The 53,933-nt window shown below is 63.9% G+C and carries 47 protein-coding genes and 3 tRNA genes (1 of these 50 only partly in view); 16 read left to right on the top strand and 34 right to left on the bottom strand.

The annotated features are described in order from the left end of the window. Window positions 1–226: the 3' portion of an IclR family transcriptional regulator gene (locus tag BLR03_RS13360; RefSeq protein ID WP_026266447.1), read on the top strand. 494 nt of this gene lie to the left of the window's left edge; the window shows 226 of its 720 coding nt (coding positions 495–720); its start codon lies beyond the left edge, outside the window; its stop codon occupies window positions 224–226. 13 nt (window positions 227–239) lie between these two features. Further along, a complete protein-coding gene (locus tag BLR03_RS13365; protein WP_091253384.1) occupies window positions 240–776 on the top strand; it encodes a DUF1697 domain-containing protein in 537 nt (178 codons plus the stop codon). A gap of 18 nt (window positions 777–794) precedes the next feature. Here BLR03_RS13365 and BLR03_RS13370 read toward each other — a convergent pair whose 3' ends face one another. The 4 genes from BLR03_RS13370 to BLR03_RS13385 form a co-directional block, all read right to left on the bottom strand. Beyond that, entirely contained in the window at window positions 795–3,161 is a 2,367-nt protein-coding gene (locus BLR03_RS13370) for an outer membrane protein assembly factor BamB family protein (protein WP_368086970.1), read from the bottom strand. Between the two features lie 249 nt (window positions 3,162–3,410). Further along, a complete protein-coding gene (gene galE / locus BLR03_RS13375) occupies window positions 3,411–4,454 on the bottom strand; it encodes a UDP-glucose 4-epimerase GalE (RefSeq protein WP_091253287.1) in 1,044 nt (347 codons plus the stop codon). Between the two features lie 165 nt (window positions 4,455–4,619). After that, window positions 4,620–4,692 (bottom strand) — tRNA-Glu (locus tag BLR03_RS13380). 129 nt (window positions 4,693–4,821) lie between these two features. After that, window positions 4,822–4,893 (bottom strand) — tRNA-Gln (locus BLR03_RS13385). A 347-nt stretch (window positions 4,894–5,240) separates the two neighbouring features. Between BLR03_RS13385 and BLR03_RS13390 the strand changes: the two genes are divergently transcribed. Beyond that, a complete protein-coding gene (locus BLR03_RS13390; RefSeq protein ID WP_091253289.1) occupies window positions 5,241–6,638 on the top strand; it encodes a hypothetical protein in 1,398 nt (465 codons plus the stop codon). A 485-nt stretch (window positions 6,639–7,123) separates the two neighbouring features. Here BLR03_RS13390 and BLR03_RS13400 read toward each other — a convergent pair whose 3' ends face one another. From BLR03_RS13400 to BLR03_RS24930, 9 genes are all read right to left on the bottom strand, one after another. Next, window positions 7,124–7,627 (bottom strand): hypothetical protein, encoded by a 504-nt coding sequence (locus BLR03_RS13400; RefSeq protein WP_139184552.1) that lies wholly within the window; start codon window positions 7,625–7,627, stop codon window positions 7,124–7,126. Between the two features lie 85 nt (window positions 7,628–7,712). Further along, window positions 7,713–8,432: an HAD family hydrolase gene (locus tag BLR03_RS13405; protein WP_091253295.1), complete on the bottom strand. Its 720-nt coding sequence runs from the start codon at window positions 8,430–8,432 to the stop codon at window positions 7,713–7,715. Window positions 8,433–8,449: 17 nt separating this feature from the next. Beyond that, window positions 8,450–9,805: a UDP-glucose dehydrogenase family protein gene (locus tag BLR03_RS13410; protein ID WP_091253296.1), complete on the bottom strand. Its 1,356-nt coding sequence runs from the start codon at window positions 9,803–9,805 to the stop codon at window positions 8,450–8,452. 104 nt (window positions 9,806–9,909) lie between these two features. Beyond that, on the bottom strand, window positions 9,910–10,602 hold the full coding sequence (locus BLR03_RS13415) for a hypothetical protein (protein WP_091253298.1): 693 nt from the start codon (window positions 10,600–10,602) through the stop codon (window positions 9,910–9,912). Then, entirely contained in the window at window positions 10,599–12,740 is a 2,142-nt protein-coding gene (locus tag BLR03_RS13420; protein ID WP_091253299.1) for a glycosyltransferase, read from the bottom strand. The genes BLR03_RS13415 and BLR03_RS13420 overlap by 4 nt, the downstream gene beginning before the upstream one ends. Then, window positions 12,737–13,180 (bottom strand): hypothetical protein, encoded by a 444-nt coding sequence (locus BLR03_RS24015; RefSeq protein ID WP_139184553.1) that lies wholly within the window; start codon window positions 13,178–13,180, stop codon window positions 12,737–12,739. Before BLR03_RS24015 ends, BLR03_RS13420 begins: the two co-directional genes overlap by 4 nt. Before the next feature lie 463 nt (window positions 13,181–13,643). Continuing rightward, window positions 13,644–14,438, bottom strand: a complete 795-nt coding sequence (locus BLR03_RS13425; RefSeq protein WP_175460544.1) for a glycosyltransferase family 2 protein — start codon at window positions 14,436–14,438, stop codon at window positions 13,644–13,646. Window positions 14,439–15,337: 899 nt separating this feature from the next. Then, window positions 15,338–16,081 (bottom strand): glycosyltransferase family 2 protein, encoded by a 744-nt coding sequence (locus tag BLR03_RS13430; protein WP_175460545.1) that lies wholly within the window; start codon window positions 16,079–16,081, stop codon window positions 15,338–15,340. A gap of 113 nt (window positions 16,082–16,194) precedes the next feature. Continuing rightward, window positions 16,195–16,755, bottom strand: a complete 561-nt coding sequence (locus tag BLR03_RS24930) for an acyltransferase (RefSeq protein ID WP_091253304.1) — start codon at window positions 16,753–16,755, stop codon at window positions 16,195–16,197. Between the two features lie 112 nt (window positions 16,756–16,867). Between BLR03_RS24930 and BLR03_RS13440 the strand changes: the two genes are divergently transcribed. Then, window positions 16,868–17,140: a hypothetical protein gene (locus BLR03_RS13440; protein ID WP_139184554.1), complete on the top strand. Its 273-nt coding sequence runs from the start codon at window positions 16,868–16,870 to the stop codon at window positions 17,138–17,140. A 614-nt stretch (window positions 17,141–17,754) separates the two neighbouring features. On the opposite strand, the gene BLR03_RS25320 is transcribed toward BLR03_RS13440, so the two are convergent. From BLR03_RS25320 to BLR03_RS13455, 3 genes are all read right to left on the bottom strand, one after another. Then, a complete protein-coding gene (locus tag BLR03_RS25320; protein WP_368086969.1) occupies window positions 17,755–18,102 on the bottom strand; it encodes a helix-turn-helix domain-containing protein in 348 nt (115 codons plus the stop codon). Between the two features lie 174 nt (window positions 18,103–18,276). Continuing rightward, on the bottom strand, window positions 18,277–19,815 hold the full coding sequence (gltX, locus tag BLR03_RS13450) for a glutamate--tRNA ligase (protein WP_091253310.1): 1,539 nt from the start codon (window positions 19,813–19,815) through the stop codon (window positions 18,277–18,279). 117 nt (window positions 19,816–19,932) lie between these two features. Then, the gene (locus BLR03_RS13455; protein ID WP_091253312.1) at window positions 19,933–20,709 is read right to left on the bottom strand and encodes a fumarylacetoacetate hydrolase family protein; all 777 of its coding nucleotides are present in this window, start codon (window positions 20,707–20,709) and stop codon (window positions 19,933–19,935) included. Between the two features lie 164 nt (window positions 20,710–20,873). On the opposite strand from BLR03_RS13455, the gene BLR03_RS13460 reads away from it, so the two are divergent. The 3 genes from BLR03_RS13460 (at window position 20,874) to BLR03_RS13470 (ending at window position 22,881) form a co-directional block, all read left to right on the top strand. After that, window positions 20,874–21,449 (top strand): hypothetical protein, encoded by a 576-nt coding sequence (locus BLR03_RS13460; protein WP_139184555.1) that lies wholly within the window; start codon window positions 20,874–20,876, stop codon window positions 21,447–21,449. 57 nt (window positions 21,450–21,506) lie between these two features. Beyond that, the gene (locus BLR03_RS13465) at window positions 21,507–22,166 is read left to right on the top strand and encodes a hypothetical protein (RefSeq protein ID WP_091253316.1); all 660 of its coding nucleotides are present in this window, start codon (window positions 21,507–21,509) and stop codon (window positions 22,164–22,166) included. A 217-nt stretch (window positions 22,167–22,383) separates the two neighbouring features. After that, complete coding sequence (locus BLR03_RS13470; RefSeq protein ID WP_254788476.1) at window positions 22,384–22,881, top strand: class F sortase; 498 nt, start codon at window positions 22,384–22,386, stop codon at window positions 22,879–22,881. Here the strand turns inward: BLR03_RS13470 and BLR03_RS13475 are convergent. The 14 genes from BLR03_RS13475 to BLR03_RS13540 all read right to left on the bottom strand — a co-directional run bounded on the left by BLR03_RS13475 (window position 22,859) and on the right by BLR03_RS13540 (window position 42,015). Continuing rightward, entirely contained in the window at window positions 22,859–23,683 is an 825-nt protein-coding gene (locus BLR03_RS13475; protein WP_091253320.1) for an MBL fold metallo-hydrolase, read from the bottom strand. The two genes, BLR03_RS13470 and BLR03_RS13475, sit on opposite strands and share 23 nt — an antisense overlap. 56 nt (window positions 23,684–23,739) lie before the next feature. Next, window positions 23,740–25,098: a polysaccharide deacetylase family protein gene (locus BLR03_RS13480; RefSeq protein ID WP_175460547.1), complete on the bottom strand. Its 1,359-nt coding sequence runs from the start codon at window positions 25,096–25,098 to the stop codon at window positions 23,740–23,742. A gap of 75 nt (window positions 25,099–25,173) precedes the next feature. Further along, a complete protein-coding gene (locus BLR03_RS13485; RefSeq protein WP_139184556.1) occupies window positions 25,174–25,548 on the bottom strand; it encodes a DUF1304 family protein in 375 nt (124 codons plus the stop codon). 177 nt (window positions 25,549–25,725) lie between these two features. Continuing rightward, a complete protein-coding gene (locus BLR03_RS13490; protein WP_091253326.1) occupies window positions 25,726–26,838 on the bottom strand; it encodes a branched-chain amino acid aminotransferase in 1,113 nt (370 codons plus the stop codon). A gap of 142 nt (window positions 26,839–26,980) precedes the next feature. Then, the gene (locus BLR03_RS13495) at window positions 26,981–28,033 is read right to left on the bottom strand and encodes a 3-isopropylmalate dehydrogenase (protein ID WP_091253328.1); all 1,053 of its coding nucleotides are present in this window, start codon (window positions 28,031–28,033) and stop codon (window positions 26,981–26,983) included. Between the two features lie 183 nt (window positions 28,034–28,216). Then, window positions 28,217–29,776: a methionine--tRNA ligase gene (gene metG, locus BLR03_RS13500; protein ID WP_091253330.1), complete on the bottom strand. Its 1,560-nt coding sequence runs from the start codon at window positions 29,774–29,776 to the stop codon at window positions 28,217–28,219. A 9-nt stretch (window positions 29,777–29,785) separates the two neighbouring features. Then, the gene (locus tag BLR03_RS13505) at window positions 29,786–30,511 is read right to left on the bottom strand and encodes an ABC transporter ATP-binding protein (protein WP_090581680.1); all 726 of its coding nucleotides are present in this window, start codon (window positions 30,509–30,511) and stop codon (window positions 29,786–29,788) included. A 38-nt stretch (window positions 30,512–30,549) separates the two neighbouring features. Next, on the bottom strand, window positions 30,550–33,336 hold the full coding sequence (locus tag BLR03_RS13510) for an ABC transporter permease (RefSeq protein ID WP_091253331.1): 2,787 nt from the start codon (window positions 33,334–33,336) through the stop codon (window positions 30,550–30,552). A gap of 205 nt (window positions 33,337–33,541) precedes the next feature. Beyond that, on the bottom strand, window positions 33,542–35,137 hold the full coding sequence (serA, locus tag BLR03_RS13515) for a phosphoglycerate dehydrogenase (protein ID WP_091253333.1): 1,596 nt from the start codon (window positions 35,135–35,137) through the stop codon (window positions 33,542–33,544). A gap of 136 nt (window positions 35,138–35,273) precedes the next feature. Then, window positions 35,274–36,299, bottom strand: coding sequence for a ketol-acid reductoisomerase (gene ilvC, locus BLR03_RS13520; RefSeq protein WP_091253334.1), 1,026 nt, complete (start codon window positions 36,297–36,299; stop codon window positions 35,274–35,276). A 97-nt stretch (window positions 36,300–36,396) separates the two neighbouring features. Continuing rightward, window positions 36,397–36,909 carry an acetolactate synthase small subunit gene (ilvN, locus tag BLR03_RS13525; protein ID WP_018773531.1) on the bottom strand — a complete coding sequence of 171 codons (513 nt, stop codon included), beginning with the start codon at window positions 36,907–36,909 and terminating at the stop codon, window positions 36,397–36,399. A 2-nt stretch (window positions 36,910–36,911) separates the two neighbouring features. Beyond that, a complete protein-coding gene (locus tag BLR03_RS13530) occupies window positions 36,912–38,810 on the bottom strand; it encodes an acetolactate synthase large subunit (RefSeq protein ID WP_091253335.1) in 1,899 nt (632 codons plus the stop codon). A gap of 415 nt (window positions 38,811–39,225) precedes the next feature. Then, the gene (gene ilvD, locus BLR03_RS13535) at window positions 39,226–40,947 is read right to left on the bottom strand and encodes a dihydroxy-acid dehydratase (RefSeq protein ID WP_091253336.1); all 1,722 of its coding nucleotides are present in this window, start codon (window positions 40,945–40,947) and stop codon (window positions 39,226–39,228) included. Window positions 40,948–41,046: 99 nt separating this feature from the next. Beyond that, the gene (locus BLR03_RS13540; protein ID WP_091253338.1) at window positions 41,047–42,015 is read right to left on the bottom strand and encodes a LysR family transcriptional regulator; all 969 of its coding nucleotides are present in this window, start codon (window positions 42,013–42,015) and stop codon (window positions 41,047–41,049) included. A gap of 214 nt (window positions 42,016–42,229) precedes the next feature. Here BLR03_RS13540 and BLR03_RS13545 point away from each other — a divergent pair, with 214 nt between their 5' ends. From BLR03_RS13545 to BLR03_RS13555, 3 genes are all read left to right on the top strand, one after another. Next, complete coding sequence (locus BLR03_RS13545) at window positions 42,230–43,306, top strand: sunset domain-containing protein (RefSeq protein ID WP_091253350.1); 1,077 nt, start codon at window positions 42,230–42,232, stop codon at window positions 43,304–43,306. 28 nt (window positions 43,307–43,334) lie between these two features. Continuing rightward, window positions 43,335–44,432 carry a PQQ-dependent sugar dehydrogenase gene (locus BLR03_RS13550; protein WP_091253351.1) on the top strand — a complete coding sequence of 366 codons (1,098 nt, stop codon included), beginning with the start codon at window positions 43,335–43,337 and terminating at the stop codon, window positions 44,430–44,432. Between the two features lie 115 nt (window positions 44,433–44,547). Beyond that, window positions 44,548–44,623 (top strand) — tRNA-Lys (locus tag BLR03_RS13555). A 115-nt stretch (window positions 44,624–44,738) separates the two neighbouring features. Here BLR03_RS13555 and BLR03_RS13560 read toward each other — a convergent pair. Together BLR03_RS13560 and BLR03_RS24435 are read right to left on the bottom strand one after the other, a co-directional pair. Beyond that, window positions 44,739–45,056: a tyrosine-type recombinase/integrase gene (locus BLR03_RS13560; protein WP_175460548.1), complete on the bottom strand. Its 318-nt coding sequence runs from the start codon at window positions 45,054–45,056 to the stop codon at window positions 44,739–44,741. A 46-nt stretch (window positions 45,057–45,102) separates the two neighbouring features. Then, window positions 45,103–45,258 carry a site-specific integrase gene (locus BLR03_RS24435; protein WP_175460549.1) on the bottom strand — a complete coding sequence of 52 codons (156 nt, stop codon included), beginning with the start codon at window positions 45,256–45,258 and terminating at the stop codon, window positions 45,103–45,105. Window positions 45,259–45,410: 152 nt separating this feature from the next. Here BLR03_RS24435 and BLR03_RS13565 point away from each other — a divergent pair, with 152 nt between their 5' ends. Further along, window positions 45,411–46,004 carry a YdcF family protein gene (locus tag BLR03_RS13565; RefSeq protein WP_175460550.1) on the top strand — a complete coding sequence of 198 codons (594 nt, stop codon included), beginning with the start codon at window positions 45,411–45,413 and terminating at the stop codon, window positions 46,002–46,004. Between the two features lie 1,077 nt (window positions 46,005–47,081). Here the strand turns inward: BLR03_RS13565 and BLR03_RS13570 are convergent. After that, window positions 47,082–48,050 carry a LysR family transcriptional regulator gene (locus BLR03_RS13570; RefSeq protein WP_091253357.1) on the bottom strand — a complete coding sequence of 323 codons (969 nt, stop codon included), beginning with the start codon at window positions 48,048–48,050 and terminating at the stop codon, window positions 47,082–47,084. A gap of 198 nt (window positions 48,051–48,248) precedes the next feature. Here BLR03_RS13570 and BLR03_RS13575 point away from each other — a divergent pair, with 198 nt between their 5' ends. From BLR03_RS13575 to BLR03_RS13595, 5 genes are all read left to right on the top strand, one after another. Next, window positions 48,249–49,535 (top strand): glycine cleavage T C-terminal barrel domain-containing protein, encoded by a 1,287-nt coding sequence (locus tag BLR03_RS13575; protein ID WP_217639789.1) that lies wholly within the window; start codon window positions 48,249–48,251, stop codon window positions 49,533–49,535. Window positions 49,536–49,581: 46 nt separating this feature from the next. Beyond that, the gene (gene purU, locus BLR03_RS13580) at window positions 49,582–50,424 is read left to right on the top strand and encodes a formyltetrahydrofolate deformylase (RefSeq protein ID WP_217639791.1); all 843 of its coding nucleotides are present in this window, start codon (window positions 49,582–49,584) and stop codon (window positions 50,422–50,424) included. Window positions 50,425–50,426: 2 nt separating this feature from the next. After that, on the top strand, window positions 50,427–51,275 hold the full coding sequence (gene folD / locus BLR03_RS13585; RefSeq protein WP_091253361.1) for a bifunctional methylenetetrahydrofolate dehydrogenase/methenyltetrahydrofolate cyclohydrolase FolD: 849 nt from the start codon (window positions 50,427–50,429) through the stop codon (window positions 51,273–51,275). 83 nt (window positions 51,276–51,358) lie between these two features. Beyond that, window positions 51,359–52,693: an MFS transporter gene (locus BLR03_RS13590; protein ID WP_091253362.1), complete on the top strand. Its 1,335-nt coding sequence runs from the start codon at window positions 51,359–51,361 to the stop codon at window positions 52,691–52,693. 176 nt (window positions 52,694–52,869) lie between these two features. Beyond that, the gene (locus tag BLR03_RS13595) at window positions 52,870–53,151 is read left to right on the top strand and encodes a hypothetical protein (protein ID WP_091253364.1); all 282 of its coding nucleotides are present in this window, start codon (window positions 52,870–52,872) and stop codon (window positions 53,149–53,151) included. A gap of 51 nt (window positions 53,152–53,202) precedes the next feature. Here BLR03_RS13595 and BLR03_RS13600 read toward each other — a convergent pair whose 3' ends face one another. Next, a complete protein-coding gene (locus BLR03_RS13600; RefSeq protein ID WP_091253365.1) occupies window positions 53,203–53,673 on the bottom strand; it encodes a MarR family winged helix-turn-helix transcriptional regulator in 471 nt (156 codons plus the stop codon). Between the last annotated feature and the right edge of the window lie 260 nt (window positions 53,674–53,933).

The following is a 53,933-nucleotide window of genomic DNA, read 5'->3' on the forward strand; positions in this document are numbered from 1 at the left end:
GGCCGGAGTACGACGCCGGGGCTGGGGGCAGAGCCTCGGCGAACGCGAGCCCGGGGTCGCCTCCGTTTCGGCCCCGGTCCGCGGGCCGTCCGGCCGCGTGATTGCCGCCGTCTCCATTTCGGGTCCAATCGAGCGCCTGACCCGCCAGCCGGGACGGCTGCACGCCGAAGTGGTCTGCAACGCCGGCCGGGTCCTCACGGAAGCGCTCCGCAAGACCAACGACTAAGTATGCTGTGCCCATGAAAAGCTATGCGGTGTTCCTGCGGGGCATCAATGTGGGCGGCATCAACATCAAGATGGCCGATCTCAAGGGCGCGCTGAAGTCCCGTCCCTTTGCCGGCGTGAAGACCTTGCTGGCCAGCGGCAACGTGGTGCTGGCCAGCGAGTTGGACCCTGCCGGCGTCAAACAGGAATTTGAGGCGTGCCTGAGGGAAACCTTCGGCTATGACGCCTGGGTGGTGGTGCTGACGGCGGCCCGGGTGGCGGCACTCGTCGAGTCCTGCCCCTACCCGGCCGACGACGCGTCCACCCACACCTACCTGACCCTCGCATCCGATGCCGACGTGCTCGCGGAACTCTTCGAATCCGGCCGCGGCCTGGACGGGACCGAGCTCACGCAACTGGGTCCGGAAGCGCTGGCCTGGCTCGCCCCCACTGGCGGAACCCTGGACAGCCCTTTCAGCAAGCTCTCCTCGAAGGCCAGGTACAAGGCCGCCACCACCACCCGGAACCTTCGCACCATGGTCAAAGTCCGCGACGCCGCGGCCGGGCTGTAGCCCGCCAGCCCACCGCCCCTACCGCTGGGCCCTCCAAAAAGCTGCAGCCCGCTGTCGAAGTCGCCAGCCGCCAGCGGCCAGCCTTTCAGGAACGGCGAAGCCGCCTCCACGCAGGCCTCGGTACAATTGCAGCGTTCCGTCGTCGTGACTTGTCACAACGTCAAAAATGCCGTCGCCGTCCCAGTCCACCACCTGGCACGACCGGACCGAGGGACCGAACCCAGGGTCGGCGCGGACGGGCTCCGCATACTTGCCGCCCCCGAGTGACCGCGAAACGTATAGCCAGCCGTCAGTCCGGACACTGACCAGATCGGCCGACGAGCGTATGGTTGACTTCTGGGCTGCATCAATTTCGACGATATTGGTGCCATCCTCCACGACATAGAGCCTGCCCTCACCGGTGGTCGCCATGTCCGTGTAATGGCCACGAAGAATTTCCTTCCGTGTCCGCGCGTCCATGTCGAGGACGGTTGCCGTCCCTCCGCTTATGTGGACGATGGAATCAGATTGGGGAAGATACGTGATCTCACTCGTCTTGTAGCCGGGGACCGCACTCCGGTCCAGGAGTTTGTAAGTGAAGACCACGTCTCCGCTCGCCTTGTTGAGCCTGATGACGCCGTTGTTGGTGCTCACGTACAGGATGCCGCGAACGATGAGCGGGCTGTTAATCTCGACTTCCCCGGGCAAGGGCTTCTTCCAAACGAGCCGATTCTGCCGGACATTCCAAGCAAAAACGTGTGCTGGCTTGGTGTCGTCCACTGAACCGTAGCCACCCTTGATGCCGGTGGTTCCATAGACGACGTCGCCTTCCCCGGCAAGGCCGAGGACCGATTGGCCCGGAATGGGACCGCTGATCACAGTGATGTCTGAATTGTTCGAGGGGTTGATTACTGCCAGGGCACCGGTGTTATACCCGTACTCAGCCACGGTGCCCGCTACCACTTTGCCACCGGCTTGGGCCCAGGCAAAAGGACGGGACTGCAAATGCACGTCGCGAAGCACAATGAGTTCGGTGACACTCGCGGTTCGCGGATTGAATCTAAATAGGCGGCCTTGTGTGTACGACCCCACGTAGATAGTGGATTCGTCGTATGGATACATCCCCTCAATCTGGGCAATTCCGGTGTCGTCACGTGAACGCCATGTTTCCCCCGATACCAGGTCCACTGATCCGATTCCGTCGCCCAGGTAACCACCCAGATACATCGTCGTCCCGGACGCGGACGCCGCCAACGCCTGCACCTTCAGCGGCGTGTCGGCCAAGTCAACGTTGACGGACTGGACAACCTTATTCCCGCCAATTGATACCCGGACATATTCATGGTGATTCCCCACTCCGCACAGGACGTCTACCAGGGTGTCTCCGTCCGAAGACTCGACATGCAAGGCATGCGGGGCGCCGGGAACGGCGCACACGGCCTCTTCCGCCAGGGTTCTGGAGTCGATCCGGATCAATTCAAAGATGGCCCCCGTGTTCCGGATGACATATATGTCTCCTCCAGAAGGTAGCGCCGCCGAGGCACGCATTACGGGCGACCAAGTCCACGGCGGCCGCTTCCATGTTGCGCTTTCGAGGTCATACACCCTGAATAGTTCTTTGTTTCCGTCGCCTTCGTAGTAGACGAAGAGAACGCCCGAATGGGCAGCGATGGAATATACAAAGCCCTTCGCGGCAGCGTCTGGAAGCGAGATCTCCCGCAACGCCGAGGGGCTGTCCGTCTGCCACGTCACGATTCGAGGATTCAGAACGCCGGTCCCCGCATAGACGTTGTCCTTGTTGTCGATGGCCAGGCATCGAACATACTGTGCCCCCGCATGCACACGTGGCGTATTGACAGTCTGGCGCGTGGACGGGTCGAACCGGGTTGCACTCCCCATCGGGTAATTTCCGCTCCAGATCCTGCCCTTCGAGTCGACGGCCGGAGCAAAGGCTACAGTTCGTGTACCCGGAGCGCCGCTGTAGCAGTCGGTTACAAGCCCCGACAGACTCACACTCTTAGCCATTGCCGAAGGCCCAAAAGCAACCAGGGCCTCTGCAGAAGGCTCGTAGACAACCCTGCCAGCGCCTCCTCCGCCGCCAGGGAAGGGAGTTGACGAGAGCTCAAGCTTTCCCGTGGCTGCATCGACGACTTGTACCTGGCCCTCCAGTCCTCGGCAGGCCGCTGCGAGTTTCAGGGTGCCGGCTTTGTTCCGGAAGAAGACTCCATTGGGCCTGGGGCTGCTCCGGAACACGTTTGAATACCGGCGCAGGACAGCAGCGGGCTCACTTGCGACGACGGACAGTGGAACCTCAGTGCCATCGATCGGGTCCAAGGAGTTGGCCGGACCGTTCTCCGCGGCGGCATTGCTGCAAGCCGATATTGCCACGCCGGCCCCGAAGGCCACGGCCAAGGATAGGAATGTGCGGCGCCCGACTACGCCTTCTGGATGCATCACGGATGGCCTGTCCTCGACAAGGATCTACCAGTCGATTGGAGAAGATGATAGCACTGCCGGCTTGGGAATCGGCTCGCTCGCTAGGTCCTCGGCCACCGCAGTGACGGAAGCCGTGAGCCGTTTCCGCTCCGCCACGCCGACCTCCTACGATGGCAAGCAGGGAGGCGTCCATGCCAGTCCTCGGCCTGCTCGGCGGAACTACTTACCATGTAGCGACGGCACCGCAACGTCGTTAGAGTAACCGAATGGATTATTCCGCTGCCAACGCCAGTGATCCTCACACATCTGGGCCAAAGTCCGGTGGGCGGACCAACCTAGGTCTGCCAGAGCCGCGGCCGGGTCTGCATAGCTGACGGCGGCATCGCCAGGGCGCCGGTCAGCGAATTCGTGCTTGACCTTATGGCCTACGGCTTCGCTGAATGCTTGTATGACCTCCAGTACCGAAGATCCCCGGCCAGTACCGAGGTTCCAGCGAAACACGCCACTCCGGTTGTTCAGAAAGCCCACGGCGGCGATGTGACCGGCGGCGAGATCCATGACGTGAATGTAGTCTCGGATGCCGGTGCCATCCGGAGTTGGGTAGTCACCGCCAAACACCGTTACCTTTTCCCGGCGACCGACAGCCACCTGCGCGACAAAAGGCAAAAGATTGTTCGGCGTTCCCTGCGGGTCTTCGCCGATGCGACCGGATTCGTGGGCGCCCGCCGGATTGAAGTACCGGAGCAACGCTACACGCCAGCGCGGGTCGGCCGCACCCAGATCCGAGAGGATGTCTTCGATCTGTTCCTTCGTGCGTCCATAGGGGTTGCTGGCGTCCAGCGGCTCGTGTTCATTCAACGGGACTCGATCAGAGGCGCCGTAGACAGTTGCCGAAGAGCTGAACACGAGGGTCCGGACCTCGGCCCTTTCCATTGCGTGGAGGAGGTTCAGCGTTCCTACGACATTGTTCTGATAGTAGGCGAGAGGCTTTTCCACTGACTCACCGACAGCCTTCAGCCCGGCGAAATGGATGACAGAGTCAAATCGAAACTCTGCGAACACGGCGTCCAACGCCACTGCGTCGAGCAGGTCAACCCGTCGAAACTCGACATGCCGCCCTGAGATCTCCTCGACCCGTCGAACTGACTCCGCATTGGAATTGCACAAATTGTCCAAAACGACCACGTCATGCCCATCGTCCAGCAAAGACAGCGTGGTGTGCGACCCAATGTAACCGGCTCCGCCAGTAACTAAAACCTTCATTCGGCTTAGTCTAGGGGTTCGAAACCGGAGGGAGACAACTCAACACTAGGCCAGCACGGCTCGGGAAGAGATTACCCACGTTCGGCCAGCGCCACCTGGCAACGGCAGGCCGGATCCAGGACAAGAAAAACGGCCCCGGGCTGATGCCCGGGACCGTTCCTGTTGTGACCCCAGCGGGATTCGAACCCGCGTTACCGCCGTGAGAGGGCAGCGTACTAGGCCGCTATACGATGGGGCCGCGTACTTCCTGAACGGCATTTCTACCGTTCAAGCCAAATGATTCTTTCATACACTTGGCTGCTGTTTCAAATCGATCCAATCGATTCAAAACTTCCGAATATCCGCGGAAATCCGAGAATTTTCAGAGCTGGGATACCAGGACTCGAACCTAGAATGACGGTACCAGAAACCGTAGTGTTGCCAATTACACCATATCCCAATGGCACTTCCGGACCGGATGCCTGGGCCTAAACCCTCGCTCCCGGCGCCTCAGCACGAGTAATTACTTTACCCGAGAGTTTTCACTTGCACAAATCGGGGATCCGGCGCCGGGGCGGACGGCTCCCTCCGCCCTGACCGGGACGGCCGGAGCCGGAAAACCCGGGCACACCCTTGCCAATCCGGCGGAAACAAGTTTACGCTCGGTAAGTTACCAACGAGTAACCACCCTTCCCCCACCCTGCTGCGGGCAGCTTTGCGACTATTTTCCAGTGTTAGCTGCATCACAGCTTCCGGGGTGGCCGGTAGCAGAGCCGCTGCCGGCGAGACCGTCGAGAGGATTCATCTGTGCCACAGAGTCGTGCCGCCGCCAGTGAGACACGCATCCGGACCCGCGGGCAGCAAATTGCCATCGCCATCCTGGCGCTGCTGCTCATTGCCCTGTTGGGGTTCTATACTCTTGTCACCGGACGCATCACGGCCGGGTCGGCCAAGCTCAACGACGGCGCCGGCCAGGCCTCGGCCGGCGCCGATCAGTTGAAGGACGGGGCCGGGAAACTCGCCAACGGCGCCAGCCTGGCCGATACCGGGGCCGGCAAACTTTCCGCGGGAGCGGACAAGATCTACTCGGGCATCAGCAGCCAGCTCGTCCCGGGCGCGGACAAGCTCCAGGCCGGTGCCGGGGAACTGGCCCAGGGCGCCGTCAAGATCGAGACGGACGTCAACGCCAAGCTCGCCCCCGGCGTCTACAAGGTCGATGACGGTGCGCAGAAGCTCGCGGCGGGGGCCGTGCAGCTGTCCGCCGCCCTGACCCCGACGCCGGCAGGCAACGCCGGGAGCAACCTCGCCGACGGTGCCACTCAGCTCGACGGGGGCGCCGCCCAGCTTGCCCGAGGCACCGCCGCACTGGCCTCAGGCACTGATCAGCTCAAGGGCTACCGCGGCGCCAACGGCAATCCGGAAGTCGGAACCGGGACGGCTGCCCTGGCTCAGGCGCTGGAACTGCTGCAGGCGGCGGCCAACGACCCCGTCCAAGGCCTTGTTCCGCTGTCCGTAGTGAAGGACAAGATTGCCAAGATCACTGCGGGCGCACACAAACTGGATGCCGGTGCCACTCAGCTGCAGGCCGGTGCGCAGCGGCTGCAGGACGGCGCGGGCCAACTCCATGCGGGAACGGGAAAGCTCACGGCCGGTTTCGCCACGCTGGCCGGCAAGCTGAACAGCCAGGACCCCGCCGACCCGGGCGTGGTGCTGGGCACCCGGCTCCTGGCCGATGGCACTTCCAAGATCCGGGTCGGGATGGACGGGGTCCCTGGCGATCCCGAGCATCCGGGCCTGCTCAAGGCTGCCGCCCGGATGACCGACGGCAGCTCCCGGCTGGCCGACGGAACCGTGGCCCTGAACGCCGGCATCAAGGGAACCCCGGGCGATCCGGCCAACCCCGGGCTGCTCAACGGCTCCCAGGCGCTGGCGGACGGGGCCTCGGAGCTCTCTGCTGGTAACACGAAGCTGGCGGACGGCTCCTTGCGGCTGGCCACCGGCGCGGACAAACTGGCGGACGGTAATGCCCGGATCGCCGACGGCACCGGCACACTCTATTCCGGTGCCGCGGCGGTGTCTCCCACGACTATGCTCCGCCAGTCCGACGCCGCGACCGCGCTGGGGCTCGTCGGGGTGCTGGGCCTTGGTTCCGTGGGGGCCTTCCTAGTGCTGCGGAGGAAGAGCCGGTTGGGCGAGGCTGCCTAGACAGAGTCAGCCAACGTAGACCTAGGGGTTCCCGGCTCCCGGAGTGCTGGGGGCAGTGGGCTTGCTCTGACCCTGTCCCTGGCCCGGGCTGCGGCGAGCCTGGCCGCTAGCACCGTTCGGCCGCCCGTTCTGCAGCCGTTGAGTCATCTGGTGCTGGGCATCCGATTTTCCCCACGAGTAACCAATGAAGCCCCCTCCTCCGCCGGCAAGGAGCACGGCGATCCCCGCCGCTACCAGCACCTTTGGCATGTTCCACCATTTCTTCTTCGCCGGAAACCCAGGAGAAGAGCCCGCTGGAGGACCCGCCTGCGGCACGGCCATAGTGGGCGGCGCCTGCAGCGTCTGGAGGGTCTGGGGGGCGATGTAGGCCGGGCCCGGGGCGCCGACTTCGGTGGTGTGTTGTTCCACGTGGTATCTCCTCAACAATAAAAGTTTCAGCCCCAAGTAAACGACACAAGGCTGAGCGAATACTGGGGGTCGGCCTATCAGTCCGCTGCCGGGGGCAGGCGCAACAGATCACTGGCATTGAGGAGCTTGAGCGCGAGGGCCCCGGCGAGGACGGCGAAAGGAAGTTCCACGAAGACAGCTTCAAGGACGGCAGTGGTCAGGGCTGCCCCCGGGGCGGCGGTGGTGACATCGAAGAAGGCGTCGATGCATAGACTCGTGCTGAACGCCGCAGTGGTCAGTACCGCGTAGTGGCTGCGACGGAGCAGGAACAGCAGGGTCAGCAGAGCGCTAAGGCCCTCGAGAGCATCCAATCCGAGCCACGCGACGTTCCAGTTGCGCGCCACTGTCTTGGAAGGCATGACGCCGCCGAGGTAAACGATCCAGACTACGTAGAAGAGGACCGCCCCGACCCCGCAAGCTATGGCCGCGCGACGCCACCCCATTCCCCAGACGTGCTTGAGGATCTTGCTGCGGACAGCCAGCGCCACGAGCACGGCGATGAGCACCAGTCCAATCCGGAGGACGACAAAGTGCGGTCCCACGGACAAGTCCTCCCAAACGGAGAGCTTCGTCGGGAGCATCAAGATCGGAGTCCCCGGGACAGCGCCACCGTCCCGAAGCAGGAAGCTATGCACCGCCCGCCAGCAGGTCCAGCAGGGAACTAACCTGGCGTCCGAGGAAGCCCGGGGCCGGCTCCCCACCGCGGTTCAGCCAGACGCCGAGGAGGCCGGCCGCCGTCGAACCTTCTGCGTCGAGTAGCCGGTTGTCGCCGATGTACAGCGTTTCGCCGGGGCCGGTGCCGATGCGGCGGACACCCTCGAGATATATGGCGGGGTCCGGCTTCGCGACGCCGACGGTATCGGTGCCCACCAGGACGGCAATCCGTGTCAGCCCGGCCGCGTCCAGCTTAACGCGCTGGTAGTCGTGGACGTTGTTGCTGACGGCCCCGTAGGGAATGCCCGCGGCGTCCAAGGCATCCAGAAGCGGGCCGACGTCGTCAAACGCCCGGACGTAGCCGTGCTGGCGGCTCGCGTAGGACGTCACCCAGTGGTGGGCCTGCTCGCCGTCATCCAGTTCGACGCCGAAGTGCTCCAGCGCCGCCCGGCCGCGGAGGAGCCGCTGCTCGTTGAAGGTCAGCTCGCCGGCCAGGTAGCGGTCGTAGAAGTGGGTTGTCTCGTGGGTGAAAATCCGCCCGAACCTGTCCCACCCGGCTTGGTCCAGGCCGGGCAGGAGGTGCTCGCTGACGTCACGAAGGGCCGTTGTCATGGCGAATTCGAGGTCTACCAGGGTGTCATCTATGTCGAACAGGACACCCCGGATGCCCCTGTAGGCTTGTCGAAATGCCATTCCATGTGCCCCCACCGTTAGTTGACGGCCAGCAAATCCGTTGCCGGAATGTCTGAAGCTCTTAGTCCGAGGGCCCTGAATGTCCAGCCGGCGCTCTCCCATTCATCCTTGCTGAGGATATTTCGTCCATCAACAATCTGTTTGCTATTGACCAGGGGCTGGATGGCTTGCGGGCGCAGGTCGCAGAACTCTTGCCATTCCGTGAGCACCAAAACCACGTCCGCCCCCGACACAGCTTCCGAAAGCGTTGAGCAATAGTTCAATCTGGGGAACCGCTGCGCCGAGTTATCATTCGCTTTAGGATCATAGACGCTCACCTCAGCTCCTGCACTGAACAACCGTGCCGCGACGTCCAGGGCAGGCGAATCCCGGACGTCATCACTGTTCGGCTTGAAGGCCGTACCCAACACAGCAACGCGTTTGTCCTCGAGTCCGCCCAGAAGCTCCTCGGCCAGGTAGACTACGCGGTCCCGTCGCCGGAGATTGATCTCATCGATTTCAGAGAGGAACCGCATCGTCCGATCAAGGCCGAGCTCACTCACCCGCGCCTGTAGGGCTCGGATATCCTTCGGCAGGCAGCCACCCCCGAACCCAATGCCGGCGTTCAGAAACCGGCGTCCAATCCGGTTGTCGAGGCCAATGGCATCCGCCAACGTGCGGATGTCGCCTCCGACCGTCTCCGTCACTTCTGCGAATGCGTTGATGAAGGAAATCTTCGTGGCAAGAAACGCGTTGGCCGCGACCTTGACCAGTTCCGCAGTCTCAAAGTCGGTGGCTATGTAAGGGGTATCTCGAGAGAGCGCATCTGCATAGACTTCACGGAGCACGGCGTGGGCCCTGGGTGAATCGGCGCCTACTACGAGGCGATCCGGCCGCAATGTGTCTTGAACCGCAAAGCCCTCACGCAGGAACTCCGGATTCCAAGCAAGATCAATCTCGACCCCGTCCCGCTTAGTCTCGGCGATGACGGATTTGAGTCTGCGGGCAGAGCCCACCGGAACGGTGGATTTGCCAACGACCAGAGCGTCCCGGCTTATGGCTCCCGCTAGTGCCGAAACCGCGGCGTCGACGTAGGTCATGTCCGCTGCGTCTTCGCCGGCGCGTTGAGGTGTTCCCACCGCAATGAAGTGCACGTCACCGAAAGCTGCGGCTTCCTCAATCGATGTTGTGAAGCGCAACCTGCCGGAATCTATGTGCTTGAGCAGGAGCTCGGGCAGGCCAGGTTCGTGGAAAGGCAGTTCGCCGCGGCTCAGGGCGTCGATCTTCTTGGGGTCAACGTCTACGCCGAGAACTTCAAACCCAAGCTCCGCCATGGCTGCCGCATGCGTCGCACCCAGATATCCGGTGCCTATAACGGTAAGTCGCTTCCCCATGGTGAATCTCTTCCTTGTAGTGGACTCATGGTTTCCTGGGCGTGCGGATTTCTCCACGGGCCGCCCACTTTCAAACCAGACTCAGATTTTTGGATTTTTGTAAGCTAATCTTCTGGGCTGAGGCCGCGACGGCGACTCTCGGTAGGGCTACAGGTCCTGGCAACCTCCAAGCCGAGACGGGCGGTGCCCAGGAGATACACCAGGTCCTTCCACTCCCGGCTTTCCTGATCAAAGCCACCGGGGACCCTGATCGAATCGGCATCGAGATCCTCCGCAAACAAAACTGCAGCAGCCAGATAGGGCCGAATGCTAGAAACCTGGCCCTCTCGACCATCCGAATGCAGCCATGCGTTCGACGACACAGTCAACCCACGCAGGGTACGAAGAGAACCGGCAGTTTCATCGGATCGTTCAATACGGAGGTATGTGGTGTCATCACCGGTCGTCATGTCCGTCGCCGCTGCTTCACTGCCCGACCAGGAAAGGTCCAACGGCCGGGATCCGCTAGGCAATGCCTTCGGGTAATACTCGATCGGAGAAAAGGCGACAGGCACAGGACTCGCTATCGACCGCATGGCGGAATCCACCGCAGGCGAAAACTTATGCGGCAGGTGCACCAGACCGCCCATGGCGGAGTTGAATACCAGGAATGCGGCTACTGCCTCGCGGTCGGGGTGCCGATTCTTGGGCCCTGCATCAAACCAAAACGATCTAAACCGAGGTTCACCATCGTAGTCGTCGGCCGTAACGTCAAACCCGGTGTGTCCAACGTACTCACCGCTCCATTTGACTATCACAATGCCGCTCCTCGAGTTTGACGAGGACGGTTAATCGCCTCTAGAAGCGACTCCGGCACGATTGCGTCGCCCACCACTTCCATCTCTATCCAGTCACTTTCGATCTGCGCGATGAATGCTTCGACAGTACTAGCGAACCTCGAAAACACGACGGTCTCCTCTATGTCTCCGCAAGCGAATTTTCTTGTCCAGCCAAAGTGCGACGCTTTGCCGCGCGGCTCAATCTTCCTGATGAGACCGAACGTTTCCTGGTCTTCGGTGCCCTGGCACGCTACGAATTCGCCGAAAGCCTGACGGATAGCCGCTTCCATGGTGTCCAACGGATCGACGGGAACAAGGTTTTTCATCTCATCGCCCGAACCCATAAGTTCGCCTGTGACATCGAGCTCGACGCCTGAGCGCCGAAGCAGGGCTAGCTCCCTCATCGAAGCACCTACTATGACGCCTGAGTACCGAATTACGTTGTCATTCTCATCGCTTTCCACGACTACATGCGCGCAACGGTCGAGTAGAAGCTGCTTAGTGGGATCCGGCAGGCCTTCCAATGGCCCTCGAAACAAGGCGACTCTCCGCACGAGCGAATCCGGCAGGAAGGGCGCCAAAGTATCCAGGTCTTTCCCGAGCCGGACTGGAACATAGTCTTCACTTCCCCGTTCGGCACGCAACTTGTCCGCACCCCACTTTGTGGTGACATAGGAGAACAGTTGCCGAGTCTGCCGAGCAGAGGTTTTCTGGACTGTCTCATCGCCCACAGTGATCTGACCGTCGTGCACCCTGCGCATCATCATGATCTCGCCCGAGTGCGTCAATGCCACACCTGAGCGGACCATTCGCAGCGCCAGGTTGTTGTCCACACCACTGGATAGAGATTCGTCGTACCTTAGCCGTCTAATAATGTCGGTTTCGACAAGCCACGTACCATGTCCGGGTGCGCCTCCTGTGTCGAGGATGGTCCCGTCATTGAGAATTTTTGAGGCAAAGAGCTTCATCTCGCCGGTCGAATCGTCAAAATTCACGAATGAACCGAAAGACCCGTGTGTTCCAGCGACTATGTGCTCAAAGTGTTTCTCCAGGCGCCACGGAGTCATGAGGTCATCATCATCGTGAACGGCGGTGTAATATCCGTGTGCTTCGTCGGCAGCCCGGTTGCGCGCTGCCGCTATGCCGGAATTCTCTTGGAAGAAATACCTGATGCGATGATCGTCAAAACTCTCAACGATCTGCCGAGTATTATCTGTTGAGCCGTCGTCCACCACCACGATCTCAAAATCCTGCAGCGTTTGGCAAAGCACTGAATTGATACTCTCGGCCAAGAAGTTCGCTCGGTTAAACGTCGAAATAGCGACGGTTACCAGGGGTCTGGCGTCCCAGGGACGATGCAGCCAGAAAGGTGTATTCCGGACAAATGTCTTGTCGGTGTAGACAATTTCCTTATTGAAGGCGATGGCGTTCGAAGCAGCCACGGATTTTTCGTGCGTCTTCCGGGTGGGCGCATGCCACATGTGGTACATGCGCACTCGTTCATCATCTACCCACAGAAGTCGCTGACCCGCACGTTTCGCTCTGGTGGCGAAATCGATGTCTTCTCCTCCATACGTATGCATGCGCTCGTCCAAACCGCGGATGCGCATGAAGACTTCGCGGGGTACGGCCATCATGCCCCCCATGCCCCATCGTGGCCGGAGCCTGGCGACGCGTTCGAAGGTGTCCCACTGGTAACCCAGACGCTCTATGTCGCTATCCGCCCACTTTTCGGGCAGATCGCGGCACTGAAGCAGCAAACACAACGACGGGTCTTCCAGGATCCAGGTTCCGATGGTTTCCATTGATTGAGGACTGAAGACCATATCAGCATCAGTTGAAACAAGCACCGCACCGGAGGAAACGGCAAAACCTGCGTTCAGCGCTCGAGACCGAGACCAAGTCCCGTCCGTTGTCGTGTAGACATAGCGAGCACCCAAGGACTCCATCAGATCGCGCGTGTCCCCATATGCATCCGAGCCGTAGTCGGAAACAATCACTTCTCCGCGCAATGCACCAAAGGATGCCTGGATGGAACGGACAGCGAGCTCTAGCCGCGTGAGCCCCCAATTACGGAAACCGATCACGACAGATATGTCAATGGGATCTTTGGTCATCTGAACTTGTGTCCCCCACCTTTGAGAATTCGAGTTCGCATCAATGCGCCTTCGGATGTTGTGTAAGCAGATTCCACGAAGAAGGCGCTGCTAGCGAAAACGCCGGCAGCAACAGGTTCGCGCCCAGGCCATGTCAGTAGTTCGAAGGAGACCTCTGCGGGCTCATCCACAAACTCCAAGTTCACGGGCCCGCTGAATGCTTCACGCGGAGTTCCCGGACAGTATGCGAACATTTCACCGAGTGCGGCGGAATAATGCACACCCTTGCAAGTCTCGGTGACGCTGGCACCGTCCGCCTTCCAGGCCCTGACAATGATGGCGACAGACTTTTCCCCCACGCCCCGAAGGCTTTCCAGGGACAGACTGATTCGTCTAATACTCTCCCTAGCTGGCAGTGAGATCTTCGCCCTATTTTCTTCGATATCAAGAATCTGACTCATTACCCATACCTCTCCCCCGTAGCCTCAGGCATCCTACGCCAAACCAGCTAACAGCATATCCGAGACAGACATCGCCCAATGACACGGGCTGCGGCTCGGTAACACGGCGGACGAGTGGAGCTGAGGGGACTATCTCAAACACGGCGTATCCGGCGTTTCATTCAGTAGTTTCAGCTGCGGGGAATCGGTTGCTGAAGGTGGCTTGTTGGTCACCGACACCAGGTTCGCGGCGTAGTTCGTGCACCAGCGCTGTCAGGCGGTCCCGGGTAAGTTAGCGGCGATCGCGGCGACCAGTCCGGCGTGGGGCATCGGCGTTCGCCAGTTCTACCATGGATCCCGCGGACGGTCAGATCGCGGAAGAAGCCCGTTCAACCGGCCCTGTCCTCCACGGAGGAGGCTTGCCGACCAGCCAGTCCCGGACCAGCGATCCTAATCCTCACAGTTCTTTGGCTAAGGTGGGCAATTAGAGGCGTGAAGGTGGGTCTTCACTGACCTTGAATGCGTCAGCGGCGGCCCGGTCCTCCACACAGAACGGGAGCACAGGGACACCGTGTCCGCTTACTTTGTAGTGATGGAGGCGACCGATCTCCGGTTCAAGGGTTTCGAACCATCCGCGACTGATCGCATGGACAGAAGCCATAGGGACAGCGGCGTCGTATCGGGCGATCGACTTCACCCGGGTGTCCCAACCCTGGCCATGACCGACGATGTCCTCCCGCGCCCATCGTCGGGTGTGCTGCTGGAGGATCGGACGCCCAGGGTCACGCTCCTTGAAGTCGAAATTAAAGTTCAGGAACCTCACGCGCGGCATCTTCGCCGCGGTGGTGACGTCCGAAATCTTACGTCCTCCAGGTAGGACGATAAATTCGTCCACATCTATTACGGAAACCCACCCCTCGCCCCTCAGCGCGTACTTATTGAGAGCGGCGGGCAAGTACAGGTACTGACGCATGGACAGCGGATCCACTATGGGGAGTCCCCACTCAACGATGCGCTCCCGATTCATCTCCCGCCAGACCTCTGCCCGGGCCACCTTCTCGTCGCCTGCCAGCCCGTCGTAGTACTCGCCAAAAGCAGGTCTGACTTCGACGGTTATCTTTGCCGGCACGTGGAGCGTCCGGAGGACGTTCGCGCTATCGTCAGTCGGATTGTCAAGAATGACGTGGAAGTCGTCGAAACCCAGCCAAGAATGATACTCCACCCATTCTCTCAACCTCGGAGCATCGCCACGGGACATGGTCAAGATGGTGTGCTGCAAATCCAATCCTCCGGTGTATTGACGTTGTGCCATCAGACTAACCCAGGGGAGGGAATCCAACTATCGGGCGCTTTGACTCATGGAAAACCTCCGCGTAGCCGGATACGTTGCCTCGGTTTGAAATCCTCCGCGTAGCTGCGTGGTGCACGGCGGTGACGGCGGGCAGGGGCTATGCCCGTTTTCTTGGAGCCCACCCAAACCCTGATCCGGTGCCCGCCCGGCACGCCCCGGACGCCGGATCCTGTCCAAAGAGACCTGCCGCCACTGATAATCGTTAATTTGCTGTTGACATTGACGTGGCCAATTGACGTCGGGCCTGTAACGGCAGGGAACATCGATGAATCGCCAACTAGTCCGGGGCCAAGAATCATTGCCATTGGTCGGTCTTTACCGTCACAGGCGTGATGGATCTTGGTACTCAGCCCGCCCGGGAGGAGCCGATGGCGTGGTCGGGCGGTTCCTCAAACAGTTTCTCGTAATTCGGGAGTCCCCTGTGGTGCGGGGAAGGTTCGTGCAATGCTGGTGGGCCCGAGTGACAGTCGAATCTACCGAAACCGTCCCGCCGAACTGCCCGGCGGCGTCAGCCTCGGCCAGAAGCCTCCCGTGGATCCGGCTCCAGGTCCCGGCGGTGGCGAAACGCCGGTGGCTTCCATACCGTCTGCCAAGGACCAAACCCCGCCGGAAGATCCCGCCACGCATTTATGGCTTCGATCGACTCACCACAGCCACCACAGGCTGCTGTACGGCTAATGGGGACTTGTCGCCTGGGTCATGGAATCGGCTTCGTCCAACGGGAATAGATGCTCGCACCCCAAGGCCTGCATTAGGGCTTCAGCCGGGCCAAAATTAGATTCCCTTTCGAAGGGTTCGACCGCTTCGACCGGGGTGCTGCACCTGGATCACAGAGTGTCAATCAAGGTGGTGTCCTTCGTGGAGTACGGAATAGGGAGTCCTTGATCTGGAATCTTGTAGTGGTGCAGCCTGGCAACATCAGGGTCGGAGATCTCGCAGGGGCCTTTGCTGATCGGGTGGACTGACGTGAACGGCAGCAAGGCATCGTTACGGGCGATTGTTTTCACACGGTGCTCCCAGCCTTGGCCATACGCCTCGACGTCTTCTCTGGCCCATCGCATCGTGTGTTGGGCCAGGAAAGGCCTGGTGTCATCGTTCCCGGAGGTGTCGAAGTTGAAGTTCAGAAACCTAACTCGGGGAGAACGGGCAGCCGATGTAATATCTTGGATTCTGCGGCCGCCCGGGAGGGCTATGAACTCGTCCAGGTCGATTACAGCAACCCACGAGTCGCCGTTGCCTGCATAGACGGTGCTCAGCACCTCGCGGAAGTATTCGAGCTGCCGTAGAGCCAGCGGGTCGACTACCGGCAGCCCCAGTGCGGTGAGACGGGACTCGTTGGCCTTGCGCCACGCCAGCACCCTCGCCCACCGTTCCGCCGGCGTGAGCCCGTCGTAGTAGTCGCCGGAGGCCGCCCGCACGTCGATGGTGATCTTCGCCGGGACGTCCAAACTCAGTAGCACCTGCTCGCTGTCGTCCACCGGGTTATCCAAGATGATGTAGAAATCGTCGAACCCCAGCCTGGAGTGGTATTCCACCCATTCACGCAGGCGCGGAGAATCTCCTCGGGACATTGTCAGAACGGTGTGCCGCAAGCAGATCCTCCAGCAGATAGAAGTTGTCGAATCACACACTAGTCGAAGCCCGGGTCGTTCAACCATTCCGGGTCAGGCAGCGGTAACGCTGGCTAGGCAGGCAGGGATCGAATGACCTTCGCGGGGACTCCGCCAACGAGGGTGTTGTCTGGTACATCATGGTTCACTAAGGATCCAGCTGCGACAATGCAACCCTTGCCGATGGTCACTCCTCCAAGAATTGTCGAGCTCGCACCTATCCATGAGCCTTCTCCAATCACGATCGGAGCGGAAGCGTTAGTCCCGGCGCGTCTTTGGGAGTCACCAATCTCGTGGCCGTCCGTGATGAGCCGAACAAACGGTCCGATGAACACTCTGTCTTCGATGACCGTGCCTGCCCTTATGTACCCGTCGCGGTTGATGAGGCACTTCGCGCCGATAGTCACGGGTCCAAAAATCTCGGCGTTGCGATAAATGTTGGTTCCCGCCCCAACGGTGATGGGCGCGTCCTCCCGGCACTGGAGCGAAGTGTTCGGGGCGAGCTTCACGTCCTCCCCAATTGTGGCGTGCTCAGGTATCCATGCGGATTCGCGTGGGCGCAGATTGCGGAGGGCTGCGGTCAGTGCCGCCACCTGTTCTTTCAGGTCCTTCAACTCTTCTTCGATGTAAGGCATCGGGCCAAATTATCAGGCGCTCCCACCGAACAGTAAATCCAAGAATCCAACCGCCGAGGAGGCGCGCATGCACGAAGACCTGCACAGACTCTGGCTCCGTGTACAGGAGCCAATGGCGCACTCAGTGATCGACTTCTTCGTCTACCTCGCCGTGGCTGGCATGGGGCTCGCCCTGGTCCTCGACCCGCCCAGACGGTGCGCGTCAAAAACCGGTGTTACGTCTAAGACCCGAAAAGTAGGTACGCCGATGAACTCCCCGGAGATCGTCGCTGCCGTCCTCGGCTCAGGCCGCGTCAGCGCGTTCCTCGTCGCCGTCGTAAAGGGTGCCGCGGGCCGGCAACGCTTCGGCAACGTCAGCCTCAAAGACCAAATGAACGAGGCGTAGGTCGACGAGGAACGGGAGCGCACCACCGTCGAAACATACAACCGGCGGTCACTGACGCATCCCAATTCCACCGCGACTGCAGCGACCACGGCTTCAAGGACAAGGAGCTCCGCCCCTGACCGAAGCTCAATAGGATACGCCACGAACAGGCCCCCAACTTCCTTCGGGAAGGGGCGGGTGCCATTCTTGCATCCGGCTAGAGTTTGCCTCATCCGGAGGGGTCCTCGACTACCTGCCCATCGAGCTCGGGGTGGCATTCGGAACCAACTCTGAAAACCGCTGGGTCGGCCCAACGGGACGAAGATGTCCCCCAAGGGCCAAGTGATTCTCATTCGACCGCTAAAGCCTCCGCACTAGGCCGTCCTGCGCTCTCAGGATTGGGTTATGGCATCGTTCAACCTTGACGGGGAACCTGGGAGTACTTGTGGGGCAAAAGCCGCGAACGCCACAGCGAGTAAGCGTCAACACCGGCCCCTCGGCGGAAAGTTGCTTTTGTGCGTTACGACCGCCGTTGGTGAGATGGGGTCCACCCCCGAAAACCGTTGCCCTGAGGCGCGCATCGGCTCCCGCGTCCTAATCCGGGATTCCATACGCAGCAATGCCCGCGCGTTGGCTCACAGAAGACCTCCGCTATGCCGGTTTTCATGGAGCGGCGTAATACACCCGTCCGCGCCGGTGTTGCGGTTCACTTCTCGCCGGACCACAGACCGGTCCCGGCCCATCGCCGTACCGATCCTGGCGTAACTGAGCCTGCTGCGCCGGCCCATCTGAATCATCCCCCGCTCAGCCCGTGTCAACGCCCGCCCGCCCTGCCCCTCAGGTGAGGGGCAGGGTAAGCATGGCCTCCGACGGCGCCCATCGTCACGGTCATCATGTGGCCAAACTGAGCCCACCAGTTCCTCGCGGTCCCATGAGTGGCTCCGACACGCCGGGCCGCAGCAAGAATCGATATTCCGCCACACACCAGATCAACGAACTCGGTGCGCGCATCCAGGCAAGAACACGTTGACCATCAAACGCTCCATCAATCAGAGCGTTGCAACGACCATATGATTTTACCGTCGGTCACCCACAAGAGCGCCTGTCAACCCGTCTTGGCAGTCATGGACATCCGTTGACCGAAGCCTCTGGTGGCGTCAGCCGCGGAAGGCGCGGAGGCGGGCCAGGGAGGAGTCCTTGCCCAGGATGACCATGGATTCGAACAACGGCGGGGAAATCCGGCGGCCGGAGACGGCCGTGCGGACTGGTCCGAAGGCCAGGCGGGGCTTGACGCCGAGGCCTTCCACGAGGGCCTCCTTCAGGGCGGCCTGGATGTTCTCGGCCGTCCAGTCAGCAACGGGCTCCAAAGCGGCCAGGGCGGCGTCGAGGACCTCGGTGAGGTTTTCCGGCAGGCCCTTGCGGGCGTCGTCGGCGACGTCGATCGCGTCGTCGGCCTTGAACAGGAACGCGATCATCTCCGGCGCTTCGCCCAGCAGCGAGATGCGTTCCTGGATCAGCGGCGCGGCCTCGGCCAGGACTTCCTCCTCGCGGGCGTTGAGGGTCTCCCCCACGAATCCGGCGGCCTGCAGGTAGGGCACCAGGCGGCCGCGGAAGTCCTCCGGGTCGAGCATGCGGATGTGGGTGCCGTTGATGGCTTCGGCCTTCTTGATGTCGAAGCGGGCCGGGTTGGCCAGGACGTCGTTGACGTCGAAGTTCTCGATCAGCTGCTCCACGGTGAAGATGTCCTCGTCGGCGGAGAGGCTCCAGCCGAGCAGGGACAGGTAGTTCAGCAGGCCCTCGGGGATGAAGCCGCGGTCCCGGAGCAGGAACAGGTTGGACTGCGGGTCACGCTTGGAGAGCTTCTTGTTGCCCTCGCCCATGACGTACGGCAGGTGGGCGAAGACCGGCATGTAGCTGGCCACACCGATGTCCATCAGGGCCTTGATCAGCACCACCTGGCGGGGCGTGGAGGAGAGCAGGTCCTCGCCGCGGAGCACGTGGGTGATGCCCATGAGCGCGTCGTCCACGGGGTTGACCAGGGTGTAGAGCGGGGAGCCGTCGGCGCGGACAATGACGTAGTCCGGGATGCTGCCGGCCTTGAAGGTGATCTCGCCGCGGACCATGTCGTTGAAGGTGACGTCTTCATCGGGCATGCGGACGCGCAGCACGGGCTGGCGGCCCTCGGCCTTGAAGGCGGCGAGCTGTTCGTCGGTGAGTTCGCGGTCAAAGTTGTCGTAGCCCAGCTTGGGGTCGCGGCCGGCGGCCCGGTGGCGGGCTTCGACTTCCTCCGGGGAGGAGTAGCACTTGTAGGCGTAGCCGGCGTCGATCAGCTTGGCCACGACGTCCTTGTACAGGTCCAGCCGCTGTGACTGGCGGTAGGGCTCGTGCGGGCCGCCGACTTCCACGCCTTCTTCCCAGGTGATACCGAGCCACTTGAGGGCCTCCAGCAGCTGCTGGTAGCTCTCCTCCGAGTCGCGCGCCGCGTCCGTGTCCTCGATCCGGAACACGAATGTGCCCTTGGTGTGCCGGGCGTGGGCCCAGTTGAAGAGGGCGGTGCGGATCAGGCCGACGTGCGGGGTGCCCGTGGGTGACGGGCAGAACCGGACACGGACCGGGGTGTCAGTGGTGACTTCACCGGTGGAGGCAGCAAGCGGGGCGGAGCTGGAGACGGCGTCGGACGCGGAAGCAGTAGTCATAGTGGTACCCACATTACCAATCTCTACCGCCGCCCCTTGTCCGGAATACCGCTACGAAAACGGACAGCCGCACCGCGGATCCACGGTGCGGCTGTCCGAAATCGGCGCGAAAACCCTTTAGCGGCGCACCACCGGGTTGGAGAGGCGCCCGATGCCCTCGATCTCGACCTCAAAGCGGTCCCCGGCCTGCACCGCGCCGACGCCGGCCGGTGTGCCTGTCATGATGACGTCGCCGGGCAGGAGGGTGAAGGCCTGCGAGACGATGGAGACGAGTTCCCGGACGCCGCGGATCATCTGGTTGGTGCTGCCGTCCTGGCGCAGTTCGCCGTTGAGCCGGCCCTGGATCTGCAGGTCCTCGGTGTCGAGTTCGGTCTCGATCCACGGTCCCAGCGGCGCCGAGGTGTCGAAGCCCTTGGCCCTGGCCCACTGCAGGTCCGTCTTCTGGACGTCGCGCGCAGTGAGGTCGTTGCCGCAGGTGTAGCCGAAGATCACATCGTTCACCCGGTCCTCGGGTACGTCCTTGCAGATCCGGCCGATCACGACGCATAGCTCGGCCTCGAAAGACACGTCCTCGGAGAACTCCGGCAGCACAATGGGATCGTTGGGTCCGATCACGGAGGTGTTGGGCTTGAGGAACAGCAGGGGCTGTTGCGGGACCTCGTTGCCGAGCTCCCGGGCATGCTCCGCGAAGTTGCGGCCCACGCCGATGACCTTGCTGCGCGGAATGATCGGCGCCAGGAGGCGGACGTCTTCCAGCTTGTGCTTCACGGGGGTTCGTTCCACGCCGTGGAAGAAGGGGTCACCCTTGATGACAGTGACTTCCTCACTGCCGGGCTCACCTTCCACGATGCCGTAGAGGGGATCAGAATCAACTACAAACCGGGCGATACGCATGGTTCCAAGCGTACCGCTCCCGGCAGGTGCACCGGACTGCGTAAATCGTGCCTCTTCGGGTCCCGGTGTTAGTCTGACGCGACGCGCGAGGCGTCTTTGTCTGTTCAATTGGGGGAAACATGTTAGGTATTGATAACTCGGCAGCGCGCTCTAAACGCTTCAGCATGAAAATAGTAGCCACCGCATCAACAGCTGTGATCGCCTCCGGCGGACTTCTTCTTCTTTCCCCGCCGGCCTCCGCCGCAGAGCCGGCGACATGCTCAGCAGCGCAGGCAAGCTACCGGACCGCTCTATCTAAGGCCGCCGACGTCGACGCACTTGCCCGCCAACTCACGGCGGCAAGTCAGGCAGCTGTCCAAGCACAGCAGTTCCGCGATGCCTTGGCCGCGGCCGCCGTTGCCGACACCGTCCAAGCGCGGGCGGACCTCGACGCCGCCGCCGCGGCCGCGGCCAAGACGGAAAGCGAACTGGAGGCGGCTAAAGGGAACGTGCAACGCGCGCTTACCATTGCCAGGTGGGCGGCCGACGCCGTCGACAGGATCCAGACCGAACTTGATGGGCTGCCTGAGCTGAATGACGCGGCCGAGAAGCAGGCCCGGACGCAACTTACCGCGGCGACTGCCGCACGGTCCGACGCGGCTGTCAATGTTACCGCTGTTCAAGCATCACTGGAGGCCGCCAGAGCGTCTCACGACCAGCCGGCCATCAACGCCGCCCAGGCCGCGCTGCTGGCTAAATAAAATCTGCTGGAAGCGGCTGAGGCGCAACTGGGTGCAGCAACACTGGCGCTGGAAGGGGTGAAGGCCCAGGGTGAAGCCCGGTTGGCAGATGCCCGCAACAGGCTGGATGGCGCCCAGCAGCTGTCGTGGGAGATGGACGAGCACCTCCTGCAGGCCGACGTGGCGGTCGGCGCTGCCAACGACAACGCCCAGGCCGCAGCTGATGCCGCCGCCCAGGCGAAGGACGCCCTCCTGACGGCCCGCAACCTGGACGGCATTGCTGCCGCGGATGCGGTTCTGGCTGCTGCCCGCACGACTGCCACGGAGCTGCGCGCCCAATCCACTACGCGGCCGGACCCCGCGTCCATCGCGCGGCTCTTACATTCTGCCCTCGAGGCCTGCGCGGCAACACCTGAGGCCGCCCCACCGGCACTCGTGGCTGTGGCCAGCCCGGCGGTGGCTCTGGCACCGGCTACGGTGTCGCGACCGGCGGTAGTTGGGGTTCCGTCCTCGAACCCAGGGCAGAAGCCTGGTGCCGTGGCGGCCACCAATCCGGGGCTCAACATCCAGACCGGCGTTGTCACCGTTTCTGCCGCGCAGGCTCCTGCTGGTCCCCGGGACCAGGACGGGCCGGCAATGGCGGCATGGTCGTTGGGAGGACTCATCGTCCTCGCGGTTACGTCTATTGGAGTGCGACGGGGCCGCCTCCGTGCACGGATGACCAATGGTTCTGAATGAACCGGTGGGTTTTGCTCAGAAGAGGCCGATGCCGGTCAACGGTCAACCGTGGTGCCTGAGGGCAGCCTTTAGGTGCCCCCGGTCCGGAGCGAGGGCTCTGGCCCTTCTTGCGGCACTCAGCGGACTGGCGGTAGTGATGCCGGGCTGTACAACCGGCGATCCCCGGGATCCGCAGTCAACTGCCGCCGCGACCTCGTCGACCTACGCATCGCCCTCCATGCCGGCCAAACTTGCTCCGGTAGTCGTCGACGGAGGCACGAACTCGGCGCTTCCGCCGGCCTCCCCACCCCAACGCATCAGCTATCCGGCCGCCGGCATCGATGTCTCCGTGCTGCCGCTGACTCCAAGCACCGACGAAACGGCCACCGGCTCCCTCGTCCCGCCGATGACCATGGACGCCTACTGGCTCACCGCCTACGGACAGCCTGGCTCCGGCTCACTCAACACTACGTACATCGTCGGACATAGCTGGCAGACCGCCGACGCCCCTTTCAACCGGCTCAGCAGCCGGTCCGCCATCGGGGACGAGCTGAGCGTCCGCACCATGACCGGCACAGTCAAATACAAGGTCCAAAGCGTCACCACCCATGACAAAGCCACGCTCCGCACCAGCGACGTGTGGAACAAGGTGCCCGGCCGGTTGGTGCTCATCAGCTGCTATACCAAAGACGTCCAGGGTACGAACCTGATTGTCACGGCCATGCCGGTCCCGTGACCGGTTCCGCCGCCCCGCCGCCCGAGCGCAGGTAGTCCAGCTGCGCCGCGACCGAGAGCTCCGCGGCGCGGCGGACGGAAGGATCGACGTCGGCGTACACAGCGTCCGTGACGGCGCTCACGCCGGCGTCGGCGCCCAGGGCCTCAAGGGCGGCCCGGACCTGCGCGAGCCGTCGTTGCCGGTGGTCCCGGTAGGCGCGGGCGACGCCGTCGAGCGCCGGTAGTACGGGGCCGTGGGCCGGTAGCACTGTGGCGGGTCCGAGGCGTTCCAGCTTGTCCAGCGATTCGAGGTAGTCGCGGAGCGTGCCGTCGGGGTAGTCCAGCACCGTCGTTCCCGAGCCAAGAATCGTATCCCCGGTCAGCACGGAGCCGTGCGGGCCGTCCTGCGGCAGGTGGAAGCACAGCGAATCCGAGGTGTGGCCCGGCGTCGCCAGGACCCTGATCTCCACCCCGGCCGCATGGAGGGTTTCGCCGCCCCGCAGCCGGGGCGCGCCGTGGCAGTGGGCGGGATCCGCGGCCCGTACGGCCGCCCCTGTGAGCTCCGAAAACCTCGCGGCGGCCGCGGTGTGGTCCGCGTGCCGGTGCGTGATCAGGATGAGCTCGATCCGGCCCTCACCCGCCAGCGCCTGCAGGTGCGGCTCGTCCAGGGGCCCGGGGTCGACGACGACGTTGGTCGCCGCCCCCGGGGCGCCGAGGATATAGGAGTTGGTTCCGGCCAGGCTCATGGGCCCGGGGTTGGGGGCGAGCCTGAACCGGGTCAGCTCGCTGCCGCGGACGATGCCGCTGGAGGTCTCGGAAGTCACGGTCCCATCCTTGCACCCAAGAGGCCCGGGCGCTGTCACGGGACCACTCCCGGCAACTATGCGGCAAGCAATCGCGGCTCCTGGACGTTGAGCTCCCCGCCTGTAAGTGGGGATATGCGCACCCGGACCATGGGGCTACCCACTAGTGGCAGCACGACGTACTGATGAACAGGTTTGAAGCCGGCCGACGGGACCAAGGTAATGATCTTCTCAACATTGAATTGTCCCGGGGCTATTGGGTCGAGAACTTCGATCTTCGCGCGTATTCCAGTTGTTGAGCGCATCGAAACGAGCAGTTGCCTGGCAGAGCCGGCATAGAGCCCGGTCGAAACATCTTTGTAAAGGGCCGTGGATCCCGCACCACGGCGGGCGTACGTAGTCCCCGACTCGCTGTAGAGTGCCCACTTTGCGGCTGCCCCGTTCCAGCCGTTCCACCCGGCCTTGAAGCCTGCCATCCGGGAAAGGAGATCGTGGCGCGAGGAGGAGTTGAAACTGGACATCATCAACCCTGACGTTGTCAGTATTTCCATTCGCCGCTGATCGCGTTCGCGGGCGCACCAGGCAAAGAGATCCTCAACGGCACGGATGTCCGCATCGTCCATGAGGCTGGGGTGGTACATGAAGCACACGCCTCGCCCCTGTTGGGCCGCCGCACGAACAAAGGAAGGTCCGCGCCGGGCATAGTCGGCGTTCTCGATGACGATGTGGACGTTGCCCATGCTGTCCAAGGGGTTCCCCGTCATCGGCCAGTAACCGGGGACATAGCCTGTCGACAGGGCATGTTCCTGAGTAATCAGCCGTCCGGCCAGGTACTTCTGAAACGAGGCCGGACTCTTTCCGCCGGCGAAGCCTTGATAGCGAGTACCAGCCACGCCCGGGGGAATGAAAAGTTCAATCGGCAACTTGGGCAGCGCTTTGGCCAGGGCCGTGCGCGAGTAGACAATTTCTTCCCGCAACCTTTGCGCGGTAGGTGCGTCCGTGTGAGTAGAACTATGGTTGGCGATTTCGAGCCCGTTTTCCAGTGCCAGCTTCTGCAGGATTGAGAAGGAGAGGTTTGCACTGCCGTTGGGGCCGTGTTCAAGGTCGAACATTTGGGACATCGCGGCGACAGTGACGGGAATACCGTACTGCCGGTGCAGTGGAAGGAGTTTGGACTGAAACCGGTTGAGATGGTGATCACAGCGGAAGGCCACGGCAACCTTGCCCCCGGTGCCGATAGGTCCCCCCCGCCGGGCCACGAACGCGTCCAGAAGCGCGCCATTGGGCGTGAACGGGTACGTCTGGCTTGGAACCCTCTCGGCGATGGCCGCGGAGGATCCGTCCCCGGCACCGACGGCTACGGCCCCGGACGCGGCCGCCACCGCACCGGCCTGGAGAAACCTACGCCGGCTGAAGCTCTTGGATCCGATCAACACTGACATTCCCCCATGGCGCCGGCGAGCGAACTGAATGCAGCCATCATAGGCCCCTGCCGGACCACGAGAAATGATCTAGACGAGCAGCAGGATGGTGATGATGAGCGGCGGGCCCGCTTCTGCGAGGGCACTTCCCCAAAGCCGCCGCTCGGAAAGTAACAGGTCCGTCCCCAGGATCACGTGCGCCACGCAGGTGAAGAGCAAGAGGGTGCGTCCCCCAGCCGAGTCCGCGCCGCCGAGCATGATGGCCCCCGCGATGGCACCGATCCCCCAGATCACGTTGTAGAAGCCGAGATTCAACGTCCCCAGCCAGGCGGCCTGGACGCCGTCCGGTTCGGCGACGAACAGCCGTTGCAGACGCTGGTCGCGGATGAAGAACGACTCGGCTACACCGACGACGATCAGCAGGCCCCCGAAGACCACACCCAGAACCTGGATAAGCCCGGTCATCTGCTCATTGTGCACCCGCGGCTCCAGCCTCGAACAGGGCCGGTTGGACAAGTTACGCCGTACTTCAGCGCATTTCTTCACCGAGGTCCCGGACGCCGACGGCGGCCCCACCTAAAGGTGCGGACCGCCGTCGCGAGTCACAATGTGTGTCCTACATACTGCGCCTGGATTTTGTACCTAGGCGAGGCGGGTCAGCCAGCCGTGGGTGTCCTCCACTGTGCCGGTCTGGATGCCGAGCAGCTGGGCGCGGATGGCCATGGTGGTCTCCCCCGCCTTTGCGTCTCCGGAGCCGATGAACTCGGTGGCATCCTTGAGCACGCCGATGGGGGTGATGACCGCAGCGGTGCCGCAGGCGAAGACCTCGGCGATCTCGCCGGAGGCAACGCCGTCGCGCCATTCATCCAGGGTGATCTTGCGTTCGGTGACTTCGCGGCCCATGTCCCGGGCCACCTGGATCACGGAGGAGCGCGTCACGCCCTCCAGGATGGTGCCGGACAGCGCGGGGGTGACGAGCGAGCCGTCCTTCATGACGAAGAAGACGTTCATGCCGCCGAGTTCCTCGACCGCGTTGTCATTGAACTGGTCCAGGAAGAGGACCTGCTTGCAGCCGTGGGCCTCGGCTTCCTGCTGGGCGATCAGCGAGGCGGCGTAGTTGCCGCCGCACTTGGCGGCGCCCGTTCCGCCGCGGCCGGCGCGGGCGTATTCACGAGAGATCCAGATGGAGACGGGCTTGAGCTCGCCGCCGAAGTAGTTGCCGGCCGGGGAGGCGATCACGCGGAAGGAGACCTCGCGCGCTGCCCGGACGCCCAGGAAGGCCTCCGTGGCGATCATGAACGGCCGCAGGTACAGGGCCTCGCCGTCGCCGGACGGGACCCAGTCCTTGTCCGCCGCGACGAGTTCGCGGATGGCGCCGAGGAAGTACTCCTCCGGCAGTTCCGGGAGGGCCAGGCGCCGGGCGGACTTGTTCAGGCGGGCGGCGTTGGCCTCTGGGCGGAACGTCCAGATCGAGCCGTCGGTGTGCCGGTAGGCCTTGAGTCCCTCGAAGATCTCCTGGCCGTAGTGCAGCACCGCGGCGGAGGGGTCCAGGGAAATCGGACCGTAGGGCTCAATTCGCGCGTCATGCCAGCCGCCGTTGCCCTCGGCGTCGACGCTGTAGTCGACAACCGCGGTGTGGTCGGTGAAATAGTCGCCAAATCCCGGGTTCGCCAGGATGGCTGCACGCTCTTCAGCAGACTTCGGGTTCTCCGACAGGTGCTGGGTGAATTCGACGCCATGGGCAGTCTGAGTCATGGTTCCTCCACGATCGGCTGCCTGGTGTGGGAACGTGGTTCACCGTCGGACCACGGCAGCATTTTGGTGATTCGAAACTAGCTTACGCCCGTTGGCAGTACCGGTTCTGCGGTGCCTGCAGTCCAGGGACTGCGGCCGGCGGCTACAGCGCCGCCGCGATGGCGTCGCCCACCTCGCTGGTGGCGCGGACTGCACCGTTGCGGGCCTCTATGTCGGCGGTGACGGCCGCCTCGATCTTCCGGGCGGCGCCGGCGAACCCGAGGTGGTCCAGCAGAAGCGCGGCGGAGAGGATCGCGGCGGTGGGGTCGGCCTTCTGCTGGCCGGCGATATCCGGGGCGGAGCCGTGGACCGGTTCGAACATGGACGGCGCGGTGCGGTCCATGTTGATGTTGCCGGAGGCCGCCAGACCGATCCCGCCGGTCACGGCTGCCGCGAGGTCGGTGATGATGTCTCCGAACAGGTTGTCGGTGACGATCACGTCGAAGCGGGCCGGATCGGTCACCATGAAGATCGTGGCGGCATCCACGTGGAGGTAGTCGTGGGTGACCTCGGGGAACTCCTGTGCCACGGCCTCGACCGTGCGCTTCCAGAGCTGTCCGGCGAAGACCAGGACGTTGTGCTTGTGCACCAGGGTGAGCTTCTTGCGGGGACGGTCGTTGGCCCGGCGGAAGGCGTCGCGGACCACGCGCTCCACACCGTGGGCGGTGTTCAGCGAGACCTCGGTGGCGACCTCGTGGGGTGTTCCGGCACGCAGCGTGCCGCCGTTGCCCACATAGGGGCCCTCGGTGCCTTCGCGGACCACGATGAAGTCAATCTCGCCGGGGTTGGCGAGCGGGCTGCCGACGCCGGCGTAGAGGCGGGAGGGCCGCAGGTTGACGAAGTGGTCCAGGCTGAAACGCAGCTTCAGCAGGAGCTCGCGCTCGATGATGCCGGAGGGGATCCGGGTGTCGCCGGGGGCTGCCCCGACGGCACCGAACAGGATGGCGTCGCGAGTGCGGAGGTCCTCGAGGGTAGCCGGAGGCAGGGTCTCCCCCGTCTCCAGCCAGTGCTCCGCGCCCAGCTTGTAGTGGGTCTGCCGGAGCACAATCCCTTCGGCCGCCGCGGCCTTCTCGAGAACCTTCAGGGCTTCTGCGGTGACCTCGGGGCCGATGCCGTCGCCCGGGATGACTGCCAGATCAATCGTGGATGCGCTCATATTTTCAGGGTAGCCAAGGGATCCACATTCTGGTCAAGTTGTCTCACTATTCAAACACCCCCGCCAACGCACCCTCACGTCCTGCAGGAAAAAGCGAAACGCTCCCGCTCCTCCAAGGCGGAGGTGCGGGAGCGTCACTAGAAACGCCGCAGGATCTGCGGGAGCATCCGGAGGCGTGCAGGCTCAGGCGTCGGCGGGTTCCTCGTACTTCGGGAACACGGGGGCCGGGGCGGGCAGCTGGGTGCCGGCGGCGATCGGCGTGCCGAGTGCCGCGAACTGGCGCGCCGTGCCCTCGGGCTGGCCGAGCGTGTCAAGGATGGCCGACGCCGCCGTCGGCATGACCGGCTGGGCCAGGATGGACACGATGCGCAGCACCTCAAGCGTCACGTACAGGACCGTGTTCATGCGCTCGACGTCAGTCTTGCGCAGCACCCACGGGGCCTGTTCGGCGAAGTAGGCGTTCGTGTCGCCCAGTACAGCCCAGATGGCTTCCAGCGCGCGGCTGAACTCCTGCTTCTCGAACGCGGCCCGGACGGTGTCCAGCAGGGCGTTGGCCTGGTCCAGCAGCGCCGTGTCCTCAGCGGAGAAGCCGCCCGGCGCCGGCACGCGGCCCTCGCAGTTCTTGGCAACCATGGACAGCGACCGCTGGGCCAGGTTGCCGAAGTTGTTGGCCAGGTCCGAGTTCATCCGGCCCACGATGGCCTCGTGGTTGTAGTTGCCGTCCGCCCCGAACGGGACCTCGCGCAGGAAGAAAAACCGCACCTGGTCCAGCCCGTACTGGGCGACGAAGTCCGCCGGTGCCACCACGTTGCCGAGGGACTTGGACATCTTGACGCCGTTGTTGTGCAGGAAGCCGTGGATCATGATGCGCTTGGGCAACTCCAGCCCGGCGCTCATGAGGAAGGCCGGCCAGTAGATGGCGTGGAACCGGGAAATGTCCTTGCCGATCACGTGGACATCGGCCGGCCAGTACTTCTTGAAGGATTCCGATTCGATGTCGGGGTAGCCGACGCCGGTGAGGTAGTTGGTGAGCGCGTCGACCCACACGTACATGACGTGGTTGTCGTTGCCGGGCACCGGGACGCCCCAGTCGAACGTCGTGCGGCTGATGGACAGGTCCTCCAGGCCGCGCTTGACGAAGCTGATGACCTCGTTGAACCGTGACTGGGGTGCGCCGAATTCCGGGTGCGCCTCGTAGAGCGCCAGCAGCTTGTCCTGGTAGGCCGAGAGCCGGAAGAAGTAGCTCTCCTCGGCCGTCCACGTCACAGCGGTATCGGTTTCGCGGGAGTAGCGGAGTCCGTCATCTTTGAGAACGGTCTCGTCCTCGCCGTAGTACGCCTCGTCGCGGACCGAGTACCAGCCTTCGTACTTGGACAGGTAGATGTCCCCGTTGGCTTCCATCTTCTTCCAGATGGCCTGCGATGCCGCGTAGTGATCGGCGTCGGTGGTGCGGATGAAGCGGTCGTAGGAGATCCCCAGGGCAGCGTGCGCCGCCTTGTAGATCTCGGCGTTCCGGTCCACCAGTTCCTTGGGCGTGACGCCTTCCTTCTCGGCGGCCTGGGCGATCTTCATGCCGTGCTCGTCCGTTCCGGTCAGGAAGAAGACGTCGAACCCGTCCAGTCGCTTGAAGCGGGCCATCGCATCGGTGGCGATGTACTCGTAGGCGTGGCCGATATGCGGCACCCCGTTGGGGTACGTGATGGCCGTGGTGATGTAGAACGGGGTTTTTTCAGAAGAAGTCACGGTCTAAATCTAGATCAGTTCGGTCAGGGTATCGCTCTGGCGGACCAGTTCGTGGTCATGTGAAGCCACCAGCACGGCAATGCCGTCCGACGTCGTGTCCTTGAGGATGCTGATGATGCGGTTGGCCGCGGCACGGTCGAGGCTGGCCGTCGGCTCGTCGACCACCAGGACGCGGGTGCCGAGGATGAGGGCGCGGGCGATCGCCACGCGCTGGCGCTCACCGCCGGAGAGCTGCGCCGGGCGGTGGCGCATGCGCCGGCCCAGGCCCACGAGGTCCAGGAGGTCCTTGGCCATGTCACGGCGCTTCTCCACCTCGCCGTCCGGCACGGCCGGCAGCAGGACGTTCTCGAGTGCGCTCATCCCGTCGATCAGGGCGCCGCCCTGGTCGACGTAGCCGATCAGGGCCCGGCGGCGGTCGGCGATCTCGTCGTCGCCCATGGTCTCGAGCGAGTCTCCTTCCCAGAACACCCGGCCCGACGTCGGCAGGGTCAGGCCCGCGCCGACGGTCAGGATACTGGTCTTGCCGGAGCCGGAGCGGCCGGCGACGCAGTGCATCTCGCCGGCGTGCAGCGTCATGTTGAAGTCGTCCACCACGTTGACGGGCTCGGCACCGCCCTTGCCGCCGCCATAGTGGATGGTGATGTTGCTCAGTTCCAGCGGGGTGGCGTGGTCCGTGGCCTTCACGATCGTGTTGGCGCGGGTCTTGTGCGCACCGCGACGGGTGCTGGCGGTCATCCGGTCGTGTGCCTCCCGGTCAAGGTTCAGCTCGTTAGTCATTGGACCACTTTCGTTGCAATCGGAATCCAGCAAAGTACAGCCACGAGGCCGGCGAGGGCGGCCCACAGTGCGGCATAGGGCGCGAGGAGGAGGCCGATGCCGAGGGCGCCCACAATACCCAGCGGCAACGCGACGGTTCCCACCATGGCATTTTCGAAGAAGCGGACCTGGCCCAGCATGTCCGGGTTCCAGCCCATGGCCCGCAGCGTGCCGAGGTACTGGCGCTTGGCCTGCAGCTCGAACCGCCCGGTGACCATAGTCAGTACCAGGCCGACGGCCACGCCGGACAAGGCCAGGATGATGCTCGGGAGCGCGATGCTGGCCGCGGCCAGCCCGCCCAGCGCGCTGGCGCCGGCGGCCCGGGGAATGTCGATCAGCAGGGCGACCAGCCCGCCCACGGCGGCGGCGAAAACACCGACGGCAACAGCCAGCGCGATGGTGTTGAACTTGTTGGTGCTCAGCTGCCGGTTGGCGAAGGTCAGCGGGGAATCAATCGCTATGAGCCGCTCATCGTGCTGCGGCTCCTGGTCCACTTCCTCGCGGTGGCGCAGCTGCTGCGCGGCGAAGAAGGCGGCGCCCACGTACAACGCCAGGACCGAAGCCGAGACGATCGCGGTGGCCGTGCTCCAGGTGATCAGGCTCAGGGCGATCCCGACGACGGCCAGCAGGCCCGCGCCGACGCCGAATTCGGCCAGCACCCAGGAACGGATCCTGCGCTGCGTCCAGCCCATGGCACGCAAGGTACCGGCCTCGCTGCGCCGTTTGCGGACGTAGCTGACGGTGGAGGCACCGGTCAGCAGGGCGGCACCGCACAGGGTCAGGAACAGCAGGGTCAGGTTTGTGGTGGTCAGGGAGCCGGAGACGGCGTCCGCGGCGTTCTGGCGGACCCACGACTGCTGCACGGTGCCCAGCGGCGATTCCTTGCCGGCGTCGTCCTTGGAGTAGCCGGGAACGGCAATGCTGGCGTCTTCGCGGGCGGAACCGGCCACGACGGTGGCTTCCAGGCCCATGTCGCGGATCTCGTTGGCGAGCTTCTCCACCTCGGGCTGCGCCTGCTTCCAGCTGCCCGGGACCTTGGCCCGGACGCGGACGGCGTCGATCACATTGGCGTTAGTGTCGTACCCGCGGGCCGCGGCGAGGCCGTAGAAGTCGGTGATGGCACCGGCGGACTGGCTGACCAGACCCGTGGCGCTCAGGGACGGCTTGAGTTCGGTGCTGGTCTGGTTGCCGGCCGCGTCCTTGGTCAGGGTGAACGGCGCGGGGTCATAGCCGCCCAGGGGCAGCCGGTTGACGTCGCCGGCAGCTTCCTTGACCGCCGAGGGGTCGAACGTGCCGTAGACCATGGCCAGCGGGGTGGCGAGCTTCTTGCCGGTCTCGAGGTTGTCCCGGTAGGAGCGCTCGTCGACGGGATCGCGCTGGGTCTGGTCGACGGCTTCGCCGTTGGCGGCCTTGTCCGGGAGCCGGTTCACGGTGACCCAGTCGCCGGGCATGGCGCTCTTGTCCACAGCGCCGTTGGCGGCGGTTGCACCGTCTTTGTACTTGGGGGCAGCGGCGAAGTTGGTGGTCCAGGTGGCCGGGTCGTAGAGGCCCTGGCTGAAGGCTGCGGTGTCGCCCATGAGCTGGGTGAGGTCCTTGGACCCGGGCCAGGCGAGGGCGAACGGGGACTTGGAGACGAACGGGAGGTAGTCCTTGTCCAGCGAGCGGGTCACGGTGCCGACGTCCTTGATGACGTTGCCGGAGTCGTCGATTTCCTCGATCTTGACCGAGTACTTCAGGTCCAGGGCGGTGCCGGAGCGCACGATCAGCGGGATGGCCTGAGAATCGGCGGTGAGCTGGCCGTCGCGCTTGGCCTGCTGGTACTGGGTCATCAGCGGGGCCCAGTACTTGAGCTTGACGCCGAGGAAGTCGGGGCCTTCCTTGAGCTCGTCCATGCTGATGCCGTTGGTGAAGAGGCTCTCGAAGTGGCGGCCGATCGCGCCGGCGTTGCGGGCATCGGCGGGCGGGGCCTTCTCCAGCGGAGCCAGGAAGTCACCGGCCGTGCCGAGCAGGGCGCGTTCGGAGACGGGGTCGACGGCGACCACGGACTCGGTCACCTGCGGCGCCATGGGCAGGGAGACGGAGAGGTTGAAGAGGTTGTGCTCGGAGCCGCCGGCGGGGGTGGGGAACTTGATGCCGGTTTCGCCGGCCGGGCCCTGGATGCGGACGTTCTTGCCGCCGGCCACCTGCTCTTCGACCAGCTTGGCCTTGCCGAGGGTTCCTTCGGCCGTGGTCTTGAAGAGGGTCTGGTCGGAGTGGCCGTCGGAGCTGACGGCGCTGGCGGTGAGGCGGTATTTTTTCGGGGTGTCGCTCAGGACAGATTCCGCGGCCGGCCATTTGCTCGGGTCCGTGGCGGTCGGGTCGCCGGCCGTGCCGGCGAGGCCCGCGTTGAAGCCGAGGTAGTCGGTGGCGTCCAGCCGGGGCGCCTCGAGGTTCTGGGTGACGCGGGAGACCAGGCTGATGGGCGCGGCCACCGACGTGCCGGAGAGCTTCCGGATCGCGTCCAGCTGGTCGAAGCTGATGCCGCCCTGCCCGGTGGCGATGTCCGGCTGCATCAGGCCGCCGTTGTCACCGGCCTTGGCCTGGACCAGGACGTCGTAGAGCCCCCGGGAGTTTTGGTCCACGGTCCTGCTCAGCGCCGCCTGGGACTGACCCTGGACGAGGACTGAGAGGCACATGGCCACGATCAAAATGGACGCGGTCAGCAGAAGCACTCTGCTTCTGATGAACCTCTGGACGGCGTTCATTGGGCTCCTGAAAGCTGGATTGCGTGCGCACGCCGCAGTTCATTTCCTGCGGAATTGGAGGCGTCCCATGCCGGGCGTGCAAAAGTAAAGGCCGGTCTGCCGGCCAAGACCCGAAATTCGGTCCTAGCCATTGTACGCAGACCGGCCGCCCGCTCACGGACGCCGGCGGCTCTCAAGCCGCCGCCGGCGCCCTGCGGGGAGGATTTCAGTCCTCGAGGTCAACCTCGCGGACCATGTCAGCGCCGATCCCGGCCTTGATCGCGTCAAGGACCTGCTGGGGAACGGAGCTGTCGATGGTCAGCAGGGCGAGCACCTGGCCGCCCTCAGTCTGGCGTGCCACCTGCATGCCGGCGATGTTGATGTTGTTCATGCCCAGAATGTGGCCGATCGTGCCGATCACGCCGGGGCGGTCCGAGTAGGCCACCACCACGAGGTGCTCGCTGATCGGGATCTCCACCTCGTAGCCGTTGACGCCCACGAGCTTCTGGATCTGCTTCGGGCCGGTGAGGGTTCCCGCGACGGAGATCTGGCTGCCGTCGCTGAGGGCGCCGCGCAGGGTCAGCACGTTGCGGTAGGACTCGGTGTCCGGCGTCGTGATGAGCCGGACGTTGATGCCGCGCTGTTCGGCGATCACCGGGGCGTTGACGTAGGAGACCTGCTCGGTCACGACGTCGGCGAAAATCCCCTTAAGGGCCGCGAGTTCCAGGACCTTGACGTCGAGGGAGGAGATCTCACCGGCCACCTCGACGTCGAACTGCGTGAGGGAGGCGTGGGTCAGCGCGGTGAAGATGCGGCCGAGCTTTTCCATCAGCGGGATGCCGGGGCGGACGTCCGGGGCGATGACGCCGCCGGCGACGTTGACGGCGTCCGGGACCAGTTCGCCGGCCAGCGCGAGGCGGACGGACTTGGCGACGGAGACGCCGGCCTTCTCCTGGGCCTCGTCGGTGGAGGCGCCCAGGTGCGGGGTCACCACGACGTTGTCGAGCTTGAAAAAGGGCAGGTCGGTGCTGGGCTCCTTGTTGAAGACGTCGACGCCGGCACCGGCGATGTCGCCGGCCTGCAGCGCGGTGTAGAGGGCTTCCTCGTCCACCAGGCCGCCGCGGGCGACGTTGACGACGTAGGCCGTGCTCTTCATTTTCTTGAAGGCGTCGGCGCCGAGCATGCCGACAGTCTCCGGGGTCTTGGGCATGTGGATGGTGATGAAGTCCGACTGCGCGAGGAGCTCATCGAGGGTCACCAGCTGGACGCCGAGCTGGGCGGCCCGGGCGGAGGTGATGTAGGGGTCGTACGCGAGGATCTTGGTGTCGAAGCCCTTCAGGCGGGCGGCCACCAGGGCGCCGATCCGGCCGAGGCCGATGATGCCGATCTTCTTTTCGAAGAGTTCGATGCCGGTGTACTTGGAGCGTTTCCACTCCCCGTCCTTGAGCGCGGAGCTGGCCTGCGGAATGTGGCGGGCGAGGCTCAGGATGTGCCCGACCGTCAGTTCGGCGGCGGAGACGATGTTGGAGGTGGGCGCGTTGACCACCATGACGCCGGCCTGCGTGGCGGCCTTGATGTCCACGTTGTCCAGGCCCACGCCGGCGCGGGCGATCACCTTGAGGTTCTTGGCGGCGGCGATGGCCTCGGCGTCCACCTGGGTGGCGGAGCGGACCAGGATCGCGTCGACGTCGGCGATCGCGGAGAGCAGCTGGGAACGGTCGGAGCCGTCAGTCTGGCGGATTTCAAAGTCCGGGCCGAGGGCCTCGACTGTGGCGGGCGAAAGTTCCTCAGCGAGGAGTACGACAGGTTTGGTGCTTGTCACCGGTGACCTCTTTAGCTCTCTTGTGTATCTGGTGGGGATTTTGGTGAATCAGGTGGTGCTGGTGAGACGGGTGGTGCTGGACAGCAGGGAAGCCGGACCCCCAGGAAAAGGTGTCCGGCTCCCCTGCCGGCAATGCTTAGCGGGCTGCGGAACCTTCGACGTAGTCCGCGTCCTGCTGCTGCCAGGCGAACAGGGACCGCAGTTCGCGGCCCACAGCCTCGATCGGGTGCTGCTCGGCCTTGGCCCGCAGCGCCTTGAACTCGGGAGCGCCGGCGTCCTGGTCGTCGATGAAGCGCTTGGCGAAGGCGCCGTCCTGGATGTCCTTCAGGACTGCCTTCATGTTCTCCTTCACCTCGGGGGTGATGACGCGCGGGCCGGAGACGTAGTCGCCGTACTCTGCGGTGTCCGAGACGCTCCAACGCTGCTTGGCGATGCCGCCTTCCCACATGAGGTCAACGATGAGCTTGAGCTCGTGGAGCACCTCGAAGTAGGCGATCTGCGGCTGGTAGCCGGCCTCGGTCAGGGTCTCGAAGCCGTACTGGACCAGCTGGGACACGCCGCCGCAGAGGACAGCCTGCTCGCCGAAGAGGTCCGTTTCGGTCTCTTCGGTGAAGGTGGTCTTGATGACGCCGGCGCGGGTGCCGCCAATGGCCTTGGCGTAGGACTTGGCCAGCTCCCAGGCGGAACCGGTGGCGTCCTGCTCAACGGCGATGATGTCCGGGATGCCGCGGCCGGCTTCGAACTCGCGGCGCACGGTGTGGCCGGGAGCCTTCGGGGCGATCAGGATGACGTCAACGCCCTCCGGTGCCTTGATGTAGCCGAAGCGGATGTTGAAGCCGTGGGCGAAGGCCAGGGCCTTGCCGGGGGTCAGCTTGTCCTTGATGGAGTCGTTGTAGATCGAGCGCTGGTACTGGTCCGGCGCCAGGATCATGATGACGTCGGCCCATTCGGCGGCGTCTGCGACGTTCTTGACCGTGAAGCCTGCGTCCTCAGCCTTGGCGATGGACTTCGAGCCTTCCTTGAGCGCGATGGCAACCTCGACGCCGGAATCGCGCAGGTTCAGCGCGTGGGCGTGGCCCTGGGAGCCGTAGCCGACAATGGCAACTTTGCGACCCTGGATGATCGACAGGTCTGCGTCGTCGTCGTAGAACATTTCAGTCACTTGCGTAACTCCTCTTGAGTGGTTTTTCGATGTTGTCTGTGGTGCTGCGGTTTGGGACGCAACGCTCGGCCAGGCAGTTGCCTGCGCCGTTACTTGCTTACGCGCTGCGCAAGGCCCTGTCACTCATGGAGCGGGATCCCCGCCCAACGGCCAAGGTGCCGGACTGCACGATTTCGCGGATGCCGAAGGGCTCAAGCACTGACAGGAGTGCCGTGAGCTTCTCGGGGTGGCCCGTTGCCTCAATGACCACCGACTCTGTGGAGACGTCGACCACTGAAGCGCGGAACAGGTCTGCAGCCTGGGTGACCTGCAGGCGTGTTGCGGCATCCGCACGTACCTTGACCAGGATGTGGTCGCGCTGTACGGAAGATTCTGAGGTGAGCTCGACGATCTTGATCACGTTGACCAGCTTGTTCAGCTGTTTGGTGACCTGTTCGATCAGCTCGCCGTCGGCGTCGACCACGACGGTCATCCGGGACATGCCCGGGACCTCGGTGGGGCCGACGGCCAGGGAATTGATGTTGAAGGCCCTGCGGGCGAAGAGGCTGGCGACGCGCGTCAGCACACCGGGCTTGTCTTCGACCAGAACGGACAATGTGTGGCGGGTCATGTTCAGTCCTCCTCTTCCCATTCCGGGGTCATGTTGCGGGCAACCTGGATCTGGTCGTTACTGACCCCCGAGGGGACCATCGGCCACACCATCGAGTTGGGGCTCACGACGAAGTCGATGACCACGGGGCGGTCATTGATCTCCAGGGCCTTCTGGATGGTGGCGTCGATGTCCTCGTCGCGTTCGCAGCGGAAGGCAGCGCAGCCGTAGGCGTCCGCCAGCTTGACGAAGTCCGGAATGCGGATGGTGTCATGGCCGGTATTGAGGTCGGTGTTGGAGTAGCGGCCCTCGTAGAAGAGGGTCTGCCACTGCCGGACCATGCCCAGCGAGGAGTTGTTGATGATGGCAACCTTGATCGGGATCTTGTTGATCGCGCAGGTGGCCAGTTCCTGGTTGGTCATCTGGAAGCAGCCGTCGCCGTCGATCGCCCAGACCACGCGGTCCGGTTCACCCACCTTGGCGCCCATGGCCGCCGGCACGGCGTAGCCCATGGTGCCGGCGCCGCCGGAGTTCAGCCAGGCGTGCGGGCGTTCGTACTTAATGAACTGCGAGGCCCACATCTGGTGCTGTCCGACGCCGGCGACGTACACGCCCTCGGGTCCGGTCAGGGCACCGATGCGTTCGATCACGCGTTGCGGGGCGCTGAGGCCGTCCTCGGGTTCGGTCCAGCCGAGCGGGTAGGTTTCCTTGAGGTTGTTCAGGAATGCCCACCAGTTGGTCAGATCCGGGGTGCCGAACGCTTCGAACTGCGTGCGCAGGGCCTCGCTCAGTTCCGGAATGATCTCCTTGACCGAGCCAACGATCGGGACGTCGGCCGTGCGGTTCTTGGAGATCTCCGCCGGATCGATGTCGGCGTGGATGACCTTGGCGTTCGGGGCGAAGGACTTCAGGACGCCGGTCACGCGGTCATCGAACCGTGCGCCGAGCGTGATGAGGAGGTCGGACTGCTGCAGGGCGGTCACGGCGGAAACGGTGCCGTGCATGCCCGGCATGCCCACGTGCTGCGGGTGCGAGTCCGGGAACACGCCGCGGGCCATCAGGGTGGTCACCACGGGTGCGCCGGTCAACTCGGCCAGTTCGCGCAGTTCGGCCGAGGCGTGGGCCTTGACCACACCGCCGCCGACATAGAGCACGGGCTTGCTGGCGGCGGTAATGAGCCGGGCGGCCTCGCGGACCTGCTTGCTGTGGCCGCGCAGCACCGGCCGGTAGCCCGGCAGATCGATCTTGGGCGGCCAGGAGAACGTCATCTGGCCCTGCTGGGCGTCCTTGGCGACATCGACGAGGACGGGTCCCGGGCGTCCGGTGGAGGCCAGGTGGAAGGCCTCGGCCATGACGTGCGGGATGTCGTTGGGGTCGGTGACCAGGAAGGAGTGCTTCGTGATCGGCATGGTGATCCCGACGATGTCCGCTTCCTGGAATGCGTCGGTGCCGATCACCCCGCTGGACACCTGGCCGGTGATGGCCACCATCGGCACGGAGTCCATGTGGGCATCCATGATGGCGGTGACGAGGTTGGTGGCGCCCGGGCCAGAGGTGGCGATGCAGACGCCAACCCGTCCGGTGACCATGGCATAGCCTTGCGCGGCGTGGCCGGCTCCCTGTTCGTGACGGACCAGAACGTGGTTCATTTTGGAGGCCATCAAGGGGTCATAGGTGGGCAGGATCGCGCCACCGGGCAAACCGAAAATGTCCTGGACGCCGAGTTCTTCGAGCGAGCGGACAATTGCTTGCGAACCGGTCATAACGGTCGGGGGTACGACGTTGTTCGGTCCGAGGACAGGAGAGACGGCAGCAGTGTCGACGCCGGCGTCAGCCGGACGTTCGACGCGATCCGGAGCCTTGTGGGCTCCAGCGGACTTTGTGGCCATCAGCGAGGGGCTGATCGGCGATCCTTTGCTCATCGGACTCTTCCTTTGTGGATCTTCGGTGATCGTGGAACTTCTTGGGTCTTGCGTAGTGCTGGTGCTGCGGGAAATAAAAAAACCCCTCAGCCGACTGGCTCTTCGAGGGGTTGCGCGTGACGGTTCGTTACCAGTCGGGCTAGTCAGCCACGCGCTTGGTAAGTACGACGACGGATGCACCGGCGGTAACGATCTCGATCATGCGTTCAGTTTTCCCTCTGAGTGAGACAAGTGTCAACGAGCCGGGCACCTGTCTCACTATGTGGACAACGCTGTCCACTGGTTGGTCGCTTGATCTTCCCTGGCCCGGGGCGCCGACTGGCGAGCCGCCCACCCTGGGCGGCAGGGCTTAATAAGGGGAATGCCGAGGGCCCCTGAGTGAACGGCGCTCAGCGCCGTCCACCCAGGGTAGGCATTACCCGCAGTAGGCGCCGGTGGAGGCGCTGTGGACGAGCTTGGCGTACTTTGCGAGGACGCCCTTGGTGAACTTGGCCGGCAGGGGTTCCCAGCCGACCTTGCGGGACTCGAGCTCGGACTCGTCGACCAGGAGGTCGAACGTGCGGGCCGCGATGTCGACCCGGATCCGGTCGCCGTCCTTGACGAACGCGATCGGGCCGCCGTCGACGGCCTCCGGTGCGACGTGGCCGATGCACAGGCCCGTGGTGCCGCCGGAGAACCGACCGTCGGTGAGCAGCAGGACATCCTTGCCCAGGCCCGCGCCCTTGATGGCGCCGGTGATGGCGAGCATCTCGCGCATGCCGGGGCCGCCCTTGGGTCCCTCGTAGCGGATGACGACGACGTCGCCCTTGTGGATCTCGCCCTTGTCCAGCGCGTCCAGGGCGCCCTGCTCGCGCTCGAACACGCGGGCGGTGCCTTCGAAGACGTCCGCGTCGAAGCCGGCGCTCTTGACGACGGCGCCCTCGGGGGCCATCGAGCCGTGCAGGATGGTGATGCCGCCAGTCTTGTGGATCGGGTTGTCCATGGCGCGGAGCACTTTGCCGTCCGGGTCCGGCGGGTTGATCGCGGCGAGGTTTTCCGCCACGGTCTTGCCCGTGACGGTGAGGCAGTCACCGTGCAGCAGGCCGGCGTCGAGCAGTGCCCTCATGATGACCGGCACGCCGCCGATCTTGTCGACGTCGGTCATCACATAACGGCCGAACGGCTTGAGGTCGCCCAGATGCGGGATCTTGTCGCCGATCCGGTTGAAGTCGTCCAGGGTCAGCTCGACCTCGGCTTCGCGGGCGATGGCGAGCAGGTGCAGCACGGCGTTGGTGGACCCGCCGAAGGCCATGGTGACGGCGATCGCGTTCTCGAAGGCCTTCTTGGTCATGATGTCCCGGGCGGTGATGCCCAGGCGCAGGAGGTTGACCACGGCCTCGCCGGACTTGTGCGCGAAGGCATCTCGGCGGCGGTCCGCGGAGGGCGGCGCGGCCGAGCCGGGCAGGGACATGCCCAGGGCCTCACCGATGCACGCCATGGTGTTTGCGGTGTACATGCCGCCGCAGGCGCCTTCGCCCGGGCAGATGGCCTTTTCGATGCGGTCCAGGTCCTCGCGGCTCATCTTCCCGGCGGCGCAGGCACCGACGGCCTCGAACGCGTCGATCAGGGTGACTTCCTTTTCGGAGCCGTCCTCGAGCTTGACCCAGCCGGGCATGATCGAGCCGGCGTAGAGGAACACGGCCGCGAGGTCCAGGCGGGCCGCGGCCATCAGCATGCCGGGCAGGGACTTGTCGCACCCGGCCAGCAGGACGGAGCCGTCGATCCGCTCGGCCTGCATGACGGTCTCGACGGAGTCGGCAATGACTTCGCGGGAGACGAGGGAGAAGTGCATGCCCTCATGCCCCATGGAGATGCCGTCGGAGACGGAAATGGTGCCGAACTGCATCGGGAACCCGCCGCCGGCGTGGACGCCTTCCTTGGCGCCCTGGGCGAGCCGGTTCAACGAAAGGTTGCAGGGAGTGATCTCGTTCCACGAACTCGCCACACCGATCTGCGGCTTCGCGAAGTCGTCATCGCCCATGCCGACCGCCCGGAACATGCCGCGCGCGGGCGCGGCGTGGATTCCATCGGTAACGACCCGGCTGCGGGGCTTGATGTCCGGCTTGGTGTCTGTTGCTGTTTGGGTGTCCTGACTCATGGCTCAAAGTCTAGGCGTCTGCCCCAGACCCCAACGACCCCACGAGGGAGCGTTAAGCGGAAAACCGGGAATATTTCGATCAAATAGTGGACTCTCATCTCACATGATGAAATCCGCGGCCGCTTGGCCTCGAATTCGGTGAGCCGCGTCACGCAGTTCCGGAGCTTCGGCGACCGCCTGGGCCTCGGCCTTCAGCATCGCCAGGACCTGCTGGATGGTGGTCCGGGCCGCGACGTCGGGACGGGCGAGGGCAACAATACTGCGGTTGGCCTTTACGCCCTCGAGCGGGCGCAGGACGAATCCGCGGTCCTGGTTGCTGACAGCCGTGTACCGCGGCAGCAGGCTGAGCCCGTGGCCGGCACTGACAAGGGCTTCGAGAACGCGCAGATCGGGGAACTGCTGGGCGCGGACAGCGTGTGAGTCGGCCCGTAGCTCAATCTGGCGCAGCACGGTATCGAAGGGAAAGCCCTCGGGAACGCCCATCCAGGGGAAGCCCACGACGTCCTCGGCGCACAGCGTGGCCTTGGCGGCCAGCGCGTGCCCCGCGGGCAGGGCCACGTCCAGGGGTTCCTCCAGCAGCGGCACCACGGCCAGGCCCTGGCCGCCGAAGACTTCGGGACCGTCGACGCTGTGGGCCAGGACGATGTCATAGTCCGCGGTCAGCCCGGCGAACCCGGCAACGCCGGGATCCTCGAAGTGCGCTTCGAGGCGGAGACCTTCGATGGCCTTGACCCGGTGCAGGAGGCCCGGGAGGAACATCTCCGCCGCGCTGGGAAAAAAGGCTGCCACAACCCGCGTCTGCCAGCCTCGCCGGTAGGTGTCGATGGTTGCCTCGGCCCGTGCCATGGCGGTGGACACCTCGGCCGCAGCGCCAGCCATGGCCAGGCCAGCCTCGGTGAGCCGCACTCCCCTGCCGGACTTCTCCACCAGGACGACGCCCAGTTCTTCCTGCAGGGTTTTGAGCTGTTGAGACACAGCCGACGGCGTCACTTTCATGGCCTCGGCGGTGGCGCCCACCGTGCCGCGGTCGGCGAGTTCGCGCAGAATCCGCAGTCGCTTGAAATCCATGAGGCGAGGCTACACGGCGGGCCCGGGTCGTTTCCGGTTTCCAGCCGGCCCACGGGGCCATCCCCGCCGTCCCGGGAGGCGGCCGCGTCGGCCCCGTGAAGGGTGGACAGCCGGCTTGGCCCGGACGTACGGTCAAGCATCGGCAACCATGCCTCATGTACTGAAACTCATGGACTGAATCTCATGGACTGAATATGGACTGAAAGGCTCTGCTATGGACTGGATTGTCTGGCTCGTCGTCATCATCGTGGTGGTCGCTGTGGTCTGGGCCGTGCTCAACCGCAACAAGAGCCGCCCGGGCGCAGGTTCCGCCTCCACCGGAACCACCAGCACCGGCAGCTCTTCCGGCACGTCGACCGGTTCGACGTCGACCGGGACGACGGCGGCGGGTGCCGGACCGGCGGGCGGGGCGATGGCGGCGGCGGCGCCGGAAGCGATGCAAACACCTGAGGCGGCCTCGTCGGCGATGCCGCCGGCGGAGACGGCTGCACTGGAGACCCCTGCGCCGCAGGCCACTGCAGACAAAATGACCCCCGCTCCCGAACCGGCAGCGCCCCCGACAACCGAACCGGCCGCGGGCGCAGCCACGGCCGCGGCCGCCGCGCCGGAAGCCCCGGGTGCTGCGGACAGCGCCGAGTGGGAGACCCAGTGGTCCGAGACCGCCGCACCGGCCGATGCGCATGCGGCCACGACCCACCACGAACCGGCCCACGGTGCACACGTTCCGGGAGTTGCCGCCGAAACTCCGACAGCGGCCGAACCGGCGGCTGCTGCCGGGCCTCCGGTGCACCATCCCGAATACACCGAGCCCCACTCGCCGACACTGCCCGGAGCTGAGACGGCAGCCGCGGAGGCGGCCGACAACGAAGGCGCCACCGTCACTGCCGGCAACGCTGCCCCTGGTGCTGCGAATAGCACCGTCGCTGCCGCCGCAGCGATGCCCGAGGCGCCCGGCCCCGCGACAGGAGCAGCGTCAGCGGCAACGCCCCTTGCCGAGGCGGAAACCACGCAGATGGCCGCCTCGTCCGCGGCAACGGAGGCTTCCGCAAGCCACACGGCCGAGCCCACAGGCCACCTCGCTACTGACCAGCCCTACGGCGAGGGATCGGCAGCCCCGGCGGCCGACGGCAGCGGACCCGAAGGCTTCACCGTCAAGGGCAACGCATCGTCGATGACCTACTACGAAGACTCCAGCCCGGCGTACGAAGAAGCCCGGGCAGAGGTGTGGTTCGTCTCCGCAGCGCACGCCGAAGCCGCCGGCTTCCGTCCGCCCCGCCGGACGCGCCAGTAGCAGCCGGCCCGGTTCCGACAACTTTCCCTTGCTGCTCCGCCGTCTCGTGGTCAGGGCAACAGCCCTCGCCGTTGCCCTGATCGTCTTAAGCGCCTGCACCGGCGGCGGTGCCTCCTCTCCCACGCCCCGGCAAGGGGGCGTGCCTGCCACCGGCGCGCCGGGGACGGCGGGCGAGCCCACGGTGGCGGAGCGGATTGACGGCCTGCAGGTGCCGTGGTCCACGGTCTACCTCCCGGACGGCACCGCCGTCGTCTCCGAACGCGACTCCGCCCTGGTACGGACCATCAACGACGGACACCTGGGCACACTGGGCAAGGTGCCCGGCGTCGTACCGGGCGGCGAAGGCGGCCTCCTGGGCCTTGCCCTGTCCCCTGACTTCGCGACGGACCACTACCTTTACGCGTATTTCACCGCGGCCGACGACAACAGAATCGCCCGCATGCGGCTCGAGGACCGCGGCGGGCGGTGGGAACTGGGCGCCCCGGAGACCGTTTTCACGGGGATCCCGAAGGCTGGCACGCACAATGGCGGACGGATCCGTTTCGGTCCCGACGGCTTTCTGTATGTGGGAACCGGCGATTCGCAGCGCAGGGAGCAGCCGCAGGACAGCAGGGCCCTCGGCGGGAAGATCCTCCGGCTCACGGCCGATGGCCGGCCGGCGCCTGGAAACCCTTTCGGCGAGAACCCGGTCTACAGCCTGGGCCACCGGAACGTGCAAGGACTTGCCTGGGACGGCGCGGGCAGGTTGTGGGCCAGCGAATTCGGCCCCGATGTCAACGACGAGCTCAACCTGATCGTGCCAGGCGGCAACTACGGCTGGCCGGACGTCACCGGCGCCCCGCACCGCGCCGGCTTCCTGGACGCCAAAGTCGTGTGGCCGTCGACGGCGGATTCCTCGCCCAGCGGGCTCGAAATTGTCGGCAACACCGCCTACCTGGGCGCCCTGCGCGGGCAAAGGTTGTGGGCCGTTCCCCTCAAGGGCGAATTCGCCGGCGACCCTGTGAGCTATTTCACAGGAAAGTACGGCCGGATCCGGAACGTTTCACTCGCCCCCGACGGCCGCCTGTGGCTCCTCAGCAACGGCGAAAACCCTGATTTTGCGCTGATTTTGAACCTTCACGGCTAACGCGGCCCCTCCCCAGCACCCCGATTTCACACCGCGGCCAAACTCGTGTAGAGTTTCATGTCGTTGCGGAGAACAACGGGGAAAGAAAAAGCCCCGGTGGACAAGAACAACAGATGCACCTCTAGCTCAACTGGCAGAGCAATTGACTCTTAATCAATGGGTTCCGGGTTCGAGTCCCGGGGGGTGCACCACCAAGAAACCGCTCCAACACTAGCGAAAGCCAGGGTTGGAGCGGTTTTTTTATTTGCCCAAAAACAGCCCTACTCGTCGTTTAGTCGTCGTTTGAACGGTGCACCAGCGGGGCGGTTAGTGGACCAGTATGACCCGGCTGTTCAACTGCTCCAGAATCAGCGAAGAGTCCGGCGCGTTCCGGTTCCGCTCAATGTAGTGCTTCTTCGTGATGGCATCCGAGCTGTGCCCAAGCTGCCGTGAGGCAATGAGGGAACCAGACTCGCGCTCAATCAGCGTGGCGACCGCCTTGCGGAACGAGGAGGGCTTGACACCCTCCCACTCTTTGCCGCGTGCCTCACGCCACAACCTACGGAAGTTTGCCGGCTCCATCGGCTCGCCGTTTCGGTTAGGGAACACCAGGTCACCGGCGGCACCCGCTTTCCTGCGCCTCAACAGCTCCAGACCGAACAGAGGCAGCGTGAGAACGCGCTTCCCGGATTCAGATTTCGGGAAAGCTTAGCGATGCAGGCCGCTCACGGAATCCCGCCTTCACGGTCCCCGTCACAGCAATCGTCCGCATCCTGAAATCAACATCCGAGAACTGCAACGCCAGCAACTCCCCCGGCCGCAGCCCGGTTGCCAGGAACATATCCATCGCATCCAAAGTGGAAGCCCTCCCCGGCTTCTCCCCCGAGGCGCCTTGCCCTGAGCGGGTAGCCGGTGACAACGGATAGAATTCTGCTCGAGCGTGCAACGGTGCCTCCCATCCACCAATCACCAGAGGACGATATGACCGCTTGGACCTCAATGACTGAAAAGAAAGCCTCAGCATCAGGCCGTCGGCGGAAGCTTCTCGGCAGAACAGTCGCCTGGTTCGCCGTACCAATCCTGCTCCTTTGGGCCGCCGCCGGCCTGTTCCTTTACGTGACGCCCCCCAGTGATGCACCGAGACACGCAGATGTGCTTTTCGTCCTGGGACCCCCAGATAGCCGCATAGCTTATGCAGAGCAGCTGATGGAACAGGGCTACGCCCGCACCCTCGCTGTGTCTGTACCACTGGACAAGCACGGATCGCCGGGCCTGGCCCTTTGCAATGAACGGCGCACCTACCGGATCATCTGCTTCCGCCCCGCGCCCTTCACAACGCAAGGAGAAGCGCGGGAACTCAAGGAACTGACAGACAAGAACGGCTGGACGAGCGCGGATGTGCTGACCGTCCAGTTTCATCTCACCCGGGCGCGGGTGGTAGTGCAGCGCTGCTACACGGGAGACTTGAGCATGGTTGCCTACCGACAGAACCTGCCGCTGATCTCGTTCACGAAACCGATAGAGTCATGGGCCTACCAGTACGCCTACCAAACTGCCGCCTTCGTAAAAGTGGCACTAAACGAGGCATGCTGACCAGCGGACAGGCCAACGAAAACGGCCCATAAGACCGGTTAAGTTCCCAACTGAAATCGCCCCGTCATCTTCGGATGGCGGGGCGATTTCGTGCGTCCATGGCGCAGGTCAGAGGTCCAGGTCATTTCCGGAGCCCATCTCCAGTTCTTCTGCGCAGTCTTCGCAGTAAAGCAAGTCAGTCACAACACCGCAGCAAGGGCATCTATGTTCTCGGGCACGCGGGTCCATCACGTTGAAGTTCACCCATAGATCATCGGTGAGTAATCTGAGAGAAGTATGGAAATTATCCGACAACCCGGTGGCAACGCGTGAACTACTCTCATGCGCCCGAGGCTTGGGATGTGGCCCACCCCCGACAATTGTTGCCTCGGGCCACATCCACGTGGACATCGTTGCACGCCAGCGTCATCGACAAGCCTTTTTGACTTGCAAAGTCGGGGCACATATGTTTGAAGAGTTCCGTCGCAACCCCCAATAGTGACGGCACAAACAGAAAGCCCCCGCGCCGTCGACCTCCCCCGGTCTGGCGCGGGGGCTTTCTGCGTTCCGGCTGCCGGCGCTCCGAGGCGGATGTCATGGGCGCCAATCCACCAAAGCGCTGACCGTCGCAGTAATTCGCTGCCGTACCGTTTACCATCGGGAAATGATCCGAGAAAGATTCGCCGACGGCGGACTCGCCTTGCATGAGTTGTCCTACGCGGAGCTGAGCGAGCATATATTCCCATTAGCCTGGGGTGGGTTTGGGGCGTCTGAACTGCGGTTTTACGCCTAGACAGGTGTCCTTGACGCCAAGATGGAGAAGGTCGAAGCACGTTCATGCGTGGTCCAGACCCACGCGCCTGGACAGGGCTGACGTGCCGCCCCGTGGCAGAGCGGGCATGCCTTCTTCATAGTTTTCATGGCTGGAGCGTATGGCCGGGGTCGGCCATGGTTCGGCTGCGGATCATGGCCGGGCCTCACAACCGGCCAGGGAGTTTCTCGAGATGGGCGCCCTGCTGGGTGTACTGACGGCTGGTGCATGTCCACAATCCGCCACTTAGAGGTCCAACGGCTCGGACACGCGGGCTTCCGGGCCGGCTAGTCGACTGCTATTGCTTGCTGCACGCCACGTAAGGCAGCCCCTCTGACGTACTTCGGGTAGGGGTACTGCGTCAGGGACGTGGCGATTATTTCACGGACCCAGTCCACGGGAGGAGATGGGATGTCGCGTCGGTAGGTATACAGGGTGACGCGGCCGGGTGCGATGTTGAAAGGCAGCGCAAACTGGCGGACCGATCCGTGGGACTCGATGATGTCGGCGAGGGCTTTGGGTACGACGCTGATGTGGTCTGTCACGGCAAGGGTCTGCGCGACCACGGCAAAACTTGGGAGGGTGATGGTCACGGAGTCACGGACGCCCAGTTCGGCCAGCCTGTGGACGACATGCTCGTGCCCCAACGCCTTCGACACGACAACATGTTTTTCGGCGGCGATTTCCTCCATCGATGGGCTGTCGGAGATGCGCGGGTGCGTCCTGGCACAGACGCCCACGTAGGGCATGTCCATAAGGTGCTCACCCAGCACGTCACTCTCGGGTATGGCAGGGATCCCGATTGCCGCGTCGATTTCGTTGCGCCGTAGTCGATCGTGGAGCTGGGAGATATCCAGCGGTATGACGTCGAGACGAACATTCGGCGCGGCCTCCAGCACGGCCGAAACGATGTAAGGAAACAGTGCCATGAGACCCAGGTCGGTCATCATGAGCCGAAACCGGTGGGACGTGCTGGCAGGATCGAATTCGGAGACGCCTTGAACCGCTGAGTCGATCATCCGGAGTGACTGACTCAATTCCGGATAGAGACCACTTGCCGTCGGTGTCGCTTCCAGGCCTTTCGGTCCGCGGTGGAAAAGCGGGTCGCTGAAGAGTTTGCGCAGCTTCGACAGCGCGTAGCTGACGGAGGGCTGGCTGATGGCCAAAATTTCCGCCGCGTCGGTCACGCTTCTCGTCTCGTAAACCAGGACGAAGACGCGAAGGAGGTTCAGATCATACCTGCCGGATTCCTGCATAGAGCAACTATATTCCACAAAATAGATACCGTCTATATTCCTATTGTCAAATTCTATTTGATAAATACTAGGGCCGGATCTAGCCTTGAAGAAGTGGTGATATACACCACAGAATGACCAGGCCGAAGTTGATGGGTGATCCGCCAAACTTCCGAGGAGACCAGTCCTTTGGCCGATTTAGTAATAGAGGTGGCAACAATGACGTACACCGTTGACAGCATGCGCACGGCCCCCGAGGCCTACGCCTGGAGCCGTTTCGGGCAGCCCGAATACACGAACTGGCTTGATGAGAGCATGTCCTGGAAGGAGACCTGCTACATCGGTGACTGGTCCTTCCTGTGGCAGCACCGCTTCACGGGGCCCGACGCTCTGCGGCTGTTCTCCGACATCACCGTGAACAGCTACAAGAAGTTCGACATCGGCCAGTCCAAGCACGCGATCCACACGAACAAGGACGGCAAGGTCATCCATGAAGGGGTCCTGACCCGTTTCGGCGAGGAAGAATTCGTGGTTCACGGACGGGGCGGATTCTGGGCGGCATTCAACCTTGAGCGCGGCGGCTACAACGCCCAGGTAACCAAAGAGGACTGGTTCATTTTCCAGGTCTCCGGCCCGAACGCCGTCAAAGTGCTGCACGAACTCACCGACTCCCGGGACCTCCTGGAAGCAAAGTACATGCACGTCGTACCCGTCACCGTGGCCGGGCACAGCATCCACGCGTTGCGCCAGGGCATGGCCGGCGAGGTCGGATTCGAACTTCAGGGACCCAAGGAAATCGCCCAGGAGATCTACGACGCCGTCCTCGACGCAGGCAAGGACCACGGCATCCGGAAACTGGGCGGCCGGGTCGCCCTGATCAACCACCTTGAGGCATGCTTCCCCACCATCGCCACGGACTACATCCCGGCCATCTTCGATGAAGACATGGCCGACTACCTCGAATACTTCCGCTCTTCCATGCCGGCCTTTGCCCAGGCCGCCTACATCGCCGGCAGCTACAACGGCCAGGCGATCAGCGAGTACTACCGCAGCCCGGTGGAGCTCGGATGGGGCAAGGTCGTCAACACCGATCACGAGTTCCTCGGCCGTTTGGCCCTGGCCGCGGAGAAGGAGAATCCCAGTCGTGTCATCCGGACCCTGGAATGGAACGGGGAGGACGTCGCGGAGGTGCAGGCCTCGCTCTTCCAGGAAGGGGACCACTACGACTTCATGGAAATGCCCCGTGACCAGCGAGGTTTCATGTGGGCAGACCGGGTCGAGATCGACGGTCAGCTCGTCGGGGTCGCGACATCACGCGGATACTCCTACTACTTCCGCAAGATGCTCTCGCTGGCAACCATAGACATCGAGCACGCCGAGCCCGGCACTGAGGTGACCGTGATTTGGGGGGCCCCCGGCCACCCGCAGAAAGACATCCGGGCCATCGTCCGCCCGGCCCCCTACAAGACCGACAAGTCACGAGGTGATCTCCTTGCAACCGTCTAGCACCACCCTTCCGGCCAGGCCCGCCGCAACTGGCGGCACCGCCGATATTGGCTGCCTTAACGTCAGCTGCCCCGACCAGCCCGGCATCGTCGCCAAGCTGACCCAGCTTCTCGGTGCCCACGGGGCGAACATCATATCCCTCGACCAGTTCACTACCGGGCCCGAAAACGGCACCCTGTACCAGCGCACGGTCTTCCACCTTCCCGGGTTCGCCGCTAAACGGGAGACTTTGGAAGCGGACATCCAGACAAAACTCGCCGAACCGCTTGAGATGGACTGGAAACTCACTGACGCATCCAAGCGCAAGCGGGTCGCGATCTTCGCATCCAAAACCGACCACTGCCTGCTGGACCTGCTGTGGCGGCACCGCCGCGGGGAAATCCCCATGGACATCGTCATGGTCATCTCCAACCACCCGGATCTGGCCGACCAGGTGCGCCCGTTCGATATCCCCTACTTCTACGTCCCTGTTACCGGGGACAAGAAGGACGCCGAACGCCGGCACCTGGAACTGCTGAACGGCAACGTGGACCTCGTAGTCCTGGCCCGCTACATGCAGATCATCTCCGCGGAATTCCTCGACGAAGTCCAGGTCCCGGTGATCAACATCCACCACTCCTTCCTGCCTGCCTTCATCGGCGCCGGCCCGTACCAGAAAGCCAAAGACCGCGGGGTCAAGCTCATCGGCGCCACGGCCCACTACGTGACAAAGGACCTCGATGAGGGCCCGATCATCGAACAGGACGTCATCCGCGTCTCCCACCGGGAATCGACCCCGGAGCTCATGCGCTCCGGCGCCGATGTGGAGCGCGGGGTCCTCTCCCGGGCCGTCACCTGGCACTGCCAGGACAAGGTCATGCGCGACGGCAACACAACGATTGTGTTCTGACCATGACCGCCCACATCATCGACGGAAAATCACTCGCGGCCCGCCTCCGGGAACAGCTCCGGACGGACGTTGAGCATTTCAAACACTCCACTGGCCGCACCATCGGCCTCGCGACCGTCCTTGTCGGGGACGACCCGGCCTCAGAGGTCTATGTAGGCAGCAAACGCCGGCTCTCCAAGGAGGCCGGCATCGAGGACCACCACCGCCGGCTGCCAAAGGATGCCACCCAGGAACAGGTGGCTGCGGCACTGGACGAACTCGCAGCCGACCCCGCGGTCTCGGGCGTCCTGCTCCAGCTTCCCCTCCCTTCGCATCTGGATGCCAAAGCCCTGATCGACCGGATCCCTTGGGAAAAGGACGTGGACGGGCTGACGACAACCAGCGCCGGGCGCTTGGCACGCAGCGTGGAAGGGCTGCTGCCGTGCACGCCGCAGGGAGTCATCTCCCTGCTCGAAGACGAGGGTGTTGAGTTGCAGGGCGCCAACGCCGTTGTCGTCGGGCGCTCGGACCTCGTCGGAAAACCGCTGGCCCAGCTCCTCCTGCAAAAGAACGCCACCGTGACCATCGCGCACTCGAAGACGAAGGACCTGGCGGCCGTCACGCGCCAGGCCGAGGTGGTCATTGCCGCTGCCGGTATTCCCCACCTGATCGGCGCTGAACACATTTCCGCAGGGGCTGTCGTGATCGACGTCGGCATCCACCGCTCCGCAGAAGGGCTCATCGGTGACGTCGACTTCGACGCCGTCAGCAAGATCGCGTCAAAGATCACCCCGGTCCCCGGCGGTGTCGGCCCCATGACCATCGCCGAACTTCTCCGCAACACCCTCAAAGCAGCACAGCTCCAAAACTAGTCACCGCAATTGCCGGCCCTTAAGGGCTGGGCCGGCCCCCACCGCGCGCCCGCACGGTGGAACTCCGCTCCCAAGGAATCCCCATGTCCCAAACCAGTGTCGCCACCGTCGTCGGCAGCGCCAAAATCTCCCGTTTCCACCTCAAGGCGGCCGCTATTTGCGCCCTGCTTATGATCGCCGATGGATACGACCTTGTATCCTTTGGCTCCGTCATCCCCCACCTCATGAAGGACTGGGGCACGGACCCCGTCACCCTCGGCGTCGTGGGTTCCATGGCCCTTGCCGGCATGTTCGCCGGCGGGCTCATGGTCGCACCACTGGCCGACAAATACGGCCGCCGCAAACTCATCGTCGCCGGGCTGATCCTCGCCAGTATCGCTGCGTTCGCGTGCGCGTTCGCCGACACCCCGCTGGTACTGGGCGCACTGCGCTTCGTCGTAGGCGTGGCCCTGGGCGCGTTGGTTCCCAACTTCATGGCGCTCACGGGAGAACTCTCTCCCACCAAGTCCAAGGCGTTCTTCGTAGCCACCGTCTCGGCGTTCTACGCAGTAGGAGGAGTCGGCGCAGCGCTGCTGGCCATCTACATCGAGCCGGTACTGGGCTGGCGCGGAGTGTTTTACGTGGCCGGATTGTCCATCCTGCTGGTTCCAGTGGTGCTCAAGCACCTTCCTGAATCCCCGGAATATCTTGCCCTCGTTGGCCAGCGTGAACGCCTGGACGCAGTGATGAAGCAGATAGAACCCACTTGGAGTCCGAACACGGTAATCGCACCCCCGGCCCCGTCCTCCGGCAAGTCCCGAATCGCGCAGCTCTTCACGCACGGGAACGCCCTGGCGACCTCACTCATGTGGGTCTTCTTCATCATGACGATGGTCCTCAGCTACGCCCTGAACACCTGGCTGCCCACACTCATGCAAAACGCCGGCTTCGAGCTCGGCCCGGCCATGTGGACCCTCGTCATCCTCAACGCCGGCGGCCTGTTCGGCTCCATCGCGGGCGGCTGGATCGCCGGACGGACCTCCTACCGCAAGACCCTCGTTGGCTACTTCGCCCTGGCCATCGTGTCCTTGGTCCTTCTGTCCATAAAGCCCAACGCGATCATGCTGAATGTCCTGCTGTTCACCGCCGGAGCCGCAGTGATCGGGATCCTGGCCATCATCCATGCCTTCGCCGTCGAGTTCTACCCGGCCCACATCCGCAGCACCGGCGTCGGCTGGGCCACCGGCACCGGACGAATCGGAGCCATTGCCGGGCCAATCCTCGGAGGCGCTCTGGTCGCGGCGGGCCTGCCCCTACAGATGAATTTCGTGCTCCTGACTATCCCCGCAGTTCTCGGAGTCACCGCAGTCATCATCGTCACAGCGCGCCGATTCAAATCAGCAGCCACCAAAGGCGAAAAACCCGTCCTCGTACCCTGACCGACCCAACAACCCGGCGTCCCCGATCGGCAACAAACAGACACTGGATGGAAAAGATCGGAACAGATTCCATCAGGTCCCCGTCTCTGGACAAACAATCCCAGAGGCGGGGATTCCGGGCTCATGCCGCTGGCGTTTCCGCCAGCACGCTCGCGCCGGATCAGAAGGAGCCTCTTTTGCACCACAAACACACACTTGCAAGCACAGGCGACCATTCCCTGCTGCTGGCGAGGCCGGAGTCCGGAACCTCACGACGGAAGCTGGTCCTAGCCACCGACTGGACCACACTGGTCACCGGCGAGAAGGTGTGGACCCGCACCCAGACCCCGCCCCACACAGCAGGATGGGTCGATGAAGTCACACCGGATGGAAGCATCGCCTGGATCGTTACGAGCGGAGCCATTCGGCGCATGTATCACCACAGCGATGGTGACGAGCTGTGGACGGGCCAGGACTAGGCCGGCCGCCCAACCCATGAACGGATGCTTACGCGTGGAGGCAGCCAGTGCTCATGATTCCTGTTCGAGTTCTGCCAGTCGCGCCCGCACCTGGTCGCCGAGCCCGCAGATCAAGTCGAGCTGCTCCGGGGTGAGGTGGTCGATCAGAACCTTGCGCACGTCCATCACGTGCGGCGCGGCGGCAGCCTCGATGACCTCGCGACCTTGCGGTGTGATGACCACGACGGCGCCGCGCTGGTCCGCCGCGCAGCGTTCACGGCCCACGAGACCGCGCTTTTCCATCCGGGTCAGATGCTGCGAGAGCCGGCTCTTCTCCCAGCGCAGAACGTCGCCTAGCGCAAACGCCCGCAGCCGCCCGTCCGGCGCCTCCGACAGGTGCGCCAGCACCTGGTAATCGGCGCTCGACAGACCGCTGCGCTGGCGCAACTGCCGCTCGATGTACTGGGACAGATCGGCCTGCATCGTCATCAGGCTACGCCAGGCACGCTGCTCCCGGTCGTCCAGCCAACGTTGATCACTCATACCTGCCACGTTACCCCATAGTTGACATGTTAACCATCTGGTGCCTACAGTTTGGTTAACACATAAACTACCTGGAGGTTTTGCCGTGACCATCACAGCCATCGTTCTCAGCGCTCTACTGGCCCTCGCCGCACTGGGCGCGGGCATCCCCAAGATCAGGCTCAAGGGCGATATCCCGCGCCAACTGCAGGAACACATGGGCGCCAGCGCCTCCCTCACCCGGTTCATCGGCCTGGCCGAGGCCGCCGCGGCGATCGGAC

It is taken from the genome of Arthrobacter sp. ok909, assembly GCF_900104405.1.
GTDB lineage: Bacteria > Actinomycetota > Actinomycetes > Actinomycetales > Micrococcaceae > Arthrobacter > Arthrobacter humicola.

Bases quoted from the DNA above. Each gene is read 5' to 3' on its own strand.
- BLR03_RS13365 (WP_091253384.1), top strand. From the start codon at position 240: ATGAAAAGCTATGCGGTGTTCCTGCGGGGCATCAATGTGGGCGGCATC.
- galE (WP_091253287.1), bottom strand. From the start codon at position 4,454: ATGAAGGTTTTAGTTACTGGCGGAGCCGGTTACATTGGGTCGCACACC.
- BLR03_RS13405 (WP_091253295.1), bottom strand. From the start codon at position 8,432: ATGGCATTTCGACAAGCCTACAGGGGCATCCGGGGTGTCCTGTTCGAC.
- BLR03_RS13410 (WP_091253296.1), bottom strand. From the start codon at position 9,805: ATGGGGAAGCGACTTACCGTTATAGGCACCGGATATCTGGGTGCGACG.
- BLR03_RS13420 (WP_091253299.1), bottom strand. From the start codon at position 12,740: ATGACCAAAGATCCCATTGACATATCTGTCGTGATCGGTTTCCGTAAT.
- BLR03_RS24015 (WP_139184553.1), bottom strand. From the start codon at position 13,180: ATGAGTCAGATTCTTGATATCGAAGAAAATAGGGCGAAGATCTCACTG.
- BLR03_RS13430 (WP_175460545.1), bottom strand. From the start codon at position 16,081: ATGTCCCGAGGAGATTCTCCGCGCCTGCGTGAATGGGTGGAATACCAC.
- BLR03_RS24930 (WP_091253304.1), bottom strand. From the start codon at position 16,755: ATGCCTTACATCGAAGAAGAGTTGAAGGACCTGAAAGAACAGGTGGCG.
- BLR03_RS13440 (WP_139184554.1), top strand. From the start codon at position 16,868: ATGGCGCACTCAGTGATCGACTTCTTCGTCTACCTCGCCGTGGCTGGC.
- gltX (WP_091253310.1), bottom strand. From the start codon at position 19,815: ATGACTACTGCTTCCGCGTCCGACGCCGTCTCCAGCTCCGCCCCGCTT.
- BLR03_RS13455 (WP_091253312.1), bottom strand. From the start codon at position 20,709: ATGCGTATCGCCCGGTTTGTAGTTGATTCTGATCCCCTCTACGGCATC.
- BLR03_RS13460 (WP_139184555.1), top strand. From the start codon at position 20,874: ATGAAAATAGTAGCCACCGCATCAACAGCTGTGATCGCCTCCGGCGGA.
- BLR03_RS13470 (WP_254788476.1), top strand. From the start codon at position 22,384: ATGCCGGCCAAACTTGCTCCGGTAGTCGTCGACGGAGGCACGAACTCG.
- BLR03_RS13485 (WP_139184556.1), bottom strand. From the start codon at position 25,548: ATGACCGGGCTTATCCAGGTTCTGGGTGTGGTCTTCGGGGGCCTGCTG.
- BLR03_RS13490 (WP_091253326.1), bottom strand. From the start codon at position 26,838: ATGACTCAGACTGCCCATGGCGTCGAATTCACCCAGCACCTGTCGGAG.
- BLR03_RS13495 (WP_091253328.1), bottom strand. From the start codon at position 28,033: ATGAGCGCATCCACGATTGATCTGGCAGTCATCCCGGGCGACGGCATC.
- BLR03_RS13505 (WP_090581680.1), bottom strand. From the start codon at position 30,511: ATGACCGCCAGCACCCGTCGCGGTGCGCACAAGACCCGCGCCAACACG.
- BLR03_RS13510 (WP_091253331.1), bottom strand. From the start codon at position 33,336: ATGAACGCCGTCCAGAGGTTCATCAGAAGCAGAGTGCTTCTGCTGACC.
- ilvN (WP_018773531.1), bottom strand. From the start codon at position 36,909: ATGACCCGCCACACATTGTCCGTTCTGGTCGAAGACAAGCCCGGTGTG.
- BLR03_RS13530 (WP_091253335.1), bottom strand. From the start codon at position 38,810: ATGAGCAAAGGATCGCCGATCAGCCCCTCGCTGATGGCCACAAAGTCC.
- ilvD (WP_091253336.1), bottom strand. From the start codon at position 40,947: ATGAGTCAGGACACCCAAACAGCAACAGACACCAAGCCGGACATCAAG.
- BLR03_RS13540 (WP_091253338.1), bottom strand. From the start codon at position 42,015: ATGGATTTCAAGCGACTGCGGATTCTGCGCGAACTCGCCGACCGCGGC.
- BLR03_RS13545 (WP_091253350.1), top strand. From the start codon at position 42,230: ATGGACTGGATTGTCTGGCTCGTCGTCATCATCGTGGTGGTCGCTGTG.
- BLR03_RS24435 (WP_175460549.1), bottom strand. From the start codon at position 45,258: ATGGATATGTTCCTGGCAACCGGGCTGCGGCCGGGGGAGTTGCTGGCG.
- BLR03_RS13565 (WP_175460550.1), top strand. From the start codon at position 45,411: ATGACTGAAAAGAAAGCCTCAGCATCAGGCCGTCGGCGGAAGCTTCTC.
- BLR03_RS13570 (WP_091253357.1), bottom strand. From the start codon at position 48,050: ATGCAGGAATCCGGCAGGTATGATCTGAACCTCCTTCGCGTCTTCGTC.
- BLR03_RS13575 (WP_217639789.1), top strand. From the start codon at position 48,249: ATGACGTACACCGTTGACAGCATGCGCACGGCCCCCGAGGCCTACGCC.
- folD (WP_091253361.1), top strand. From the start codon at position 50,427: ATGACCGCCCACATCATCGACGGAAAATCACTCGCGGCCCGCCTCCGG.
- BLR03_RS13590 (WP_091253362.1), top strand. From the start codon at position 51,359: ATGTCCCAAACCAGTGTCGCCACCGTCGTCGGCAGCGCCAAAATCTCC.
- BLR03_RS13600 (WP_091253365.1), bottom strand. From the start codon at position 53,673: ATGAGTGATCAACGTTGGCTGGACGACCGGGAGCAGCGTGCCTGGCGT.